Genomic DNA, 57,671 nt, shown 5'->3' on the forward strand with positions numbered 1-57,671 from the left:
TGCTGCGGCGGCGGCTGGCGCTGCTCGCGCCGACCGTCACGGCCGGGCTGCGGCTGGCGGCCGTCGCCGGACGCGAGTCCCCCGTGGCCCTCCTCCTCCACGCCGCGGACAGCGGCGGCGAGCAGCTCCTCGACGCCCTGGACGCGGGCGTCACCGCCGGGCTGCTCACCGAACCCCGTCCGGGCACGGTACGTTTCACCCACGCCCTCGTACGGGACGCCCTGGAGGGTGACCTCACGCGCCTGCGGCTGGCCCGGATGCACTCCCGTCTGGGCAGGGCGCTGATCGCCCTCGGCTCGGACGACGTCGCCGCCACCGCCCACCACCTCCTGCGGGCGGCCGCCGTGGTGAGCGCCGACGCGGGTCCGGCGGTCCGTCACGCCCGCCTGGCCTGCGAGCAGGCGGTGCGGCGCTACGCCCCGCAGAATGCCGAGGCCCTGCTGGACGCGGCCCTCGCCCTGCTCGGCGACCATCCCGCCGCCTTCGCCGATCAGGACGCCGCCCTGCTGCGGGTGATGCTGCTGGGGCAGCTGGTGGACTGCCGGATCCGGATGGGGGCCGTGGTGCCGGCGCGCGAGGCACAGGAGCGGGCCGTAAGGATGGCCCGTTCGGAGGGTCGGCCCGATCTGCTGACCGCCGCGTACACCACCTGGACGGAGCCGACGCCCTGGCGCGTGCGCCCGTACGCGGCGTCGGACCCGCAGGCCGTCGCGGAGCTCGGGGAACTGCTGGCGGACCCGGGGCTGTCCGACGACCGGCGGTGCCTGCTCCTCGACCAGCTGGCCGACGCCCTCGACGACACCGATCCCCGCGCCGCGGCCGCGGCCCGGCAGGCCGTGGACCTCGCCCGCACCCTCGGGGAGCCCCGGCTGCGGGGCCTGACCCTCACCTCGCTGCTGCGCAAGGTCGACGTCGAACTCGACCCCGCCGCCTACCTGGAGCTGCACCGTGAACTCGCCGAGGTGGCCGAGGCCCAGGACAGCCCCGAGTACTCCTGGATGAGCGCCTACATCGCCGCCCGGATCGCCGCCGCCCGCAACGACCCGGCGGAGATGGAGCGCTGCCTCGTCGCCGCGGACCGGATCGCCCGTACGTACGAGCTGCAGGGCGCGTTCGCGGTGGGCAGGCTGCGCCACCCCATGGTGGCCATGGCGCGGGGGCGCTTCGAGGAGGCGGAGCAGGCCCTGGGGGCCGCGGTGGACGAGCTGCGGGCCCGCGGTGCGGTGGACCTCAGCGGTCTGGCCGCCCTGGGCGTCGGGTGCATGCGGCTGCAACAGGGCCGGCTGGCCGAGATGCTGCCCGTACTGCTCGCGGTGTGGGAGCGCTACGGGCCGCACAACGAGTCCCTCACCGCGCTCGCGCTGCTGGCCGCCGGCCGTCCCGAAGAGGCCCGGGAGGTCTTCGGGCAGCGCGTGCCGCTGCGGCGCGACTTCGCCTACCCCATCCTGTCCGGGCTGCGCGGGACCGCCGCCGTCGCCTTCGGCGACCGGGAGGCGGCCGAGGAGGTGTACGAGGACCTGCTGCCGCTGGAGGGGCTGGCGGGCGGCGCGAGCAGCCTCAGCCTCGTCTTCCGGCCGGTCGCCCAGACCCTGGGCGACCTGGCCCGGTTCCTGGACCGCCCCGAACGGGCCCGGCACCACTACCGCGAGGCCGCCCGGGTGGCGGCCGCGTGGGACTCCCCCCTGTGGAGGGAGGCCGCCCGGACCGGGCTCGCCTCCCTCTCACCCGGGCCCGCGTAGGGCGCCGCGGCCGTGACCCCTCACACGGCTCGCTCCGTGCAGACCAGCCGGTCCCGCTCGTCCCACGACTCGGCCAGTTCGGCCATGAACTCCGCCGCGCGGTCGAGGTACTCCTGCGGCGAGTCCGTCGTCAGCTGGAGGTCCACGAGCACCTCGTCGGTCTCGGCCGAGCACATCAGCCTGAGGTGGTCGCAGAGCTGGCGGACGGTCCCGCGGTGGTGGGTCTCCGCCGGGTCGGCGGGTGCCGCGGTGATCTCGGGGTTCACGCGGAAGACGCGGCGCAGGGCCGCCGCGTCCCGCCCGGCCCTCTCGGCGGCCTCGACGGCGACCGCCCACAGGCCCTGGAGGTAGGGCAGCGGCATCGACGCCGCGAGCCAGCCCTCGGCGCGCCGGCCGACCCGCTCCAGGGCGTACGGGGTGAAGCCGCCCAGCAGGACCGGCGGCCTCGGGGTCTGCACGGGCTTGGGCAGGACCGTCGACTCGGGGATCGTCCACAGGGGGCCTGTGTGGACGACCCGTTCGGAGCGCCATACGGCGTCGAGGACGTCGAGGGTCTCCTCCAGCCGCGCGCCGCGGCCCTGCCACGGCACGCCGGCGGCCGTGTACTCCTCGCGCATCCAGCCGAGCCCGATGCCCACGTCGAGGCGGCCGTGGCTGATCAGGTCGAGGGTGGTCAGCGCCCGGGCGAGGACGAGGGGCGGCTGCCAGAGCGCGTTGAGGGTGCTGCTGCCGAGGCGGACCCGTTCGGTGGCCGTGGCCGCCAGGCCCAGGGCGAGCAGCGGGTCGAGGTGGGTGGCGTAGCGGACGGGCATCTCCTTCCCGCCGGGATATCCCTCGGCGGGGGTGAGGGGTGCCAGGAGCCGGTCGGCCACCCAGAGGCTGTGGCAGCCCAGGGCTTCGAGCGCGGTGCACAGGGCGGCGGTGCGGTCGGGGTCGGCGAAGGGGCCGAACTGGGGGACGGAGAATCCGATGCGCATCGGTGCGGGTTCCTCTATCGGTACGGGACGGGTGCGGGGGCGGGCCGGATCAACCGGCGCGCGGGGAGGGGGCGGGGCGTCAGGCTCAGGCGCGTCGGCCGCCGCGGACCCGGTCGGTCTCCCGGCGGTACTGCCGCTGTCCGAGCAGCCGCCACAGCACCCGGGCCGGCAGGGGCAGCCGGGCCATGAACTCCTGGCGCTCCTGGGGCGAGCTGTCCTCCAGGATGGCGCCCAGGGCGATCATCAGGCGGTTCTTCGGCGTCTCGGCCAGCCCCCGCTCCCCCACCGCCTGCCACTGCCCCTCGTTCACGTGGAGCGCGACCAGCGGCATGACCTGCCGCTCCTCCTCGTCGAGGTGGGCGCACAGCTGCCGGTGGTGGCGGCGCAGCGCCTCGGCGAGCTCGTCGCGGTCGGCGGGCAGGGCCTGGTCCTGCCACCGGTCCATCAGGCCCCGGACCTCGGTGATCCCCTCGTCGAGCTCGCGGTGCTGCGCCTCCATCGCCAGGACCTGCTCGGCGTCGAGGTCCAGGTGGGGCAGGAGGACCGGCCAGAGCATCTCGTCCTCACCGGTGTGGTGGGCGTGCAGGCCGACGGCGTACTGCCGCCAGTGCTCGGCGAGGACGCGGGCGCGGGCGGTGTCCGCGGGGCGTACGTCCTGGACCAGCTCGGCCAGCAGGCGCGATTCGCGGCGGAACACCTGGTGGATCATCGCCATCTCGCGGGTGTAGGGGTGGACGGTGGACTCGGATGTGTGGTTCGACGTCATGGAACCCACTGTCCGGACCGTGGTTGCACCCCGCTTGCAGCCGACTTGCCCTGGTCGAGGACGCGTTGCCACGCGGACCGGGCCGGAGGGCGGGTGGGAGGCGGACTCAGGCAGAGACCGGCGTACGGGACAGGGCGGTGCGCAGCGCGTAGACGCCGAGCGCGCCGCCCGCGGCGAACCGCTGGGCGGTCATCACCCGGGGCCGGGCGGCCAGGAACCCCGACACCCGTGCCGCACCGAGCATGATCAGTGCGTTCACGGAGATTCCCACGACGATCTGCACCCCACCGAGCTGCAGCAGCTGCGCCCCGGCCGACCCCGCCTGCGGATCCAGGAACTGGGGCAGGAGAGCGGCGTACATGAGAGCGATCTTGGGGTTGAGCAGGTTGGTCAGGAGCCCCGTCGTGAACAGGCGGGCATCGGAGACGGGCGGCAGGTCCCGGGCCGGATCGAAGGGTGAGCGGCCGCCGGGCTTGAGCATGCCCCAGGCCAGGTGGGCCAGGTAGGCGGCTCCGGCGAGCTTGACCACCGTGAACGCCAGCGGCACGGCCGCGAACAGCGCGGACAGTCCGGCGGCCGCGGCCAGCAGGTAGCACACGAACCCCACGGCGGTCCCGCTCAGGCTGACCAGGCCCGCCCTGCGGCCCTGGGTCATCGCGCGGGAGGCGAGGTGGATCATGTTCGGTCCCGGGGTCAGGGCCATGCCCAGTTCGACCAGGGCCACTCCGCCCGCTGCGGCCAGACTGATCACTCTCGGCTCCCGGTGGTTCGCCCGGTATCCGGTACCCGGCGTCCACGGGACATGCGTTGATGACGGCGCCGCAGTGCCCGCGGAGCCCGTCTCAGGATACGGCCACGAGGCAGGATGGGCACATGTTTTCGACATATGCGGCGGGGTGATAACCATTCCCCGTGAAGCATGCGTGCCAGGAAGGGGCGTCATGAGATACGACCTGTCCGACCGCCTGGTGGTGGGGATCGCTTCCAGCGCCCTGTTCGACCTCACCGAGGGTGACGCCGTGTTCCGGGAGGAGGGGGAGGACGCCTACCGGGTGCATCAACAGGCCCATCTGGACGACGTCCTGGCCAAGGGCGTGGCCTTCCCCTTCGTCCGGCGCCTCCTGTCGTTGAACGATCTCGCGGCTCCGTCCGATCCCCTGGTCGAAGTCATCATCCTGTCCCGCAACGACCCGGACACCGGCATGCGCGTCATGCGTTCGATCGAAGCGCACGGCCTGCCCATCAGCCGGGCGGTCTTCCGGCAGGGCCGTCCGTCGTACCGGTTCATGCCGGCACTGAACATGTCGCTCTTCCTGTCGGCCAACGAGGCCGATGTCCGCGAGGCCGTGGCGCAGGGGCTGCCGGCGGGGCACGTGCTCGACACCGCACGCGTCGACGACGAGGCCGACCCCGAACTGCGCATCGCCTTCGACTTCGACGGAGTGCTGGCGGGAGACTCCGCCGAGCGCGTCTTCCAGAGCTCCGGCCTGGAGGAGTTCCGCGCGCACGAGGTGCGCAACGCGGCCACTCCCCACGACCCGGGCCCGCTGGGCGAGTTCCTCGCGGGCATCAACCGCATCCAGCGCCACGAGGAGGAGCAGCGGCGCAAGGATCCCGCCTATCGGCCGCGCCTGCGCGTGTCCCTGGTCACCGCTCGCGACGCCCCCGCGCACGAGCGTGCCGTGCGGAGCCTCGGGCAGTGGGGGCTGCGGGTCAACGACGCCTTCTTCCTCGGCGGCGTCGACAAGGCCGCCGTGATGAGCGCCCTGGACCCGCACATCTTCTTCGACGACCAGGTCTCGCACCTGAACGGCACCGCGCCGGCGACGCCCAGCGTCCACATCCCCTTCGGGGTCGTCAATACGCCTCCCGCGGGGCCCTCGTAGGCGTGCCCGCCCCGCGTTCCCTCTGCCCTGCGCCACACCGGTCGGAGCGGCCGACACCGCGCGCCACAGGACGAGTCGAGAACCCGTCGGGAACCGCGCACCCCCCTGCGCGGCCCGGAGGGCCGGTGCGAGGATGAACTCGCCATGACACCAGGCCACTGTTTACGAGCCGTACGGGCTGCGATGTTCGCAGCCGTCTGCGTGCTGCTCGCGGCCGTCGGCCACGTGCTCATGTCCGGCACGGACGTGCCCTGGTGGGCCGTGTCCGCAGCGTTCGCCGGCACGGCGGCCGCGGCCTGGTGCCTCGCGCGCCGTGAACGCGGTCCGCTCACCGTGATCGGGGCGACGGTCGCCGTCCAGGCCGTGCTCCACTCGGGCTTCTCCCTGGCCCAGTCGGTCCTGCACCCGCCACTGCCGTCCGGCACGCCGTTCGCCCGCCGATGGGCCGCGTACCTGATGTGCGCGGACGCCGCGGGGGCGGCGCCGTCCGCCCCGGACGTCGCCGCGCACGCCCCGCACGGCATGAGCGATATGCCCGGCATGACTGGGATGCATGACATGCCGGTCATGCCGGGCATGGTCGATGCCGCGTCCGCTGCCGCCGGCACCCCCGTGCCCCCTGGCGGCCACGACATGGCCGGCATGTCGCCGACGGGGATGCTCGCGGCCCACTTGCTGGCCGCGCTGCTGTGCGGCCTGTGGCTGGCCCACGGCGAGCGGGGCGCCTTCCGCCTCCTGCGCGCCGTCGCGGGCCGGCTCTGGACGCCGCTGCGGCTCCTCCTCGCCCTCGCCCCCGTTCCCGCCGCGCCGCGCATCCGCGTGCGCCGGGTACGGCGCGACCGCGCGCTCCCGCAGCTGTTCCTCGTCCACGCCATCACCTCACGGGGTCCGCCGACGGGAACCGCTGTCCTGTGACAGCCGGCTCCCCGAGCGGGCGCTGACGGCCCTTCCGCCGCCCGCCGCCCCTCGGGCATCGGCCATGCCCTCCGGCCGGCCGTACCCCCTTCACCGGCCCCGCCGTGCGCGGAGCCGGACACCTTGCCCCTAAGGACCTGTGGCGATGACTCCTGCCCTGCACACCCAGCCCCGTCCCGCCGGCGAAAGGCCGGCCCGGCACACCCCGGACTCCGACGCGGAGGTGACCCGACTGGCCCTCGCCGCGCGCGACGGCGACCCCGCGAAGGCGGACCGGTTCGTCCGCGCGCTGCACCGCGACGTCTGGCGTTACGTGGCGTACCTCAGCGCGGACCGCCAAGCGGCCGACGACCTGACCCAGGACGTGTTCCTGCGCGCGCTGGCCGCGCTCCCCCGGTTCGAAGGCCGCTCCTGCGCCCGCACCTGGATCCTGTCCATCGCCCGGCGCACCGTCGTCGACAGCGTGCGCCACGCCGCCGCCCGCCCGCGCGTGTCGGACCGGTACGACTGGCAGACCGCCGCCGAACAGAGCCAGCCGTACGGCCTTCCCGGCTTCGACGACGGCGTCGCCCTCGCGGAGCTCCTGGCCGCGATCCCGGCCGAACGCCGCGAGGCCTTCGTCCTCACCCAGCTCCTCGGCCTCCCCTACGCCGACGCCGCCGTGGCGCTCGGCTGCCCCATCGGCACGGTCCGCTCCCGCGTGGCCCGCGCCCGCACCTCGCTGATCGCCCTGCTGACGGACACCGAACCGCCCGTGGCACTGCCGCGGCAGCCGCCCCTGGACCACCCGCGGCGCAGCTCTCCGACGGCCCCCGCGCCCGCACCCGCCCCCTCCCTGGTCTGACCGGCCGGTGACGCACGGGAGGGGCCGGCCCCGGCCTGCACCGGCCGGCCCCTCCTCCTGCGGCCGTCGCGCGCCGGCTCAGTACGATGGACCGCCATCACCGGCGGACGGGCGCCGGATCCACAGGAGGTCGACGGGTGAACGTGAGCGACGGGGGCGGTGACGACCGGCAGTCCCGCAGACGCGGGCAGGGCGAGTTGGAGGTCCAGGTGCTGGCGGCCCTCGGCGGGGCCGGCGAACCGGTCACCGCGGCCTGGGTCCAGGAGCGGATCGGCGGGGGTATCGCCTACACGACCGTCATGACCATCCTGACCCGCCTGCAGGCCAAGGGTGCCGTCGCGCGCGAGCGCGTGGGGCGGTCGTTCCGGTGGACGCCCGTCGCCGACGGCTCCGGGCTGGCGGCGATCCGGATGCGGAAGGTGCTCGACGGCGAGGCGGACCGGGAGGCGGTCCTGACCAGCTTCGTCACCGCGCTGCCCGCGGGGGACGAGCAGCTGTTGCGCGATCTGCTGGCCCAGGCGGACGGGGAGGGGGAGGACTGACGCCATGGGGGTCTTCGTCTTCCTGCCGCTCGTCCTCCCCTTCACCGCCTGGCCGATCGCCCGCCTCGCCGAACAGCACCTGCACCCGCGTACCGCCACCCTGCTCCTGACCGCCATCGCCGCGGTGCTGGCCTGTTGCAGCACCCTGTGCCTGGGCCTGGTCATGGTGGTCGGCACCGCGCAGCTCCCGGGCAACCCGCTGCCGGACGGCTGGTCCGACCCGGAGGTGCGCGACGCCCTCCGGTACGACGAAGTCGCCGGCCGGCTGGCCATCCCGGTCCTGCTCACCGTGCTGGCGTCCTGCGCGGGCACCGCGTGGCGGCACCGCCGGGTGCACCGCGACGCCGGGGCGGCGCTGGGCACGGCGCGCCCCGGTCCCGTGGTGGTCCTGCGGGACGACGCGCCGTACGCGTACGCCCTCCCCGGCCGGCCCGGCCGGGTGGTGGCGAGCACCGGCATGCTGTCGGCCCTCACCTCCCGTGAGCGCAGGGCCCTGTTCGCCCATGAGCGCGCCCATCTGGCGGGCCGCCACGACCGGGTGCTGCTGACCGTGCGGTTGGCGGCGCGGGCCCATCCGTTCCTCCGGCCCCTGCGTACGGCGGTCACGTACACGGCGGAGCGGTGGGCGGACGAGGAGGCCGCCGCGCACGTCGGCAGCCGCAAGACGGTGGCGCGTGCCATCGGGAAGGCCGCGCTGGTCTCGCGCGGCACGCCGACGCCCGGGCTGACCCGGTTCGCGGCGGCGGGCCCCGTTCCCCGGCGCGTGGCCGCCCTGCTCGCCCCCGCGCCGGCGGGCCGCGCCTGGCCGCCCGTCTTCACCGCGGTCGGACTCGCCGTGTGGACGGCCGCGGGGGGTGCGACGGTCTCGGCGCTCTCCTCGGCCAACTCGGCCGTCACGCTCTACCTCGTCCTGCACGCCGCCACGTTCTCGGCCTGACCGCAGGTCACCGGCACCACCGCCCACGGGCGTTCCCCAGGCCCGGGGGCGTTCCGGCGCCCCTGCGCCCGGCCGGCCGCACGGCTGCGGACGAGGGTCCCGCTCCTGCGTGGGATGATCGACTGCGTCCGCGAGCGAGGCGGACGGTGCGAACACGGGGGGCTTGCGAGGGTGTGGGACCGGCTGCGCTATTGGTTCGACGGCACGATGGACCGCGGGGTCTCCGCCCTGATGGCGTGGCTGGCACTCGCCTCGGCCGCGCTGATCACCGTGGTCACCACGCTGGTGGTGCTGCTCACCGACGGGGACACGGAGGCCAACGGCGGCTGGGCCGGCGTGGCCTGGATGAGCCTGCTGCGCACGCTCGACCCCGGCACCATGGGCGGCGATGACGGCGGACCGGTCTTCCTCGCGCTGATGCTGTCCGTCACCCTCGGCGGCATCTTCATCGTCAGCGCGCTCATCGGCGTGCTGACCACCGGCCTGGAGGCCCGGCTCCAGCGGCTGCGCAAGGGCCGCTCGCGCATCATCGAGCGCGACCACACCATCCTGCTCGGCTGGTCGGAGCAGGTCTTCACGGTGGTCGCCGAGCTGGTCGAGGCCAACCAGAGCGAGCGGCGTTCGTGCGTGGTCGTCCTGGCCGACCGAGACAAGGTCGACATGGAGGAGCAGATCCGGCTGCGCGTGCCCGAGACGGGGCAGACGCGCGTCATCTGCCGTTCGGGCAGCCCGCTCAAGCGTGAGGACCTGGAGCTGGTCAGCCCGGACACCGCCAAGTCGATCATGGTGTTGCCGCCCACGGGTGACGACCGCGACACCAACGTCATCAAGACGCTGCTCCTGCTCAACAACCGCACGTGGAACAGCCCCCGGCCCCAGGTCGTGGCCGCCGTCCAGGACTCGGACAACCTGGCCGTGGCCCGCCTGGCGGCGGGCGGCAGCGCCCTGGTCATCGACGCCGACGACTTCGCCGTGCGGCTCGTGGTGCAGTCCCACCGGCAGACCGGCCTCTCCACCGTCTGCGACGAACTGCTCAGCTTCTTCGGCAACGAGATCTACATGCGCCGCGAGCCCGCCCTGACCGGGACGACGTACGGCGAGGCGCTCAGCCGTTACGAACTCGGCGTCCCCATCGGGATCCACCGGAGGGACGGCGGCACCCGGGTCAATCCCGCCATGGACACCGTGATCGGCCCCGAAGACAGCATGATCGTGATCGCCGAGGACGACCTGCTCATCAGACTGACCGACGACCGGCCCGACGTCCTCTCCTCGGCCGTGGTCTCCACGCCCGGCCGGGCGGCCGTACCGGACCGCACCCTGATGATCGGGTGGAACTCCCGCGCACCGAAGATCATCGGCCTGCTCGACCAACTGGTCAGGGAGGGCTCGGTCATCGACGTCGCCGCGCCCCGCCGCCCGGACGAGGCCCTGGAGGCCGAGCGCGACAACCTCACCGTGGGCCACAAGACCTGCGAGCCGACCAGCCGGCGGTCCCTGGAGTCCCTGGATCTCGGCGGCTACCAGCACATCATCGTCCTCTCGGACGAGAGCGTCGATCCCGATCTCGCCGACGACCGGACCCTGGTCACCCTCCTCCACCTGCGCGACATCGAAGTGGGGCTGGGTGACCCGTACTCGATCGTCACCGAGATGAACGACGACGCCAACCGGGAGGTGGCCCAGGTCACCAAGGCCGACGACTTCATCGTCAGCACCAAGCTGATCTGCCTCCTGCTGACCCAACTCGCCGAGAACGGAGCCCTGTACGAGGTCCTGGCGGACCTGTTCGACCCCGCGGGCTCCGAGATCTACCTCAAGCCCGCCGGGGACTACCTGCGCGCGGGCGCCGAGGCGAACTTCGCCACCGTCGTCGAGGCCGCCCGCCGGCGGGGCGAGACCGCCATCGGCTACCGCGTCGCGGGCCACGGCGACCGGGCCCCGCGCTACGGCGTCCGCCTCAATCCCTCCAGGTCCGATCCGCTCGTGCTGGCCGAGGCCGACCACGTCATCGTGCTGGCCGAGAACTGACCTGATCCGGCCGGGTCCTGCCGGCGGAGGTGCGCCGGGCCGTCAGGACTCGTCCTCGTCGCCTTCGAGGAAGTCGCCGATCTCGTCGACGGCTTCGGCGGCCACCATGCCGCCGACCACACCGACGGCGAGGCCGGCGGCACCCGCCGCGACCGCCGTACCGATGCCGGGGCCGGAGCGGTGGTGGCCGCCGTGGCCGTGGTCGCCCTCGTGCGGGTCGTGGCCGCCGTGCGCGTACGGGCCGTGGACCGCCGCCGCCCGGGCGGTGCGGGACGCGACCAGGGCACGGATCCAGGCGTCGACCTCGGCGTTCCAGTCCGTGCGGGCTGCCTGGTCGTGGTGAACGGTGTGGCGGGCGAGGGCGTCGCGCCCCTCGGAGAAGAGGCCGCCGCGCTTGTCGGCCTCCAGGACCACGTCCATGCCGGCCGGGTGGGCGAGGAAGGTGACCTCGATCTCGCCGACCTGGTGGGCGTACTGCGGCGCGGGGCTGAGCTCGATCTCCTGGTAGAAGGGCAGCTGCTGGCCGGTGCCGCCGATGCGCCCGTACTCCAGGTCGGCGGACTTGAAGCCGAACCCGAGCTGCCCCAGGGCCTCCAGGACAGCTTCCTGGACGGGGAGGGGGCGCACGGCGAGCGCGTCGAGGTCGCCCTTGTCCTTGGCGCCTGCCACGCCGAGTTCCGTCCGCACGCCGAGGACGATGCCGAGCGGCCGGCCGTGCAGCTCGGTGACGGGGGTCTCCCAGGGGAGGGTGACCGCGAACGGCACGCTGCGCCGCTCGCCCTCGCGGAGGCGGAAGCCGCCGCCCACGGTGAAGCGCTCGAAGACGACGGCGCCGTCGCGCTCGCCGTGGCCGGTCTCGGCCTCGACACGGGCGACGAGTTCGAGCGTGATGTGCTCGATCTCGAAGTCGGCCCGGCCGCCGGTGAGCCGGACCTCGCCCGACAGGCTGCCGCCGGGCACGGCGCTCACGGGATCGAGGACCGTGTCGACGGCGGGGCCGCCGACGCCGATCGAGCCGAGCAGTCGCTTGAACACCATGGCGGCGCTCACTCCTTCAGTCAACGAAGATCATCAGTGCTGAAATCTACACGGCTGTAGAAGTACATGAGCGGCGGGTCCGCCGCAAACCGCCGACACCGCAACGGTCCGGCGGCGAGCGGGAACCCCTCATCGCTTTACTTGCCCTTTACCCAAAGGTTGCGGATACTGTCGGCGACCGAACAGCAGACCGGGCCGTCGGCCCGCCGAGAGCGAACGGAGCAGCAGACCCGCAATGGGTGAACCTCCCAGTCCCTGCCGTGCCACGACCTGCCCGAAGATCAACGAGCCGGGAGCGGGGGTGGCGCGGTGACCGAGATCCTGTTGCTGCTCGTCGCGTTCGCGCTGACGCTGGCCTGCGCCGTCTTCGTGGCCGCCGAGTTCTCCTTGACCACGGTCGAGCGCAGCGAGCTCGACCGAGCCGTCGAAGCCGGTGAACGGGGTGCCGAGGGCGCCCTCAAGGCCGCGAAGCGGCTCACCTTCCAGCTGTCCGGGGCACAGCTCGGCATCACGGTGACCTCCCTGGTCATCGGCATGCTCGCGGAGCCGTCCGCGTCCGTGCTGCTGCGCGGCCCCCTGGAAGCCGCCGGCCTGCCGTCGGGCGCGGTGCCGGCCACCGCGACCCTCCTCGGCGTGGCGCTGTCGACCCTCGTGCTCATGGTGGTCGGCGAACTGGTCCCGAAGAACTGGGCGATCTCCCGGCCGCTGGCCGTCGCCAAGGTCGTCGCGGGCCCGCAGCGCGCCTTCACGGCCGCCTTCGCACCGCTCATCCGGCACCTGAACGGCACGGCCAACCGCCTGGTGCGCCGCTTCGGCCTGGAGCCGGCCGAGGAGCTGGCCTCCGCCCGTACGGCGGAGGAACTCGTCGCGCTGGCCCGGCACTCGGCCCGGGAGGGCGCCCTGGAGGCCGATGCGGCCGAGCTGTTCGTCCGTACGCTCGGGCTGGGCGACCTGACCGCCGAGAACGTCATGACCCCGCGCGTGGACGTACAGGCCCTGGAGGCCCACGCCACCGCCGCCGACGCCGCGAACCTGACGCTGGCCACCGGCCTGTCCCGCTTCCCCGTGTACCGGGACACGCTGGACGAGGTCATCGGCACCCTGCACGTGCGCGACGTCCTGGCCCTCGACGAGGACGAGCGGGGCCTGACCCCCGTCACCGGGCTCATGACTCCCCCGCTGCTGGTCCCGCACTCCCTCGCCGTCGACACCCTGCTGCGCCGGCTGCGCGAGGCGCGGACCATGGCCGTCGTCATCGACGAGTACGGTGGCACCGCCGGCGTCGCGACCGTGGAGGACGTCGTCGAGGAGGTCGTGGGCGAGGTCCGCGACGAGCACGACCCGAGCGAGGTCCCCGATCTGGCCGCGTGCGGGCCGTCGGCGGACGGGCGCGCGGTCTGGGAGGCCGACGGCAGCGTCCGCACGGACCGGCTGGAGGAGATCGGCTTCACCGTCCCCGAAGGCCCGTACGAGACCCTGGCCGGCCTCGTCGCCACCCGCCTGGAGCGCATTCCCGTGGAGGACGACCGCGTCGAGGTCGAGGGCTGGCAGCTCGCGGTCCTGCGGACGGAGCACCACCGCGCCGACCGGGTGCGGATCACCGCGCCCGCGCCCGCCGGCGCCGACACCGCACAGACCGCGGAGGAGAACCGGTGACCACGCTCCAGCTGCTGATCGGCGCCCTGACCCTGGTCACCAACGCCTTCTTCGTCGGCGCCGAGTTCGCGCTGATCTCCGTACGCCGCAGCCAGATCGAGCCGGAGGCCCTCAAGGGCAGCCGGCGGGCGCAGACGACGCTCTGGGCCCTGGAGCACCTCTCGGCGATGCTGGCCACCGCCCAGCTCGGCATCACCGTCTCCTCGCTGGTCCTCGGCGCCGTCGCCGAACCGGCCATCGCACACCTGCTGGAGCCGCCCTTCGAGGCGATCGGCGTACCCGGGGCACTGATCCACCCCGTCGCCTTCGTGATCGCGCTGGCCCTGGCGACCTATCTGCACATGCTGATCGGCGAGATGGTCCCGAAGAACGTCGCGCTCGCCGCCCCGGCGCCGACCGCGCTGTTCCTCGGCCCGCCGCTGGTCGCCCTCACCCGTGCCCTGCGCCCGGTCGTCTTCGGCGTCAACGCCTTCGCCAACGCCCTGCTGCGGCTGCTGAAGGTGGAACCGAAGGACGAGGTCTCCGCCGTCTTCACCGACGACGGACTCGCCCGCCTGGTCAAGGACTCCCAGGACGCCGGACTCATCGGCCCCGAGGGCGGCGCACGCCTGCGCGACGCCCTGGAACTCGGCACCCGCACCGTCGGCGAGATCATGATCCCGCGGGCCGGATTCGTCACCGTGGACCGGGGCGTCACCCCGCGCGGACTGGAGCGGACCGCCGCCGCACACGGCTTCTCCCGTCTGGTGGTCACCGGTCCGGAAGACGTGGTCCTGGGCTTCCTGCACATCAAGGACGCCCTGGGCGCGGCCGACCGGGCCGCGCCCTTCCCGTCCGGCGCGCTCCACACGGTCACCACGGTGGCGCTGCGCACCCCGCTGGACGACACCATGACCGCCATGCGCGACGCCGGCACCCACCTCGCCGCCGTCACGGACACCCGGGGCGCGGTCGTCGGCTTCGTCACCATGGAGGACGTACTGGAGGAGCTGGTGGGCGAAGCCGACTGAGCCGGCGCCGGGTCCCTCAGCGGTCCCGGTCGTAGGCGTGGAACCCCCGGCCCGCCTTGCGGCCCAGCAGCCCCGCCTGCACCATCCGCATCAGCAGCGGGGGCGGCGCGTAGAGGGGTTCCTTGAACTCGTCGTAGAGGGACTGCGCGATCGCGGCGACCGTGTCGAGGCCGATGAGGTCGGCGAGCTTCAGCGGGCCCATGGGATGGGCGCAGCCGCGTTCCATGCCCGCGTCGATGTCGGCCGGGGTGGCGAAGCCCGACTCGGCCATGCGGACCGCCGACAGCAGGTAGGGGACGAGGAGGGCGTTGACGACGAATCCGGCCCGGTCCTTCGACCGGATCGTCGTCTTGCCCAGCAACTCGCGGGCGAAGGCCTCCACCGTCTCCACGGTCTCCCGGGAGGTGTGCAGCGAGGAGACGACCTCGACCAGCGGCAGGACGGGCACCGGGTTGAAGAAGTGGAGGCCCACGACCCGGTCGGCGCGCCCGGTGGCCATGCCCAGGCGCATGACGGGCAGCGAGGAGGTGTTCGTCGCCAGGATCGCCCCCCGGTCCTCGACGATCTTGTCCAGGGCCGCGAAGGTCTCGGTCTTGACGTCCGCGTCCTCGGTCACCGCCTCGATGACGAGCTGCCGGTCGGCGAGGTCGTCGAGGCTGCCGGTGAAGACGAGGCGGGTCAGCGCGTCCTCGGCCGAGATCCGGTCCAGCTTGCCCCGCTGGACGGCGCGCTCCAGGGAGACGGCCACCCGTTCGCGGGATGCCCGGGCGGCGTCGGCGTCGGCCTCGCACACGACGGTGTCGAGTCCGGCGCGGGCACAGACCTCGGCGATGCCGGCGCCCATCTGTCCGCCGCCGACGATCCCGACCCTGCGGACGGCGGTGCTCATGCGTGTGCCTCCGGAATGCGCACGAGGTGGCGGGTGTAGGCGTCAGGGGTGAAGAAGAGCGGGAGTTCACCGGCGAGGGCGGTGCGCTCGAACAGCTCCCGCACGTCGTCGACGGCGGCCCAGGGGTGTTGGGCGCCGAGTGCGGCGAGCTCCTCGTCGAGGATCCGCAGCACCGTGTCGCGGTCGATGGCCCGGTGGCGCAGCCACTGCCAGATCTGCACGCGGGCGATCTCCGCGGTGGCGGCGCCCTCCATGCGTCCGTCGAGGGCCACGGCCCCCTGACCGCGCAGCCAGGCGTCGAAGTACCGCAGCGCGACGGCGATGCCGGTGCGTACGCCCTGCTCGGTGGGCGGGCCGCTGGTCCGCCGTACGGAGAGCAGGTCCGCGGCCGCGACCTGCACGTCCTCCCGCGTGCGGTCCAGCTGGTGCGGGCGCCCGGCCAGGACTCCGTCGAAGACCTCCCGGCAGACGGGGACCAGGCCGGGATGGGCGACCCAGGACCCGTCGAACCCGTCCTCGGCCTCGCGCTCCTTGTCCAGGCGCACCGCGGCCAGGGCCGCGTCGTTCGCCTCGGGGTCCTTGCCCGGGAGGTGCGCGGCCATGCCTCCGATGGCGTGGGCGCCGCGCTTGTGGCAGGTGCGGACGAGGAGTTCGGTGCAGGCCCGCAGGAAGGGCGCCGTCATGGTGACGCGTGCCCGGTCGGGGAGCTGGAAGTCGGTGCGGTGGCCGAAGGTCTTGATCAGGCTGAAGAGGTAGTCCCGGCGTCCCGCGTTGAGGCCGGCGGAGTGCTCGCGCAGCTCGTAGAGGATCTCCTCCATCTCGAACGCGGCGGTGATCGTCTCGATGAGGACCGTGGCGCGGACGGTGCCGCGGTCGATGCCGAGGAGGTCCTGGGCGAGGACGAAGACGTCGTTCCAGAGCCGGGCCTCGTAGCGGTTCTCCAGCTTGGGCAGGTAGAAGTACGGGCCGCGCCCGGCGTCGATCTGCCGTTGCGCGCAGTGGAAGGAGTACAGCCCGAAGTCGACGAGCGAAGCGGGTACGGGACGGCCTCCGAACTCCAGGTGCTCTTCCAGGAGGTGCCAGCCCCGGGGCCGGACCACGAGGGTGGGCAGCTGTTCGCCGAGGCGGTACTCCTTGCCCTCGGGCGCGGTGAAGTCGATCCGTCGCCGGGTGGCGTCGAGGAGGTTCAGCTGGCCGCCGACGATGTTGGTCCAGGTGGGTGCGGTGGCGTCCTCGAAGTCGGCCATCCAGACCTGGGCACCGGAGTTGAGGGCGTCGACCGTCGTGCGCCGCTCGGGCGGGCCGGTGATCTCCACCCGCCGGTCCTCCAGGCCCGGGGCGGGCGGGGCCACGCGCCACGTGGGGTCGGCGCGGACGGCGGAGGTGGCGATCGGGAAGTCCAGGGGGGATCCGGTGGCGATCCGGATCGCCTGGCGGCGGCGCTCCTTGAGCAGCAGCCGGCGGCGCTCGCCGAACGCCTCGGCCAGGCGGCCGACGAAGGCGAGTGCTTCCGCGGTGAGGATCTCCTCGTGGCGGGCGCCCGGTGCCGCGAGGACCCGGACCCGGTGCGTGGTGGCGGTGGTGGTCATGCCGTCTCCTGAGAGGGGGTGGACGGGGGCCGGACGGGCAGGGCCGTCCGGCTCGCTGCGACGCGGAGCTCCGGCCGGGGGCGGCCGGCGCGGGCGGGGCGCCTCAGTGGAACTGCTCCTCTTCCGTGGAGCCGGTGAGGGCGGTGGTGGAGGAGGCGGGGTTGACGGCGGTGGAGACGAGGTCGAAGTAGCCGGTGCCGACCTCGCGCTGGTGCCTGACGGCGGTGAAGCCGTGCTGCTGGGCGGCGAACTCGCGCTCCTGGAGGTCGACGTAGGCGGTCATGCCGTGTTCGGCGTAGCCGCGGGCGAGGTCGAACATGCCGTGGTTGAGGGAGTGGAACCCGGCCAGGGTGATGAACTGGAACCTGTAGCCCATGGCGCCGAGTTCGCGCTGGAACTTGGCGATCTGGTCGTCGTCCAGGGCGGCCTTCCAGTTGAAGGAGGGCGAGCAGTTGTAGGCCAGCATCTGGTCCGGGTACCGCGCGTGGACGGCCTCGGCGAACTCGCGGGCCTGGGCGAGGTCGGGGGTGCCGGTCTCGACCCAGATGAGGTCGGCGTAGGGGGCGTAGGCCAGGCCGCGGGCGATGACGGGAGCCATGCCGTTGCGGACGTGGTAGAAGCCCTCGGCGGTGCGCTCGCCCGTGCAGAACTCGGCGTCGCGCTCGTCCACGTCGCTGGTCAGCAGGGTCGCCGCGAGGGCGTCCGTGCGGGCGATGACCAGGGTGGGGGTGTCGGCGATGTCGGCGGCGAGGCGGGCCGCGTTGAGGGTGCGGACGTGCTGGGAGGTGGGGACGAGGACCTTGCCGCCGAGGTGGCCGCACTTCTTCTCGGAGGCGAGCTGGTCCTCGTAGTGGATGCCCGCGGCGCCGGCCGCGATCATCGCTTTGGTCAGCTCGAAGGCGTTCAGGGGACCGCCGAAGCCGGCCTCGGCGTCGGCGACGATCGGGGCCAGCCAGTCCGTGGTGTCCGCGCCGCCCTCGGCGGTGGCGATCTGGTCGGCGCGCAGCAGCGCGTTGTTGATCCGACGGACCACCTGCGGGACGGAGTTGACCGGGTAGAGGGACTGGTCGGGGTAGGTGTGGCCGGACTGGTTGGCGTCGGCGGCGACCTGCCAGCCGGACAGGTAGACCGCCTGGAGGCCGGCCCGCACCTGCTGGACCGCCTGGCCGCCGGTGAGCGCGCCGAGGGCGTGGACGTAGTCCAGGTCGTGGAGCTGTCGCCACAGCCGTTCGGCGCCGCGCCGGGCGAGGGTGTGCTCTTCGCGGACGCTGCCGGAGAGCCGGACCACGTCCTCGGCGGTGTAGGTGCGCTCGATGCCCGCCCAGCGGGGGTCCGTGGCCCAGCGCCGCTTGAGCTGCTCGGCCGCCGCCGTCGTGTTGGTGTCTGCCATGACCGTCACCGTCTCCGTGAGTCGCTCGGTCTGCCAACCTCCCGTCCCTTGCGGCGGGATATTGGCACTGTGTGCCGAGAATGTGGGTTGCGGCCGCCGGCCCCACCTGAGGAGGAGCTGAGCGATGCTGCAGGTCGGCCAGCTTGGACTGCCAGGAACTCCGACGTCAGAGCATGAATCGGGCCCAGCGTGTCGGCCTGGGCCGCCGGGGTCCGGCGGGCCGCACGACAGACTCTGACAGCGGCACGCAGTGCCATCAATGAGGTACACATGCCAAGTTCTGCGAATCTTCCGCGGCAGATTTGCCAAGCTTGCGAAGGGGGGAGACGCAAGGATCATGCGTAGCCTGGAGCCGATCGAGGCTGAGGAGTCCAGGTGGGCAAGACGTACGCGGGTGCGCGGCTGCGGCGGCTGCGTGAGGAGCGCCGGATGAGCCAGGCCGAGCTGGCCCGTGTCCTGGCCATCTCCCCCAGCTACCTGAACCAGATGGAGCACGACTCCCGGCCCCTCACCGTGCCCGTCCTGCTGCGGCTCACCGAGGCGTTCGGAGTGGATCCGGGCTTCTTCTCGGAACGCGACACCAGCCGTCTCGTCGCGGACCTGCGCGAGGCCCTGGCGGGCGAGCTCGCCGAGGCCCGCGTCTCCGCCTCCGACCTCGCCGAACTCGCCACCCGCATGCCCGCGGTGGCCTCCGTCCTGCTGGACCTCGGCCGGCGCGGCCAGCTCCTGGCCGAACGGCTGGCGGACACCACGGACGGCCGGGACGGCGGCCCGGCCGCACCGCGCTCACCGCACGAGGAGATCCGCGAGTTCTTCTACCGCCGCCAGAACTACCTCCACGACACCGACCTCGCCGCCGAGGGCCTCGCCCGCAAGATGGGGATCCGCCCCGGAGAGGTCGTCCGCGTGCTCGCGGACCGCCTCGCCGAGCGCCACGGGATCCGCCTCGCGTCCGGCTCGGACCGCCTCCACCACTTCGACGGCGCGGCCGGCGTCCTGTACCTGTCCAGCCGGCTCCGTCCCGGCCAGCAGGCCTTCCGCATGGCCACCCAGCTCGCCCTGCTCGAGTACGACGAGGAGCTGGACCGGCTCGCCACCGAGGACTTCGCACCCGGCTCCCCCGCCCACGGCCTGGCACGGATCGGCATCGCCAACTACTTCGCGGCCGCGCTGGTCCTCCCCTACAGCGCCTTCCACACGGCGGCCGAGGAGTTCCGCTACGACATCGAGCGCCTCACCGACCACTTCGGCCTCGGCTACGAGACCGTCTGCCACCGCCTCAGCACCCTGCAACGCCCGAGGCTGCGCGGGGTCCCGTTCTCCTTCGTCCGGGTCGACCGGGCCGGGAACCTCTCCAAGCGGCAGTCCGCGACCGGATTCCACTTCTCCCGTGCGGGCGGTACCTGCCCACTGTGGAACGTGTACGAGGCCTTCGCCGCGCCCAGCCGGATCCACGTCCAGGTCGCCGCCATGCCCGACGGACAGCGCTACCTGTGGACCGCCCGGGCCGTGACCCGCCACCGCGGCGGCTGGGGCGAGCCCGGCAAGACCTTCGCCATCGGCCTGGGCTGCGAGATCCGCCACGCGCCCCGGCTCGTCTACTCCGACGGCCTCGACCTGGACAACGCCTCCGCCGCCACCCCCATCGGCATGGGCTGCCGGCTCTGCGAACGCCTCGACTGCCCCCAGCGCGCCGTCCCGCCCCTGGGCCGGACCCTGACCGTCGACGAGAACAGCAGCACCTTCATCCCCTACCCCGTGGCCCGGGACCGCGGCTGAGCCGCACGTCCCCCACGGCCGCCCGGCCCGCGGCGGAGCCCTGCCGCCCCGGACGTCCGGGGCGGCAGGGCTCGGTGCGCGACGGTCAGGCGTGGTCGCCGGTGAGGGCGGCGCGGACCTCACGGGCAGCGGCCACCAGGTGCTCCAGGGAGGCACGCGTCTCGGCCCAGCCGCGGGTCTTCAGGCCGCAGTCGGGGTTGACCCACAGCCTCTCGGCCGGGATCGCCTCCAGCCCCCTGCGCAGCAGACCGGCCGCCTCCGCGACGCCGGGGACGCGCGGGGAGTGGATGTCCCAGACGCCGGGACCCGCCTCGCGGGGGTAGCCGTGGGCCGCCAGTTCGCGGGCGACCTGCATGTGGGAGCGGGCCGCCTCCAGGCTGATGACGTCGGCGTCGAGGTCGTCGATGGCCTGGACGATGTCGCCGAACTCGGCGTAGCACATGTGGGTGTGGATCTGGGTGTCCGGCCGGACACCGGAGGTGGTGAGGCGGAAGGCCTCGGTGGCCCAGGCGAGGTAGTCGGCGCGGTCGGCCGATCGCAGCGGCAGCGTTTCGCGGAGGGCGGGCTCGTCCACCTGGATCACCGCGGTCCCGGCCGCCTCGAGGTCGGCCACCTCGTCCCGCAGGGCGAGCGCGACCTGGCGGGCGGTGTCGCCGAGCGGCTGGTCGTCGCGTACGAAGGACCAGGCGAGCATGGTGACCGGCCCGGTGAGCATGCCCTTGACCGGCCTGGCCGTCAGGGACTGGGCGTACGAGGTCCAGCGGACGGTCATCGGCGCGGGCCGCGAGATGTCCCCGGCCAGCACCGGCGGGCGGACGTAGCGCGTGCCGTAGGACTGCACCCAGCCGTGGCGGGTGGCCAGGCAGCCGGTGAGCTGTTCGGCGAAGTACTGCACCATGTCGTTGCGTTCGGGCTCGCCGTGCACCAGGACGTCGAGCCCGGCCTTCTCCTGGAAGGAGACCACTTCCTCGATCTCGCTCCTGATGCGCGCCTCGTACCCGGCCGTGTCGATCCGTCCGGCCCGCAGGTCCGCGCGGGCCGTGCGCAGCTCGTCGGTCTGCGGGAAGGACCCGATCGTGGTGGTCGGCAGCAACGGCAGGCCCAGGTGGGCCCGCTGGGCGGCGCTGCGCTCGGTGTACGGCTGGGCGCGGCGGGCGTCGGCGGCGGTGACGGCCGCGGTGCGGGTGCGGACGGCGGGGTCGTGGGTCAGGGGGGAGGCCGCCCGGGAGGCGAGGGCGGCCCGGTTGGCGGAGAGTTCTCCGGCCACCGCGGCGGTGCCGGACCCGAGGCCCTTCGCCAGGGTGGCGATCTCGGCGGTCTTCTGCCGGGCGAAGGCCAGCCAGCGCAGGATCTGCGGGTCGACGTCCCGCTCCGCCGCCGCGTCGAGCGGGACGTGCAGCAGGGAGCAGGAGGCGGCCACGTCCACCCGGCCGGCCAGGCCCAGCAGGGTGCCGAGGGTGGCCAGGGACCGCTCCAGGTCGTTGACCCAGATGTTGCGGCCGTTCACGACCCCGGCGACCAGGCGCTTGCCGGGCAGTCCGCCGACGGCCGCGAGGTCGTCGAGGTTGCGGGCGGCCGGGCCGGTGAAGTCGAGGGCCAGGCCCTCGACCGGCGCCTTCGCCAGGACGGGCAGCGCCTCGCCCAGCCGGTCGAAGTACGAGGCGACCAGCAGCCTGGGCCGGTCGGTGAGGGCGCCGAGGTCCCGATAGGCGCGGGTGGCCGCGTTCAGCTCCGCCGGGGTGCGGTCCTGCACCAGCGCCGGCTCGTCGAGCTGCACCCACTCGGCCCCGGCGGCGCGCAGGGCCGCGAGGACCTCCGCGTACACCGGCAGCAGCCGGTCCAGGAGGGTCAGCGGCTCGAAGTCCGCCGCCACGCCCGGTGCCGGCTTGGCCAGCAGCAGGTAGGTGACGGGGCCGACCAGGACGGGGCGTGCGGTGTGGCCGAGGGCGAGGGCCTCACCGAGCTCGGCGACCTGCTTCGCCGGATCCGGGCTGAAGACGGTGTCCGGCCCCAGCTCGGGGACGAGGTAGTGGTAGTTGGTGTCGAACCACTTGGTCATCTCCAGCGGCGGCACGTCCTGCGTGCCGCGCGCCATGGCGAAATAGCCGGCCAGGGCGTCGTCGGTGACGGCGGCCCGGTGGCGTGCGGGGATCGCGCCGACCATGACGGTGGTGTCGAGCACGTGGTCGTAGTACGAGAAGTCCCCGGTGGGCACTTCGGTGAGGCCGGCGGCGGCGAGCTGCTGCCAGGCGGTGCGGCGCAGTCCTGCGGCGGTGGCGCGGAGGGCGTCGGCGCCGACGCGGCCCTTCCAGTACCCCTCGATCGCCTTCTTCAGCTCACGGTTGCCGCCCTGGCGGGGGTAGCCGTGGACGGTGGCGCCTGCTGCCGCGGCTGCGGACTCGGTGGTCACGGAGATCTCCTTCACGAGATGGATCCCTGAGATCCCGATGGGACCCGAAGGCGCGAAGGGGTACCGGAAACGGACGGTCGCGACCCCACGCGGCACGCGCGGTCGACCGTCTCGCCGTGTACGCCGACCCGCCCACGAGGTCACCGGGATGTCCGTGCACGGCATGGGGCCGGGCGCGGGCAACGGGCAGGTCTTCGGACTCGCGGGCACGCCTGCCGGCTCTCCTGATCTGCCGGCGGGCCCCTACTGGCCGTCGCTTCCCAGGACCTGACGGTCCCAGTGCGTATGACGGCGGTCGTTCCCGCTCACCGCTGCGGGGCAGTCCCGGATTCCCACCGGGTTCCCTCTTACGACGCATCCCGCCTGGCGGACGGGGCGAACCAGCTGCACCGCCAGCCTACGGGTTCGATCCGGGGCACCGGCAAGGGCGTCCACGTTTCGGACGGCGGCATGAGATGTGCGCCCCGGGCCGGGTGTCACGCGGACAAGGTCGCCACCAGCCAGTCGGTGCCGCTGCCGAGGTGGGCCGAGAAGCGGCGGAGTCGGCCGTCGGCGTCGATCCAGTAGCGGGTGCGGCCCGCGACGGTGCGGGCCGCCTCCCGGGTGGCCCCCGGGGGCGTGGTGGTCGACGGGCCGGCGAACACCGTGACGGGGGTGCCGTCCACCTTCTCGGAGCCGAGGTGGCGGGCGCCGCTGTGGAGCAGCAGTTGGGCGTTGTCGGGGCGGTTCGCGGCCAGGTTGAGCAGGAGGAGGAGCGTGGTGTCGACGGTGGACGCCCGGGCCGTGAGCGGATGCTCGGTCCAGCCGTTCTGGGGTGGGTGGGCGGGGAGGGAGCCGGTCCAGTCGCGCTGCATGGAGACCGTCGTGCGGGTCCAGCTCAGCAGGTGGCGGCCCTGGTCGCGGGCGCCGCCGTCGATCTGGAGGAGGGCCAGGCCCGTGCCGTGACGCCAGTCGAGGCGGCCGGTGAGCCGGGCGGACTTCCCTGGGACGGGGATGTCGGCTGTGACCTGGGCCGTTCCGCGCCGGTAGTTGGCGAACCGGGTGAGGGCGAGCAGTTCGGCCTGGGGGGTGGTCAGGGCGGGTGAGGCGGCTGCGGAGGGCGCGGGGCGCGGCTTCTCCTGGGTGCAGGCCGCAACGCCGAGGAGCGTCAGGAGGGCCAGGGCGATGCCGTAGGCGGAGAGGCGCGGCAGGGTGCGGCGGGGTGGCGGTGTCATCGTGCGGTCCCGCCCTGCCGGGGACGTGCGGCGAGCAGGTCCGGTGCGGGCAGGGGTACGCGGTCGGGGTCGACGTCACCGGGCAGGTGGAGCGCGGGTTCGGCGGGTGCGTTCGCGGCGTCGGGGAGCTGCGGCTGGGCGGGGGGCGGGGTGACGTCGAGGAAGGCGACTCCGGCCGGTGGCGGGGCGGTGCGGGTGGGGGGCGCCGCGGCGGCGGACCGGCTGTTCCCCCCGGGGCAGGGGGCGGTGCGGGTCAGGTCGTCGGGCAGGGTGCGCCGCAGGGTGTTGCCGTGCAGGCAGTTGCCCTCTCCGGGGGCTCGGGTGGACGCCTGGTAGGAGATGTCGACCCCGTTGTCGGACAGTGTGTTGTCTTCGAGCCGGTTGCCCAGGGGAGGTACGTCCTCGTGGGAGGTGAGGACGATACCGGCGCGGGAGTTGCCGCTGACGCGGTTGCGCCGCAGCGTGTTGTGCTGGCCGCCGGCGATGCCGATGCCGATCCCGAAGCCGCCGTCGGCCTGCTCGGGGGTGTCGGGGGCGTTGTTGTCGGCCACCAGGTTGCCGGCGATGACTCCGCCGGTCTGGGGTACGTGGGCTTCCTGGTAGTCGGTGTCGATCGTCATGCCGACCCGGTTGCGGGTGAACCGGTTGCGCAGCACCCAGACGGGTCCGCTGGCGTTGGTGCCCTCGTAGCCGATGGCGTTGTGGTCGGCGATGTTGTCCTGGACGAGCACGTTGCAGGGCTTGCACTGGCCCACGTAGAGGCCGGAGTCGGCGCTGCCGGAGGCGTGGTTGCGCTCGATCACGCCGTTGCGGGCGTTGAACGCGTAGATGCCGTAGAGGCCGTTGGCGTGCGCGGTGACGTAGCGGACGCGGAAGCCGTCGAGGGGAGGGAAGCGGGCCGGGTCCAGGTGCTGGTAGCCGTCGCTGCCGCGGGCGAGTCCGCCGTCGGCGCCGCTCATACCGGTGACCAGGACGCCGTTGAGGAGGTGGTTGGCGACGGTCAGGTTCTCCACGGAGACGCCCGCGGCCGTGACCACGATGCCGTTGGAGCGCCGGCCCTGGCCGTCGATGACGACGCGGTTGCGGTCGGTGCCCCGCAGCACCACGCGGTCGGTGCGCACCCGGACGCTCTCGTGGTACACGCCGGGTGAGACGAGTACGAGGTCTCCGGGGTGGGCCCGGTCGAGGGCGGCGTTGATCGTCGCCGCCTCCCCCGGTACCCGGATGGTCGCGGACCGGGCCGGGCGGGCCGGCGCATGGCCGTCGGTGGCGGTGTCGTTCCCCGTGCAGCCGCCGCACACGAGTGCGGCGACGAGCGCTGCGCCCAGCGTCACGGCGCGCCAACGGGCCTGTGCCCGACGGGCGATGAGCGGCATCATGTGCGCTTTCTTCCGATCCGTAAGGACAGCGAGAGTTAGCTTAGAGTACGCGAGTGACTACTGACAGTACACATTCCAGTGGATCGGGCACGGGGCAACGACCGTCGCGGCGCAGGGTGCTGACGGGGGGCGCGGCGGCCGCCGCGGCTGCCGGGGTCACCGGATACGTGGTCGGCTCGGCGCGGGGGCGGTCGCCGGCATCCCCCGACGGGGCCTCCCCGGCGGGGACGTCCGGGAGCGGAGCGTCGTCCTCGGCCCCGGGAGCGGTGCCCGTGTCCGCCCGGGGCGGGCGCCAGGCCGGGGTCGACCGGCCGGTGCAGCCCCAGCGGCACGTGGTCCTGTCGGTCTACGACCTGCCCGGAGCCGGGGACCCGGACGCCTCCGGCCCTGATGTCGTGCGCCGGAGCGGGAGGGTCTTCGCCGCGTTGGGCACCCGTGTCCTCGCTCTCACCGGCCGGGGTGGCGCTGCCGCGTTGAGCGGACTCCCGCGGGGCGATCTGACCGTCACCGTGGGGGTGGGCCCCCGTCTCGTGGCCGCCGTGGACGGGGAGCTGCACGGGGCCCGTGAACTGCCGGGTTTCGCCCGCGAAGAGATGGCCGACTCGGCCCGGGGCGGCGATCTGATGGTGCAGGTCTGCGCGTCGGACCCGCACGTGGCGACGCTGGCCGATGACGACCTGCGGTCCTGGCTCCAGGAGCGGTCGGCGGCGCCCCGCTGGTCGCAGCACGGCTTCCGGCCGCCCGCTCCACCGGGAGGGTCCGGAGAGCGGGTGCCGGTGCGCAATCTGCTGGGGTTCCTGGACGGAATGGTCGCGCCGCGCACCGGCAGGGAGTTGGACCGGGAGGTGTGGCTGCCGGCCCCGGCCCGGGTACGGGGCGGCACGGTCGCCGTGGTGCGGCGCCTGCGGCTGGACGTGCGGCGCTTCCTCGCCCAGGACACCGCCGAGCAGGAGCGGGCGATCGGGCGACGCCGCGAGGACGGGGCGCCCTTGACCGGCGGGGGCCCGGACGCGCCCATGGACCTGGGCGCGAAGTCCGCGCGGGGCCGGTACCTGATCCCGGCCATGGCCCACGCCCGCCGCGCCCATCCCAACGGCACGGGCAGCGGACTGATGCTGCGCCGCGGCTACAGCTACGCCAACGGACCGGAGGACCGCGGGCTGCTGTTCATCTGCTTCCAGCGCGAACTGCGCACGTTCGTGGCGACGCAGCAGCGGCTGGACGACGGCGACGAACTGGCGTCCTTCGCCACGGCCACCGCGTCCGGCACCTTTCTCGTACTGCCGGGGTACACGGAGGCGCACCCGCTGGGCGCTCCGTTGTTCTCCTGAGCGTGCGGGCCTGCCGGGGGGCCGGAGGCCCGGGCGGCCGCAACGGCGCCGTCCGGGTCCCCCGGCCGGGGCGGGCGGCGGTCAGGTGCCCGCCCACATCCCGGCGTCCAGGTCGTGGTTGACCGAGCCCGGAGGACCGGTCCTGACCTTCGCCACCGCCGTCGGGGCCTGGTTGTTCCCGCCGGTCGGCTCGGCGTCCGAGTTGGTCGCCGGGTCGCGGCCCGTGGTGGGTGTCCACATCAGGTCGGCGGGTGAGGTGATGTAGGGGGGCAGGTTGCCGGTGTCCACCGTGGTCTTGTCGAACTCCACGGTGTAGTCGGTGTTCGGCTGGAGCCCGTCGCGGTGGTCGAAGTAGTACTCGCCCTTGGCGTCGGTCTTCTTCGTCGCGATGACCCGTCCCGTCGCGTCCTTGAGCGTGACGGTCACCCCCTTGATCCCGAGGGTCTCGTCGTACCTGGCGTTCTGCGTGCCGCCGCCGTCGTCGAGCCAGACGCGGTTGCCGATCTGGACCGGCGGTTCGTCGCAGAGCAGCTCCAGGTCGCCCAGGCCGTGGGCCTTGCCGAAACCGCCGTCGGTGTCGTAGACGACTCCGAACCCGTCCTGCGTCGCGTCGCGGTGGCCCGTGGTCCGGTCGAACCACCCGATCCCGCCGGAGTTGATGACGCGGTACGGGTCCAGGATCGTGCTGGCGATGGTGGTCTGTTGCAGCGGGAGCGCGAGCGCGCCCTGCGCCGTCTCCCGGTGGCCGGTCCCGGTGTAGTAGGTGTCGCCGGTGAACCACTCGCCGCCGCCCTGCGGGCGGGGGCAGTCGGCGCTGCCTTCCCAGTGGTAGGTGCCGGTCGCCTTGCGGCAGACCTTGATGATGTCGCCGCCCGTGACGGTGCTCTCGATGCCCCCGGCCGGGTTGGCGTTGGGGATCACCAGCCCGGACTGGTCGCCGAACCGGTCGCGGAAGCCCAGGACCAGGCTTCCGTCCCGCTCGACCTCGATGTCGCTGAGCATGGGCTGCGGATAGGACGTGTATCCGGTGGGGAACTGCGCCAGGTTGTCCTGCGTCCACGGCTTCCAGTCACCCGGCGTGGGGTCCTGGGCGGGGTCGCGGGGGAAGTTCAGCGGTTCGTCGACGAGCGGCGCCGCGCCGAACGTGGCGGTGACGGGGTCGTACGCCCAGACCACCGCCCGCAGCTTGGTGGGGTCCTGCGTGCTCTCGGCGGAGCAGACTCCGCCCGCGTACACCACTCCGTCGCGCACGCCCAGTCCCATCGGCCGCCAGTCGCCCGCGGGGGAGCAGGCGGAGTCCGGGATCTTGACCGGTGCGCGCTTGAAGGTGGCGGCCGTGGCCTGGGTCGCGTCGTAGGTGTAGAGGTTGCCGTCGTTCATGTTGACGACGTACAGCTCCGAGCCGTCCGCGGAGATCTCGATGTCGCCGAGGGACTCCTTGCCGGGCCGGTTGGCGAAGGGGGCGTCCACCCGGTTGCTCTGGTTGTGCGCGGTGGTGCCCGCGTTCGGCACCTTCGCGAACAGGCTGGTGGCGCCGGTGTTCCGGTCGGTCACGTAGATCGCGCCCTGGCCGTCGGGGCCGTACTCGGTGTGGCGCTTGGCGTAGGCCCCGGAGAAGAGCCGCTTGTCCTTCTTCCGGTAGGCCAGCCCGTAGACGGCGCCGGTGTTCTGGACGGTGGCGATCGGCCTCGGATTGGTGTTGCTGCCCTGGGTGTCGCCGCGGGAGTTGTACGGGAAGGTGACGAGCGTCTTCTCGCCCGGCTTGGTCGCCGCCTGCATACAGGCCGTGGCCAGGGTCGGGTTGTCCTGGCAGTAGTCGTCGGGGTTCCACACCGCCAGGTTGAGCGTGACGTCCTGGCCGTCCTCCAGGTCCACGAAGTTGAGGTGGGAGGAGAGCCCCGTGCCGGCGAACGCGGGTTGGAGGAAGCCGGCTCCGGTGGCCGGGTCGTGCTTGTTCGGCCAGCCGATCAGCTCGACCTTGTACTTCCCCCCGCTGCGCCTCCACGTGGTGAAGTCGATGGTGATGGTCCCGTTGGGACCGACCGGGAAGGTCTGTGTCTGCCCGGACTGTTCGCTCGTGACGCGAAGGGTCGCCCCGGCCAAGGCGGTCTGGATCTGGGGGTTGAGCGTGCCCGCCGCGGCGAACTCCCTGAACACATTGACCGTCAACTTGCCCTCGCCGCCCTGGGCGAGGGCCGGTGCGCCGGGCACCAGCAGCGCGCCGGCGCAGCTCAGCGCCAGCACCGCCCGCCAGGCTGTTCGTCTGATCACGTCATATCCGTTTCTGCCTCGCAGTCGCCATGGAGTGGAGCCCGGGGCGGTGTTCGCCGCCGGCTCCGGATTTCGGTGGTGTTCGACGCGAGGAGCGCGGCTCTGCTCGGACGTGAGGCCCCTCATGCCCCCGACGGAACGACACCCCTCACTGCAACAACCACCTACATAACCCACAGTAATCGACTGTAACGGATTGTAACTATAGCTCGAACGGGTGACCTTGCCCCCTCCACCCGACAGGGCCCGGGCCGCGCGCCCTCCCCCCACCTGCGGCCGCCGCGCGTAGCCTGGCCGCAGCAGTGGCGCGAGGAGTGTGAGGCGGTCATGGCCGAAGCGCGGGGCGACCGGTACGACGTCGTGGTCATCGGAGCGGGAGCCGCCGGACTGGCCTGCGCCGCGGACCTCGACACCGCCGGCCTGCGCGTGCGGCTGCTGGAGGCCGAGGACGCGGTGGGCGGCCGCATCCGCACCGACCGGGTCGCGGGGTTCACCGCCGACCGCGGCTTCCAGGTGTTCAACACCGCCTACCCGCAGGTCAAGCGCCGCCTCGACCTGCGCGCCCTGCGCCTGCGGCCGTTCACCCCCGGGGTGCTGGTGCACACCGACGCCGGGCGCCTGCGGCTCGGCGACCCCACCCGGCGCCCGCGCGACGGGGTCGGCCTCCTCACCGGCGGGCGGGTCGGGCCGCGCGACGTGCTCGCCCTCGGCGTCCTCTCGGCCCGCGCCCTGCTCGCGCCGGCTTCGCGGGTGCGGGCCCGGTCCGACGTCACCACGCGGACGGCCCTGGCCGACGCCGGGTTCTCCGAGGAGTTCGTCGAGACGTTCTTCCGGCCCTTCCTGTCGGGCGTCTTCCTGGAGGACTCCCTGGAGACCTCCGCACGCTTCTTCCACCTGGTCTGGCGCAGCATGCTGCGCGGCACGCTCTGCCTGCCCCGGGACGGCATCGGCGCCGTGCCGGCGCAGCTCGCCGCGGGCCTTCCCCCCGGCGCGCTGCGCACCTCGTCGCCGGTTTCCGGCCTGACGCCCGGCGGAGTCCTCCTCGACGACGCGGAACTGCGGGCCCGGGCCGTGGTCGTCGCCACCGGAGCGGGCGCCGCGGCACGCCTCCTGCCGGACCTCCGCCCGACCCCCGGACGGACCGTCACGACCCTCTACCACGCGGTCGGACGCTCGCCCCTTCGCGAACCCACCCTGCTCGTCGACGCACGCCGCAGGTTCCTCAACTCCTGCGTCCTCACCGAGGTCCAGCCCGGATTCTCCGGTGACGGCAGGGCCCTGGTGTCGACCTCCGTACTCGGCGCCCCGGGCCCGGCGGAGGAGGCCGCCGTGGTCCGCGCCCTCGCCGAGGCGTACGGGACGGACACCGGGACCTGGGAGCCGGTGCACCGGGTCACGGTGCGGGGCGCCCTTCCCGCCATGCCCCCGCCGCTGCCGCTCACCCGGACCACCCGCCTCGCCCCGGGCCGGTACGTCTGCGGGGACCACCGCGCGACGGGCTCGCTCCAGGGGGCGCTCGCCTCCGGGGCGAGGGCGGCCCGCGAAGTGCTCGCCGACCTCGGGGCCACCCGGGAACCCTGACCCCGCACCGGCCCGCGCAGGCGCCGCCCGCCCCGCTACGGCTCCCGCACGAGGAAGACCTCGTCGACGTAGCACCAGGCCCAGGACTCGTCGGGGGCCAGGGACAGGACCACGGGGTGCCCGGTCCGGGCGTGGTGGGCGTACGCGTGGCGGCCCCGGGAGCTGTCGCAGCATCCGACGTGCCCGCAGGTGGCGCACCACCTCAGCCGGATCCAGGTCCATCCGCGGGCGCGGCACGACGCGCACACCTCGGACGGCTCCCCCGGCCGGTCCGGCAGGGTCGCCAGGTGGGAGCATCCGCGCCCCTCGGGACGGCCTCCGTCGGGCGCCACCGACCACGGGGACGGCGGCCTCCCCGGCGTCACGGCGGGGTCCTTCCCTGCTCGCGGCAGGTGCGGAGCACGTCGTCGAGGTCACCGAGCCGGTCCAGCCCCCGCACGGCCCGGGCGGTGCGCGGGTTGGCGGCCAGCCGGGCGCGGTGGCGGTGCACGAAGGACCAGTAGCCGGTGGTGTAGGGGCAGGCCCGGTCACCCGTGCGGTCGGCGGGCCGGTAGGCGCAGCCGTCGCACAGGTCGCTCATGCGGTGGATGTACGCTCCCGCGCTGGTGTAGGGCTTCGTGGTCATCAGGCCGCCGTCGGCGTACTGGGACATGCCGATCACGTTGGGGAGCATCACCCAGTCGTAGCCGTCGACGAAGCACCGGTGGAACCAGTCGGTGACGGCACGTGGGTCCCAGCCCCGCTGGAGCGCGTGGCTGCCCAGGATCATCAGTCTGGGGATGTGGTGGGTCCACCCCGTGTCGCGGACCTGCGCGAGCACCGTGGACAGGCAGCGCGCGGCGACGGCATCGGCGTCGAGTTCCAGGAACCAGTCCGGCAGGGGTGCGCGGTGCCGCAGGGCGTTGCGGTGGCGGTAGTCCTCGCCGAAGTACCAGTAGGTGTGCCACACGTACTCGCGCCAGCCCGCGACCTGCCGTACGAAGCCCTCCGCGCTGTGTACGGGTACGCGGCCGGCGCGCCAGGCGTCCTCGGCGGCGGCGACCACTTCCGCCGGGTCGAGCAGCCCCAGGTTCAGGGAGGAGGACAACAGGCTGTGACTCATCACGGGGTCGCCGGCGAGCACGGCGTCCTCGTACGGGCCGAAGCCGGCCAGGCGGTGCCCGACGAACCGGCGCAGCGCGGCCAGCGCCTCGCGGCGCGAGGCGGGAAAGGCGCGCGGCCCGTCGCGGCCGACGAAGCGGACGCCCTCGTCCCTCTCCCACCGGTCGAGGTCCGCCCGCACCTCCTCGTCGATGTCGCCCTCGCGCGGGCGGTACGGTGCGGGAACGCCGAGGGTGCGCGGGCCCTTCGGCGGTGGCTCGCGGTTGGCCCGGTCGTGGTTCCACCGTCCGCCGGCCGGCTCGTCTCCGTCCATGAGGAGGCCGAGTTCGCGGCGCGTCCAGCGGTAGAAGTCCTCGTGCCGGAGCCGCTCGCGCCCACCGGCCCAGGAACGGAACGCCGCCTGCGGCAGCAGGAACCCGCGCGCGGGCAGCACGCGCACCCCGGGGATCGAGCCGACCAGCTCGTACGCGGCCCGGGAGGTCGGGTGGTGCACGGTCACCGGAGCCCCGCCGGCGACGCGGCGCAGACCGTCCGCGTAGGTCTCGGCGCGCACGTAGCGGACGCGGTCGCCGAGTTCGGCGGCGCGGTGCCGCATGGCGGAGAGCACCAGGTGGGCCTTGGCCCGGTGGAACCGGCGACGGCGGAAGACCGAACGGGCCTCCACCATCACGACGGGCGCGTCCGGCGCGGGTCCCCGCTCGCCGGGAGCCAGGAAGTGGGGACCGAGCTGGTCCCCGAACAGCCAATGCCAGCCAGCCATGGGATCCCCTCGTTCGGCCCGACGACGGCGTACCGGTACGGCGGCCCCGTTCCGGGTCAGCGCCGCCGGCGGCCGGGGTCGTCGTCGGTCAGCTGGGCGATCCAGCCGTACGGGAGCTCCTCGCCGTCCACGGTGACGGCCTCCACGGCCCGGCTCTCGGGGTCGATCTCGGCCTGGACCCCCTCCCCCGCGTAGCACGGGTAGCCGGAGACACCGGTGGCGCCGGTGGCCACGACCTGGGCGGTGCGCAGGACCGCGTCGTGGCCCTTGGCGTCCTGGACGCCGGGCGGGCCCGGTCGGAGCACGACGGTGTACCGGTCCGGGGCGGGGTGGGACTCGGGAGTCATGGGACCAGGCTAGTGACCGGCCCCGCCGTCGGCCCGCAGGCGCGGCTGGGCAGCGGGGTCCGACCGGAAGCGGAGGGCGGAGGCCGGGGGGCGGGGGGGGCGGCCGGCCCGGTCTCGGGGAGGGAGCGGGCCGGCGTCCCGATCCGGGTCAGGCCCTGCCGTTGAGGTACGTGACGTCCCAGTGGCTGCCCTCGCGGGCGTAGACGTTGCCGGCCGGCGACTTGTACAGGGCCGCGCCGTCGCTGCGCGTGCCGGCCTTCGCGTAGTGGCCGGTGATGTAGGCGTCCAGGCACGACACGTCGTTCTCGTGCTTCTTGGCGAGGGACATGTCGACCTTGTAGCCGTTGCCGTGGGTGTGCTGCCCCCGGGTGCTGTGGCCCGCCTCCGTGCCGCCGGTGATGATCACCGTGCAGCGGCTGGTCCGCTTGAAGGCGATGGCACCCGAGACGGTCGCGCGGTTGATGCCGGTGAAGGAGGTGCACCCGCTGTCCCGCCGGTTCGAGCAGTTCTTGCTGGACGTCCAGGAGACGCCGGCCGCCCGGAACTCCCGGGCCGCCGCCTCGTGCGTGTACGTGGCCGGGGCGCCCTGGGCGATGCCGGAGGCGATCAGCAGGGGCACCGCCGCGGCGAGGGCGGTGACGGTGGCGCGGCGGGGCAGTGTGGTCACGGATTCGTGTCCTCTCGGTGGGTCCGGCCCGCCCGCCGGGACGCGGCGGGCACGGAAGCGGGGTGGGGGTGCGGGGGGGGCCGGCGGACGCGGCGCCGTCTTCCGCCCTTCCACCGTGCCCGGCGCACCTGAGGTGCCGCTACCATCTGGGGTCAGGCCGTGACCATGCGTACATGCGCGCATGCATGCACGGCTGTGACCAGCTGCAATGCACGATGGCGGGGGATGCGCCGTGGAGAGTGACCAGCGGGGAGCCGGCGGCGTGCGGCTCCCGGACCCGGCCGCCGAGCTGACCTCCCTGTTGCGGGAGTGGTGGGAGGCGTACCCCGGAGTGCGTCCCACCCAGAAGGCGCTGGCGCGGCGGGCGGGGGTCGACCAGGCGACGATGTCCCGCTACCTCAATCCCCGGCGCCCCATGGCGGCGCCGTCCCGGGTCGTCCGGGTGCTCCACGCCGAACTGCGGGCGGATCCCGCCCGCCTGGAGGAGGCCCTGACCCTGGCCGAGGCCGTCCACGCCGCGCGGCGCGTGCCCCGCGCGCGCGTGGCCGCCGGGGAGCCGGGCGCCGGGGGCAGCGCCGGGGAGGACGTCGTCCGCGCGCACCGCCGGGTGAGGGTTCCCCTCCGGGTGCGGGTGCTCGGGCATCTGGTGCTGCTGGCGGCGGCCGTGTGGGTCGGCACCTGCTTGCGCCCCCTCCCGGCCGGGCCGTCCCCGCACTCCTCCGCCGCCCCCTCCCCCGCGTCCGCCCCGGCCGCGCGGCCCTCCCCGGGCCCGTCCTGGCCGGTGGTCCGGCTCGGAGACGTACTGTGGGAGGCGCGGACCGTACAACACCTGCTCAAGGCCCACGGCCACCACGTGGCGGTCACCGGCACCGTCGACGAGGCGACCGTCACCGCGGTGCAGGGCTTCCAGAGCGCCCGCGGGCTGGACCCGGACGGCCGGGTGGGGCCCAGGACCTGGCCCCGGCTGGTCGTCACCGTACGGGCCGGCGACCGGGGCGACGCGGTGACCGCGTTGCAGGCGCTGCTCACCAACGCCGGGCACCCCACCGCCGTGACGGGCTCGTTCACCACCGACACCGAGGACGTCCTGCGCGCCTTCCAGACGGCGCACGGCATGGCCGCCACCGGGATCGCCGAACCACCGGTCTGGCTCGCGGTCATGGGATCCCAGCAGCCGCGCCTGCACGGCTGAGCTCCACGGCCGGCCGCGGTCGGCTCGGCAGGCAGACAGGCAGGCAGGCAGGCAGGCAGGCACCGAGCTTCCCGAAGTCACGTGCATTACGGTCGACTTGACCAGAGACGTCGCGCGACGCGGCCTCCGGACGGTCGGCGGCCGAGCGCGGTGGCCGACCGTTCCGGTACCGCCGCCCAGGAAGGGGTGTCCGCCGTTGTCGGATCTCATACCGGGTTTGCCGCCGGGATACCGGGCCCGCCCGACGACCGCCGAGGACCTCGACGACATCCACCGCCTGGTCGCCACCTGCGAGCGGGCCCTCCACGGACGGGTGCACACCGATCCGGGCCGCGTCGCCGCCGACCTGGCCAGACCGGGTCTCGACCCGGAGCTGGACACGCGGCTGGTCCACGACCGGGCGGGGCGGCTGGCCGCCCGGGCCTGGGTGAACCGGCGCTCGGAGGTGCACGTCCACCCCGAGCACCGCGGCCTCGGCCTGGGGGGCGCCCTCCTGGACTGGGCCGAGGCCCGCGGCCGGCAGACGGGGAGCACGCGCATCGTCCAGACCGTCCCGGACGACGACGGGGACGCCGTCGCGCTGCTGCGCTCTCGCGGGTACGAACCGATGGTGACCGAATGGCTGCTGGAGTTCCCGCTGCCGCAGGAGCCGTCCGTGCCCGAGCCTCCCGCGGGCGTCACGGTGCGACCGTTCGCACCCGGTGACGAGCACGAAGCGCACCGGATCGTCGAGGACGCCTTCGACGAATGGCAGGAGCGGCGCAAGAGCTACCGGGAGTGGGCCCGGCACACCGTCGGACGCCCGGCCTTCGCCCCCGCGATGTCGGCGCTGGCGTTCGCCGACGGCCGACTGGTCGGCGTCGCGCTCGCGCTGGACCTCCCCGACACCGGCGAGGGCTACATCGAGCAGGTCGCGGTCCGCCGCGATCACCGCAACCGGGGCATCGCCCGCCTCCTGCTCCGTACCGTGTTCCGCAGCTTCCACCGGGAGGGACGGCAGGCGTGCACCCTGGGCACGCACTCGGAAACGGGCGCCCTCGACCTGTACCTGAGCGTGGGGATGGAGGTCCGGTACGCCTCCGCGGTCTTCCGGAAGGACCTGTCGGCGGGATGACGTTCAGACCGGAGAGGACGCGGTCCACGTCCCTGTCGTGTCCGTGGGGCCTCGGGCCGCGGGCCCCCGCCGAATCGGCAGGGGCCCGCGGCCCGGACCGCACCGGAGTGCCGGAGCACCCCGGTCACGACGGCCTAGCGTCCGCTGACGGGCTGTCGGCCCGCCCTCACTTCAGGTGCCGGGTGAAGAACCGGGCCGCGGCGTCCCCCGCGTACTCGGGGACCCCGGTGTGACCGCCCATGTTGGCGTCGAGGGACTTCTCCGCGGAGCCGAAGGCGTCGAACAGGTCCAGGGACGCCTGCCGGTCGTTCCCCTCGTCGTCCCACTGGAGCAGGACGTGCAGCGGGACGGTGACCCGCCGGGCCTCCTCGAACGTGGCGCGGGGCACGAAGCTCCCGGCGAAGAGTCCGGCGGCCACGATGCGCGGATCGACCGCGGCGAGGCGGACGCCGATGGAGATCACTCCCCCCGAGTACCCGACCGGGCCACCGATCCCGGGCAGCGCCAGCAAGGCGTCCAGGGCGTCCCGCCATTCCGGGACCGCCCGGTCGACGAGCGGGAGGACGAGGGCGTCGACGATCTCGTCGCCGACCGGCTCGCCGGCTTCGATCGCCCGCCGCAGGTCGGCGCGGGCCTCCTCGACGGCGGCCCACCGGGGACGGTCACCGCTTCCGGGGAGCTCGATGGTGGCCGCGGCGAAACCGTCCGCCACGGCCCGCCGGGCCCGGGCCACCAGTCGGGGGTACATCCGGCGCAGTCCGAGCGGGGGGTGGCCGAGCAGGATCAGCGGCACCGGTGCGGACGCGGACGCGGGGGTCCAGAGGATGCCGGGGATCTCGCCGAGGGTGAACTCACGCTCGAGGACGCCGTCGTCGAGGTGCTGTTCAGAAGTGAAATGCATGGTCGTGCCTTTCGGGAGTGCTGCCGAACGGCGCTCCCGGACGACCTATCGCCCGACCGTGACCCCGGAGGAGAGCACCCATGTCGATACTGCGTTCACGGGTACCACCTCCTCGTTCTCTGGCACGGCTGCCCGAAACCTAGCAGCGGCCACGGCGGTACGCCAAACGAGTTCTCGCCCACACAGGGTCACCACTCGGTTACTCGAAACGCGCAATCCGGCGAGGCATTCTGCCAGACGCGTCGGCCCGGGGCACGTCACGCGTCCTCGGGGCGTGCCCGTACGGCCCCGGTGCGGCGGAATGGAGGCAACGGACCGGGCGGAAGCGCCGCCCGGCAGTCTCGAAAGGAACCAGCCATGGCTGCCCTGATCCCCCTGCGCAAGTCGCTCCTCGTCGCGGTCTCCGCCGTAGCCGCGCTCCTCGCCGGCGGAACGGCCTTCGCCGCGTCGAACTCCGCTCCCCTGTCCAACGACCCGTCCGGAGCGAGGGTCCAACGCACCAGCCCGCTGACGAAGCTCGGCACGCAAGACCGGCTCAGTGCGTATTACTACTACGTACAGGGACAGTGACCGTGGCTCTGCTCCGTGTGACGCCCGGCCCCGCCGGGGCCGGGCGTCACGGCAGCCGGCGCGCCTTCGAGCGGGACCCGCTCGGCTTCCTGCTGCACCAGCGGCAGTACGGCGACCTCGTCCGCCTCGACGACAGCCTGTACCTCGTGAACTCGCCCGCCCTGGCGGAGGAGGTCTTCAAGCACACCAACACCACCTACTCCATCAGCCGCGACCTGCTGGGCCAGGAGACCGACGGCGGTCGCGCCTCGGAGGAGCTGGCCCTGTGGATGCGTGCCCGCAGCCTGGCCGGGCGGGGCCTGAACCGCACCAGCATGCGCGCCGCCGGGGACGGCCTCGCGGCCACCGCGGACCGTCACGCTCAGGGCTGGAAGGCCCGCGGCGGCACCATCGAAGCGATCCCGGCACTGGAGGACCTCACCGCGCATCTGATCGCCGCGTTCTGCCTGGGGCCCGACACCGGGCGGGTGCCGGACCTGCTGGCCCGGTTCCAGGACGCGCTGCTGCCCCCCGTCCTGCCACTGCCCGCCCCGTGGCGGGCCCTGCGCGCCCGGCGTCTGCGGCGCGCCAACCGCGAGCTGGCCGCCGAGGTCTCCCGTCTGGTCCGCCGGCGGCGGACGACGCACGACGGCGACTCCCCGCAGGTGATCGCCGACCTCCTCAACGCCGCCCACGACGACGGCGCCCTCACGCACGAGGGAGCGACCGGCATCATCGTCGCCAACCTGTTCGCCGCCCACGAGACCACCGCCGCGGCACTCGCCTGGCTGCTGCTCCTCCTCGACCAGCACCCCGGCATCCGCCGGCAGGTGCGCGACGAGGCCGAGCGGGAGCTCGCGGGCCGCCTGCCGACCGCCACGGACCTGCCGCGCCTGGCCGTGACCGAAGCCGTGGTGAAGGAGACGCTCCGGCTGTATCCGCCGCTGTGGCTGATCGAGAGGACCGTCGAGGAACCCGCCGTACTGGGCGGCCGGCCGTTGCACCCCGGGCAGCGCGTCGCCGTCAGCCCCTTCGCCGTCCAGCGGGACGCCCGCCACTACGACCGGCCGGACGTGTTCCGTCCCGACCGCTGGACCGGCCGCTCCCCCGGCGCCCCGCTGCCCAAGTACGCGTTCATGCCCTTCGGCGGCGGACCCCGGACCTGTCTGGGATCCCACTTCGCCACCGTCGCGATGACCCTCACCACCGCGACCCTCACCAGCCGCTACGAGGTCGCCCGCACCCCCGGCACGACGCCCGTGTTCGGTACGCGCACCATCCTCCAGCCCCAGGGCCTCGTCCTCGACGTCACCGGCCGCCCGGGCGGCGACCGCGGGCCCGCCGGGGACGGGGCCGGGCGCGCCTCTCAGCCGGTGGGCGGCCGGGCGGGCAGGTAGTAGGGGCGGTTGTGGGCGGCGACGGGAGCCGACTGGTAGGTCCAGGCGCCGGCGGCCGGGGTGTCCGCGAGCAGGGCGTGGACGTCCCGGCCGAGGTCACCGTCCGGGGCGTGCACGGCGACCCCGGCCCGTGCGGCGGGGCCGGGGCCGGGGCCGGGGCCGGGGCCGGGGCCGGGGCCGGCGAGGTCGTACCAGCGGTAGGGCTGGTAGACGTTCATGGGCCCGGCCAGCAGGCGGCCGGCCGTGTCGGTGCCGTAGCCGGTGACCGGGGCGAGGTTGGCGGGGACGGAGGGAAGGCCGTCGAGCGCCGCCGTGAGGTCGAGGAGCGGCGTCGCGCCCCTGGCGAGGGTGTCGTCCGGACCGATGGCGGCGGCGTGGCAGCGTACGGTCCAGGTGTCGCCCGCCGGGCCGTTGAGGGAGGGCAGGGCGACCTCGAACCAGCCCGGGAACTTCGGCTCCGCGTACAGCTCGCGCCCCGCGCGGATGGCGAACGGGTTGTCGCAGACGACGTGGATGCGGGCGATGCCGAGCAGCTTCGTCTGGTCCCAGCCCTGCGCGTACTGGGCGTAGCCGAGTTCGGGGAGACGGTCCCGGTCGGCGCTCGGGTACGCGATGACGTTGAACTCGATCTCCTGGGTGACGCCGCCGCCGAAGGGGTACTGCGCGAAGTACAGCTGGTAGTTGAGCGAGACCAGGGCCCGGCCCTCGTCGAACTCGGCCGCCGAGAGGTCCGGGTGGTGCTTGGCGAGCAGGTCGCGGACCGGGCCCGGGTCCACCAGCCAGTCGATGCCGAGCTGGTGCAGCGCCCCGTAGTGGAACGGGAGCCGGAACGGCTCGGGTACCGGCGGGAGGGGTATCGCGGTCATGGGGCGGCTCCTGGCGTGGCCGGGCTGACGGGGACGGGCCGGTCGCGGGCCGCGAGGTCGGACTCGACGGCTTCGGCGCTGCGCAGGGCGAGGGCGGCCATGGTCAGGGTGGGGTTGGAGGTGGCGACCGAGGGCATGCTGCCGCAGCCGACGGCGTACAGGCCGGGGTGGTCCCAGCAGCGCTGCCGGGCGTCGACCACGGAGGTGGCCGGGGAGTCGCCCATGAGGTGCGTGCCGGCGGCATGGCCGGCGCCGCGGTAGCCGTGGGTGCGGCCGCCGTACTCGAAGCGGCCCGGCCAGGCCGCGGCGGGCGCGTGGTCGGTGTGGTCCTCGGCGCCGAGCAGGGCGAAGATCTGGTCGGATACCGACCGGGCGGCGGCCATGCCCGCCTTGACGTGGTCGTCGAGGTCGTAGGCGACCAGCGGCCTGGGCAGTCCCAGCGCGTCCCGCTCCGTGGGGTGGAGCGTGATCCGGTTGGCGGGGTCGGCTCCCTGCTCCATCTCGAACTGGAGGGTGAACTGGCGGCGGATCCGGTCGCCGACGGCCCTCCGCAGCTCTTTCCCGAACAGGCCCTGAGCGGTGAGCAGTTCCGCCACGTCCGTCTCGACGGGCCCCTTCGCCCAGACCCATCCCCAGTTGCCGATCTCGATCCGGAACGGTGCGCGGGCCCGGCGTGCCGGGCCGGTGCGGAAGCCCTCCAGGCCGGAGGTGGAACCGGGTCCGCGGTAGGCGCCGACGGCCTGCGGCATGAGGCCCCAGGTGAGGAGCACCGGGTGGTCCATCAGGTTGCGGCCCACCTGGCCGCTGCGCCCGGCCAGGCCGGACAGGAGCAGCAGCCGGGCGTTCTCCACGGCGTGCGCCGCCAGGACGACCACGTCGGCGCGGGCGGTGGACACCGTACCGTCGTACGCCCGGTACTCCACGCCGGTGGCGCGGCCGGTGCCGTCCACGAGCACGCGGGAGACCACGGACCTGTCCCGGAGCGTCACGGAGGCGCTCCACCGCCCCTGGGTCTTCAGCGGCGTGTACTTCGCGTACGAGGGGCAGTGCGGGATACAGCTCGCGTGGCCCGCGCACCTGCTGTCGGGGGCGTCACGCCCGTCCTTGCCGCGCGGGACGTAGCCGCGGCCGCCGTCGTAGCGGGGGTCGGGGACGCCGTTGCGGGCGTGCGGGGTGCCCACCACCCGCAGTTCCGTCTCGTTGAGGGCCACCGGGTCCTTGACGCGACGCCCGTCCAGGCCCGCCGCGAGGACCCGGTCGAGGTGGCTGGAGGGGATCGGCCGCATCGGGAAGACGTGGCCGGCGGGCAGCGGCAGGCCCACGTGCTCGCGCTGTTCGTCGGCGTCCGCGGCCACCCCCAGCTCTTCCTCGGCCGCCCGGTAGTACGGCTCGACCTCGTCGTAGGTCAGCGGCCAGCGGCGTCCGTACCCGAAGGCTTCGGTGTCGAAGTCCTCCGGCAGCATGCGCGGTGCGAGGCCGGTCCAGACGTTGCCGGTTCCGCCGTTGACTCGGACGTAGCCGCTGGCGTACGGCAGCGCGCCGTCCTGGAGGAGATGGCCCGCCGCCCGGAAGCCGGGGGCGCCGTCGGCCCCGGCGAGGTCGGTCACCTCGGGCCAGGCCGCGGCCGGGTGGGGCCGGTAGGGGGAGCCGGGCACTTTGGCGGTGGCCGTGAGGAAGGCGGCGTGCGGGTCGGTGGCGTCGGCCGCCCCGGCCTCGACGACCAGGACCCGGCGGCCCAGGCGGCCGAGCCGGTGGGAGACGAGCGAGCCCGCGATGCCCGCGCCGACGACGATCACGTCGTACCGGTTCACCGCCGGACCTCCGCGACCGGGGCGGGCTCCGCCGCCCAGCTGCCGTAGCCGGCGGCCCGGGTGCCCGGCGCGACGACTCCGGCCGCCTTCCAGACGAGGCCCTGCGCGTAGGCGCGCGCCGAGACCACGAAGGGCGGGGGTCCCGGCCAGCTGCCCGTGTACCAGAGGAGCGTCACCGCCCGGGCGGCCGCCAGGTCATCGTCCGCGCCCCGGTCCGGCGGCTCCGCCCCGCCCACCAGCCGCTCGTACCGTGCCGGACCGAGCTGCTGCGCGGCCACCGCCCGGTACGCCTCGGCGAGTCCGGTGGCTTCCAGCTCCGCCACGTCGAATCCCGTCAGGCGTTGCGAGAGGACCATGAAGCGGCTCCTGTCCTGCCGCGCGCTCGCGGGAACGGCCGTGCCGCTCACGAGCGCTCACCGCGGGCGCCGGCCCCGCCGACCGCCAGGCGCAGGTCCGGCCCCGGCCGTAAACCCCCGCCGCCGACGTCCACCATCGTCCCCACCCGGCCCTCTCCCCGACAGGGCACGCTCGTCGCACCCCTTACGACGGTAGCGAGCGACCCACCCCGCACACGATCACTCATTCGAGTGATCATTGCGCCCCTGCCCGGACCGTCGGCACCGCCTCGTGTGTCTCGCCCGCCCGGCGGGTGACGCCGCGGACGGCGACCGCCGGCGCCCAGAGCAGGAGGGGAAGGGCAGCGGCCCGTTCCATGCCTCCCATGCCGAGACCGAGGTAGCGGTGGGAGAGGAAGAGCCCGAAGGCCACGATCGCCCCGCATCCCAGCAGGGTCGTGCCCCGCCGCAGGGCGGGCGGTGCGTGTTCCGCCAGGCCGAACCCGGCCAGGGCGAGGCCGATGTTGCCCACCGCCATGATGAGGAGGGCGCCCAGGACGTGCCCGTTCTCGTCGACGTCCGCGGGAGCCAGTCCGGCCAGCACGAATCCCGCACCGGCACCCGCGAGCCCCAGGCGGCCCACGGCAGCGGCCGGGCCCCTGCGCCACAGCGCGCCGCCGGTCAGGGCGGCGCCGGCGACGAGCAGCACGCCCAGGACGACGAACGAACCGTTCATCAGGCAGTGCTCGGGGGAACAGACGTACCGCGGCTCGGGCTCTGGCTGGAGGGCGCAGTGCGCGTTGCCCAAGTCGCTGATGTTGTTCCGCGCCCAGCTGTACGGTCCGGACCACGCCGACTCGGTGACCCCGTGCATCACGAAGAACTGCACCACGCCCACGATCCACGCCCAGTACCCGATCCGGACCCTCATCCGTCCACCTTCCGCCCCACGGTTCGCATGCGGACAGCCGATCACGCGGCACCGGTCCCTGGCACTCCGACGAGCCCCAGGAAGGGGGTGGGGAAGACCCCACTCAGGGCGAGGGCGAGGGCGAGGGCGAGGGCGAGGGCAACTCCTCCAGCCGCCGGGCGTTCGGTCCGCCGCTGTCCGCGATCTCAACCGGTGCTGCTGCTACGCCACTCGAGCGCTTCGGCAACCTCGTTGAACTCCACCAGATGCTCCCCGGCACTGCGTTCGAGTACGGCCTTCACCTCGGCAGGGGTGACGTGGAAGAACTCCTTTCGGCTGTTGACCCGGTTGACCCGGCGTGAAGCGAACTCCTGGTGGAGACGGCTTTCGAGACCGACCGCGTCCTTGCTGAAGATCAGGGCGTGGACGTCGAAGCGGAACGGCACGGCCGCACCGCTCAGCTCGTAGATCCGCTCCAACGGTTCCAGCCGCCGTGTCATACCGATCTTGACGACGCTGTCACCGAAGGCTCCGATGTTGGAGATGACGTACACGTACCCGGTGCGGACGTTGGCAGCACGCGCCTCCACATCGTCGAGCGCGCCTTCGATCTCGGCCAGCCTCGCCGCGATCTCCGCGGCTCCCGCGTGGTCGCCCTGCGCTCGGAGACGGTCGAGGGCGCTCTGGTAGTGGCTCAGCTCCTTATTCAACTTCTCCCGCTCGCGCTCCAGTTCACGCTGGGCGGCCGCCTCCTCGCGCTCGCGGGCGCGGGCCTCGCGCTGGGCCTGCTTCTCCTCCTCCTTGCGCTGCATGAAATCCGCCGTCAGCCGCAATTCCTCGACCCGGACGTCGTGATAGGCATCCGAGATGCGGATGTCCATGGTGGCGCCGAGTTTGGCAATGGTCTCGCGGCTCTTGTAGAGCCGCTCGACGAGCGAGGCCAGGCGGTGGGGACGCATGCTGCGTACCGCATATTCGGCCTCGGCGTTGTAGGCGCGGAGCATGAGCTTGGAGTAGTCGCGGATCATCTTGGTGCCCTGGCGTGCCGAGCCGTTCACGGTCCAGCCGGTGGCGGCCAGCACCGCCTGCTGTGATCGCGCGAGCTCCTTGATCCTGTTCCGGATGGTGTCCAGGCGGGCCCTGTAGGCGACGGCGTCGTCCAGGGGGTGCCGGTACGCGTAGATTCCCACCTGTTGGAGCAGCAGGCTCTCGTCGGTGGTCACGATCCTGGTGCGCAGGTCGTTCAGACGGCTTTCCGCCTGGAAGACCTCTGCCCTGTGCGCCTCCGACTGCTTGCGGAGCTTCTCCGCGGTCCTGACGGCCTCCCGCTCCGCGACCCGCGCCTCCTTGGCATCCCGCCGTGCCTCGCGCAGGATCTCCTCGGCTTCCCGGAGCGCGCGGCTGCGCAGCTCGTCCGTCTCCCTGCGCACCTGTTGCCTCAGCAGGGCCACCTCGGCGGCATCCGCTCCCTGGGTCCGGTTGATCCAGTCCCGGAGCTGGTCCGCCTCACTGCCGCCCTCCCGGCGGCTGCGCCGGAACCAGCGTGTCCGGCGCGGCGACGGTCCCTCAGGTGCCGGCTGCGCTTGCGGGCTCTCCTCGCTCCGCTGAACGGGCAGCCACAACTGCCATCCTGCCGGAGGCGGCGGCCAGGACGGGTCCGGCTTCCAGTCCGCCGAGGGTGTCCAGCCCGGCGGTAACAGCCAGTTCGGCGGCGGATTGAAACGGTACGAGCTCACGGATCCCCCGGCATCAAGGAACGAACCGGTCGCGGACGCCGACCGGCTGACGCGATCATGCAGGGGCGGCGGGTGCGGCAACAAGGGCGCATGGGGGCGGCCACCGGCCCGTCCGGTCGCGCGGCGGTCCGGTCCGAGCGGCCTCCGGCCTGCTCGGTGGGCCGTGGGGAGTACGTCCGAAGGCGGGGTCCGTCTGCGACTCGGGGCTGATCACGGGCGACGGTTGGCGGCATAGCCTGCCGTCCGGGTCCTGGTTCGTCCGCGTGAAGGAGAGAGAATGAGCACCGCCGCACCGGTATCGCTGGTCACGGGCGCCAACCGGGGAATCGGCCGGGAGACCGCGCGTCAGCTCGCCGCGCTCGGGCACACCGTCCTGCTGTGCGCGCGCCGCCGGGAGGACGCCGAGCGCGCCGTCGCCGTCCTGGCCCCGGCAGTGCCCGGCAGGCTGCTGCCGCGCCGGCTGGACGTGACCGACACCGAGGGCGTCCGTGCCCTCGCGGTCGCTGTGGAGGCGGAGTTCGGGCGCCTCGACGTCCTCGTCAACAACGCCGCCGTCAACTACGACACCGGCAGGCGCGCCGTCTCCGTCGACCTCGACGAGGTCCGGAGCACCCTGGAGACCAACCTCCTCGGCGCCTGGCGCACCGCGCAGGCGTTCCTGCCGCTGCTGCGCCGCTCGGCCCGTCCCCGTCTGGTGAACGTGTCCAGCGAGTCGGGTTCCCTCGCGCACATGTCCGGCGGGACCCCCGCCTACGGGGTCTCGAAGGCGGCGCTCAACGCCCTCACCCGCAAGCTCGCCGACGAACTGCGCGCCGAGCGGATCCTGGTGAACGCCGTCTGTCCGGGGTGGGTGGCCACCGACATGGGAGGCCCGGGCGGCGCACCGGTCGAGCGGGGCGCCGCCGGCGTCGTCTGGGCCGCCACCCTGCCCGACGCGGGCCCCACCGGCGGCTTCTTCCGGGACGGCGAAGCGCTGGACTGGTAGGGGCCCGTCGCGTCACCGGGCGCCGTCGGGGACCTCGCCCGCCCCCGGGAATCCGTCGGTGCGGGCTCCGGGGACGGTGCGGCGGCGTTCGCGGGGCGCTGCGGCCCCGGTGGCCGGGGCGAGCACGATCACCGCGTCCTCGGGGCCGAAGGCCCGCCGCTCCCGCTTGTCGGGGTTCAGCCGGACCCCGTACGAGGGGCCCTGCGCGACGGCGTCGTGGAGCCGGTAGCCGATGACGCAGTGCCCCTGGCGGCGGCCGGACTCCACCACGGTGGCGAACGCGACCGGGCGGCCGGGCCGCACGTACCCCGTCGCGGGCCTGAGGTGGAGGGTGTCGCCGTCGGCCGAGAACAGGCTGTCGAAGACGGCGGCGAGGTCCCGGTTCTCCGCGATCTGCGTCATCAGGAGGCTGATGAGCCGGCCGCCGACGATGAAGTCCGCGCCCTCCCGGGCGGGGGCCAGCAGCCGGCTCCGGTCGTCCGCCATCTCGGTCACGACGGCCAGTTCGCGACCGGCGGCCTCCTCCAGCGCGCGCAGGTGGAGGAGGGTCACCAGGGTCCGGTCGTCGCCGGTGAGCGCCCCCGGGGCGGTGTCCCGGACGTCGTATCCGAGGACGACGGCCCGGTCGAAGGACAGGACGTCCAGGTCGTCCAGGACGCGCGGATCGGTGATGTCGCCGCCGCGGACGTCGACGTGCATCCGCCGGCCCGGTGCCAGGGCGCAGCGGTCGGCCTCGCGGAGGAGGTCCGCGCCCTCCGCCATGACCGTGAGTACGGATCCCGGCGGGGCGCACGCGTCGAGCTGTTCCATGATGAGCGGCGCACGGTGGTTCCAGCCGAGCAGCAGGAAGCGCTCGGCCGGCCGGGGCGTCCCGGGGGCTGCGACGATCGCCGGCTCGTCCACGGCGGCCGGCTCGGCGGCCGGGGTCGCCGTGTCGTCGTCCGCGGTGATCAGGACGATCCGGTCGCCGTCGCCGAGGACCCTGTCGGCGGCGGGGTTGAGTTCGACGCGGCGCCCGCCGGAGCGCAGGAGTCCGATGACGCTGGAGGTGTCGTACGCGAGGAGCAGTTCGCCGAAGGTGCGTCCGGTCAGGGAGGGGGCCGCCACGGTGTAGATCTCGTCGCCCTCGAAGTCGAGCAGTTCCCGGTAGACGAGGGAGAGTCCGGGCTCGCAGGAGGTCTGGGCGATGAGCCGGGCGGTGACGTCCTCGATGTCCAGCACCCGGCCGCGGCTGCCCGCGGCGAGCTCCGCGGCGCGCCGGTGGCGGCCGTCGCGCACCGCCGCGACCACGGCGGGGCCGCCCCGCCCGCGGACGGCCGCCTCCACGGCCAGTAGCGTCTTGACCACGTGGGCGTCGCCGTCCTCGCCCGCGTGGGTGAGGACCAGGACGGCGCGGGCCGATGCGGGGCTGACGAGGGAGACGACCGCGGGGTCGGTGGTGGCGCCGCTGCGGCAGATCAGCCGGGTGCGGCGGAGCCGGCCGACGGCGGTGGCGATCTCGTCCTCCATCTCGGCCTTGTCCTTGGGGCCGAGGACCGCGATGACGGCCCGGCGCCGGTTGGCATTGGCCTCGACCAGTTCGGAGATGATCGGGAACACCTGGTCGGACCAGCCGAGCAGGACCGTGTGCCCCGCCTCCAGGACGGTGGACCGGCCTCGGCGCAGGTCCAGGACCTTGTCGTTGAGTCCGTTGGTGATGAGACCGACGAGCGTGGAGACGAAGAGCAGGGCGACGAGGGCGAGCAGGACCGACATGAGCACGTACAGGGGGCTGCCGACGGCGCCGCCGATCTTCAGCGTCTGGCCCACGCTCACCCATACGGCCACGACCTGTTCCGACCAGGTGGTGGGCCCGTCGCGTCTGGCCCACACCAGGGCCGCGCTGGCCGGGACCACGACGGCCAGGCACATGAGGGTGAGCCAGCCGATCAGTACGGCGGTCCCGCGGGCCACGATGGTGTCGAACCAGTAGCGCACCCGCGGCCAGGCGGGGCCCGCACGTCGGGTGGTCGTCCTGCGTCCCGTCAACCGGAGTTCCTCGCTCGGCTGGGATGCCGGAGCGGACGCTGAGCTGCGTTCTGCCCGGCATCGGCGGTTTTGTACGGTCTCCAGGTTAGTGAGGGGGACCCGGACCCGGGCGACGCAGCCGTGAACTCCGCCCTACGCGTGACGGTTCGCCCCTGTTTTCGTCATACGGGGAGGCCCGCGGGTCGTCCGCCCGGGTGTCGGGCGCCCTTCAGTCCAGGAGGGCGGCCGCCTCCCGGCGGGCGCGGTCCAGCCAGGCCTCGCGTTCCCCGCCGGTCGAGTCGCCGACCGTCCGGAAGACCACCCGGCGTACGTCCCGGATGCCCACGTAGGGCAGGACGCACGCCGACCAGATGCTGTGCAGGGGGTCGCCGAACTCGCTCTCCTCGCGGGCCGCGGGAGTGTCGGAGGTGTTCAGCACGAGGGCCTTCCCCGCCCCGAGGAGCCCGGCGGGCTCCCCCTGCGCGGTTCCCAGCTTGTAGGCCACGCCGGGCACCAGGACCCGCTGCACCCAGCCCGTCAGGACGGCGGGCGGCATCCCCCACCAGTTCGGGTGGACGAACACCAGGGCGTCCAGGGCGGCCACCCGGGCCCGGTGGAGCGCGACCTGCGCGTCCTGGGCGCGTGCGGCCTCCTCGACCGTCCCCGTCTCGCCGGCCGACAGCAGGGGATCGAACCCCTCGGCGCAGAGGTCGTGGGCCGACACGTCGGCGCCGCGTCCGCGCAGCTCCTCCACCACGGCGTGGAACACCGCGTGGTTGAAGCTGCCCGGGCGCGGGTGGGCGAGGTAGACCCCGATGTGCATGCGTCCCCCGGTGTTCGAATCGAAATCGGATCTTGTCCTCCGTCATTGTCTTCCGGTGCCGGGGCCCCGCAAGTTTCTTGCGTCAGGGCCCCGTTCGGGATCGCCGGCGGCGGTGTGCCGGTCGGTGCCGAGGGTGGCGGCCAGTTCCGACCTGCGGCGTATGCCCAGTTTCCGGTAGGTGCTCGTCAGGTGGGTCTCCACGGTGCGGCGGGCCACGTGCAGGAGATCGGCGATCTCGGTGTTCGTCCGTCCCGCCGCCGCCAGTTCCGCGATGCGGCGCTCGCTGCCGGTCAGCGCTCCCGAGCCGGTCCGGGCCGCCGCCGGGACGCGGGCGCCGCCCTCGCGGAGGGCCTGCTCGGCCAGCGCGAGCAGCCGCAGCCCGCCCCGGCGTTCGGCCAGGTCCGCCGCCTCGCGCAGGCGGTCGCGGGCGCGTCCGCGTTCGCCCGCGGCGAGGAGCTGGCGGCCCTGGGCGAGGAGGGCCTCGACCAGCTCCATGCCGGCGTCGGCGGGCGCTCCCCTGAGGGTCTCGACCGCCTCCTCGGCGAGCTCCAGGCCGTGCCGGCCGCCGGTCACCGCACCGAGGACGCGCAACGCGCGCCCCACCGTGCGCGGGGTGTTCCACACCCGGGCCAGCCGCAGCTCCTCGGCGGCCAGGGCCAGTGCCTCCTGGCCGCCGCCGAGGGCGAGGCGGCACTGGGCCACCGCCGTCCGCCAGGGGGTGACGATCGGACTGAGCACCTCCCGGGCGGTCTGGCGCCGGCCGCACTCCAGGAAGTCGTGGAGCGCGGCCGCCGGGTCGCCGGCGGCCAGGCGCTGCACTCCCCGCGCGTAGAGGAAGCGGTTCAACTCCCAGGATTCGGGGGCGCGGCCGAGGTCGAAGGCGTCGGCGAGCCGTCGGGCCTCCTCGGCGCGCCCCGTGTGGACGAGGGCCATCAGCACGTGGGCGTCCCGGTTGGACGGTCCGCTGTGGGCCTGGGCGGCGACGGCCGCGCCGTCGTCGCGGACGGCGATCAGCCGGGCGATGTCGCCGCGGGCCGCGGCGATGTCGGCGCGGGTGTTGAGCAGCGCGTCCTCCATGGGGTGGAGCAGGCCGGGGTGCTGGCCGACGAGGCCGCGGTCCACGAGCCGGTCGGCCTCGTCGAGTTCGCCGGCCCATTCGGCCACCGCCGCGGCCGTCCCCAGCAGGAACGGCTCGGCCAGCGGGTCGGAGGGCTGTGCGAGCAGGGCCCGGACGCGGGTCATGGCCTCGCCGGCCGAGATCAGCCCGGCGGTCGCCTCGTAGCGCACCAGCAGGGCCCGTCCGGCGGTGCCGACGCGTTCGGGCGTGCGCTCGCCGCTCTCGGTGAGCCTGCGGTAGGTCTCCTGCCGGGTCGCGAGGTCGGCGTCGGACAGCAGGGCGGTGGCGGTCCGCACGGTGCGGGTCAGGCCCGGGTGCCCGTCGAGGCTGCCCTCGGTGCGCCGCAGCACCTCCAGTGCGGTGGCGACCTCGCCGCGGCCGACCAGGGCCGTGCCGAGGGCGACGGCCGCGCGCACCCGGTCGCGGGGGGCGGCGGGCAGGTGCTGTGCCTCCGCCAGGCGGGCGATCGCCACCGCGCCGCCGGCCGAGGCGTACTCCAGGGAGCCGAGCTCGGTCAGCAGCCGCTGGCGCCGGTCGTCGGAGAGCGGTTCGTCCAGGGCGCGGCGCAGGTAGCCGGCGGCGTCGCCGGGGCGGGCGTCGTGGACCGCGACCGTCGCCGCGTCGCGCAGCACCCGCAGGGCCCAGGGCAGGCCGATGCCGGGCGCGCGCAGCAGGTGGGCGGCGACCGCCTCGACCGGGTCGCCGCGCCGCAGCATCGTCTCCGCCGCCGCCCGGTGCGCGGCCTCCCGCCGTACCGTCGGCCAGCCGGTCAGCACGGCGTCCCTGAGCAGCCGGTGGGCGAAGCGGGGCCGACCGGCGGGGTCCGGGCGCAGGATTCCGATGCGGGTCATCGCGGTGAGCCAGCCCGCGACCCGTGCGGGGTCGGCCCGGGCCGCCCGGGCGAGCACCGCGGCCACGTCCGCGGCCACCGCCGCGGCGACGCCCGGGACCACGCCCGGGGCCGCGTCCGGGTCCACGCCCGAAGCCACGCCCGAAGCCACGGCCGGGGCCACGCCCGGGGCCACGCCCGGGGCCACGCCCGGGGCCACGTCCGAAGCCACGGCCGGGGCCACACCCAGGGCCACGCCCGGAGCACCGTCCGAAGCCACCCCCGGGGCCACGCCCGGAGCACCGTCCGAAGCCACCCCCGAAGCCACGGCCGGGGCCACACCCGAAGTCACCTTCTCGGCGGCCTGCGGGGCCGCCGTGCCGCCGGGGACCGCGGGGGGTCGCTCCTGCGGACCGTCGGGCCAGGCCTCCTCCAGGGCCGCCAGGCAGCGGGCCACCTCGGCCGTGGCCGTGCCCGCGCTGTCCAGCCACCACGAGACGGCCGCCGGATAGCTTCCGGGATAGAGCGCGGCGCAGGTGTCCGGCAGCGGCGGGACCGCGTCCGCCGAGGAGCGGGCGGCTCGCACACCGCCGCCGAGGTCGTCGATCAGGGCGTCGAGCAGCAGCGGGTGGCCCGCCCCGGCCCGGACGAACTCCGCGGTCCGGTCGGGGCCGGCCCCGGGCCAGGCGGCGCGGACGAGTTCCGCGGCCGACGCGTCGCCGAGCGGGTCGATCGTGTGGGTGCGGACGAGGGACGGGGGCAGGGACCGCGCGAGCCCGTCGTCGCGGGCGAGGACGTCGTACTGGCTGCGTTCGGCCACGACCAGCAGGACCGGTAATCGGTCGATGCGGCGCGCGGCCTCCCGCAGCCACTGGCGTGACGGGGCGTCGGCCAGGTGGACGTCGTCGACCGCCAGCAGCAGCGGGCCCGCGTCGGCGTAGGCGCGCAGCAGCCGCCACAGGCGGGCGGCGCTGCCGCGGTCGTCGCCGTCGGGCGTGATGTCCGTGAAGTCCGGTACGGGTCCCAGGAGTTGCAGCACGGTGGCGAACGGCACCCCGGTGTCCTCCTGCGAGCACCGCGCCCGCAGCACCCTCAGCCCCCGGTCCTCGGCGTCCCGGACGGCCGCCTCCAGCACGGAGGTGCGGCCGGTGCCGGTGGCTCCCCGGAGCAGCACCAGTCCGCCGGATCCTGAGCGCGCCCGCTCCGACTCGGCCGCCAGCAGGGCGCGGACGCCGTCGCGTTCGCGGAGCGGTCCGGTCATCAGTGCCTCCTGCGGCGGTCGGTGTGCCTCACCCCGGGTGAGACGACGTGATCCCGGCCGGGGTGCTGTGGAGTGGCGTACCTCACTGCCGCTCCCCCGGCCTGCCCGGCCGCCCCGGGACCCTCGGTGACCTGCGGCGATCCGGCCGGTCTCGTGGTGGTCGCCCCCGCAGCCTCGTGGTGTGCCCCGTGGTGCTCCACGATTGCGGTCCGCGCGGGGCCCGCAGAAGGGTGGAGGGAGCTCATCGGCTACCGGCCCGCGCTCCGCGGAGGGCCGCTGAACAGGGGAATCGGTTGCTCAGCACATCCCGGACCATGATCACGTCCTCTTCCGCCGCCGGCCGGAGCGCCGGCTCCGCGGACCGGCGCGTCCCCGTGGCGGTGTCCGCCTCGGACCCGATCAGCCGTGAGGGCGCGGTCAGCCAGTTGCGCAGACACCCCGGGATCGAACTGCGCGAGGAGTCCGGCCCGGGCACCGTGGCCCTGCTCGTGGAGGACGCCCTCGACGAGGCGGTCCTGACCAGGCTGCGCCGGATCGTGCGCAGCGAGGGGGCGCGCGCCGTGCTCGTGGTGGGCGCGATGCGCGAGAACGAGCTGCTGGACGTGGTGGAGTGCGGTGTCGCCGCCATCGTCTGGCGCCGCGAGGCCACCGCCGAGCGGCTGGTGCAGGCGGTGCTGGCCGCGTCCCGCGGCGACGGCGACCTGCCCGCCGACCTGCTCGGCCGGCTCATCCACCAGGTGGGCACGCTGCACCGGAGCGCGGCGGGCCGCTCCGGCGGCCCGGTCCTCGGGCTCACGCCGCGGGAGGTGGACGTCCTGCGCCTGGTCTCCGAGGGCCTCGACACCGGTGAGATCGCGGGCAAGCTGTCCTACTCCGAACGGACCGTCAAGAACGTCATGCACGGACTCACCACACGGCTCCACCTGCGCAATCGCGCACACGCCGTGGCCTTCGCCCTTCGGGAAGGCTACATCTGACCGTCCGGGCACACGAAAGGGGCTCCACGCGTCCGCGAGGGCAGGGCGCACTGCCCGGACGCCGTCCCCCGTGCCCCTGCGGCCCGGGCGGCGGCGCGGGGCACGATCGGTGGAGGGATACGGGCCGGGCCGTCCGGCGCCGTGCGGGCAGGGCGGGAGCGCGGGCGTGATCCACGAGGTGGACGAGACACTCAAGGGCCTCCTCGGCGGCGGCGCGCTGGCCGGGTCGGGCATCGAGGTGTCCTTCGAGGCGCCGACCCGCGAGTGGGCGGCCCGGCGCAACGCGCCGGTGGTCAACGCCTACCTGTACGACATCCGGGAGGACGCGGCGCTGCGCCGGCGCGGCCACATGGCGGTGCGCGACGAGCGCGACGTGGTCGTGCGGCGGCGCCGGCCGCCGCGCTGGTTCCGGCTGTCGTACCTGGTGACGGCGTGGACGAAGACGCCGCAGGACGAGCACCGGCTGCTGTCCGCCGCCCTCGCGACGCTGCTGCCCCGCGAGCTGCTGGCTCCGGACGAACTGCCGCTCCCGCTGCGGGCGCTGGGGCTGTCCGTGCCGCTGACGGTGGCCGGCGGGGAGGCGCAGTCGCGGTCGCTCGCCGAGATCTGGTCCGCGCTGGGCGGCGAGCTGAAGCCGTCCCTCGACCTGGTGGTGACGGTGCCGTTCCCGGCCTTCCCGGAGTACGACGCGGGGCCGCCGGTCACCGAGGGCGCCACCGTCCGGGTGGGCGGCCTGGACGGCGACCCGGCGGTGTCCGAGGGCCGTTCGCACCGGCCCCGCCAGGTGGCCGCCGCCCGGAGGGCCCGGGCCTCCCGCCAGGAGGCGGACCTCGGCCAGGAGCCCTCCCGCCGCCCGGACGCCCGGTGAGCGCCCCGTCCGCCGTGCCGGCGTCGGATCCCGGGCCGCAGGCGGCCGTCACCGACGGCGCCCGCGCGCTGCTCGCCCGTCTCGACGCGCTGCGCGGGCGGGTGTCCGCGCTGGTGGAGGGGCGTTCCGTCGGCGATCCCACGGCGGACGACCCGCTGCGCGGCCTCTACCTGTCGCAGGAGGCGGTGCGCCATCTCCTCGGCAGGCGGCCCGAGGCGGCGGACGGTCCCCCGGGCGGCGCCGGCGAGGAGGCCGCCCCGGGCGACCGGCTGGCCCGGCTGGCCGGGAGCGCGGGCCTGAACGCACTCGACGTCGCCGTCCTGCTCGTCGCCCTCGCCCCCGACGTCGACCGGACCTTCGAACCCCTCTACGGCTACCTCAACGACGACGTGAGCAGGCGCCGGGCCACCGTCGGCCTGGCCCTCGACCTGTGCGGGGCGTCGGCGCAGTCGGCCGCCGCCCGGGCCCGGCTGCATGCCGGGGCGCCCCTCCTGGCGCTGGGCCTGCTGGAGGTCGACGAGCCCGAACGCCCCTTCCTGACGCGTGCGCTGCGCGTGCCCGACCGCCTGATCGGGCACCTCCTGGGCGACGACACCCCCGACGCCGCGCTGCTCGGCCTGCTGCGCCCGTTGCCGGAACCGCTGCCTTCCGGCCCCGCCGCCGACGGGTTCACCGACCGGCTCGCGGCGCTCCTGGCGTCCGGCCGCGCCACCGTCTACCTGCGGGAGCGGCGCGGGGGCGACGGCCTGGCCGCGTACGCCGCCGCGCTGCGGGCCGCGGGCCTGGACGGGCTGTGCTGCGCCGAACCCGGCGAGCAGGTCGCCGCGCTGCTGCGCGAGGCCCGTCTCAGCGGCCGGGCCGTCGTCGTGCCGGCGCTTCCCGAGCAGCCCGGGCCGCTGGTGCGGGCGCTCGGCGCGGCGCCCGACGTGACCGTGCTGATGGCCGATCCCCGCCCGTACGATCCCTACTGGTGCCCGGAGGACCCCCTGGTCCTGGACGCGCCGGAGCGCCGTGACGGCGATACGGCCGCCTGGCGGGCCGCGCTGGGCGCGGACGCCGACGGCTTCGACCTCGCCGCGACCGTCGCCCCGTACCGCCTCGGCGGGGACCGGGCGCGGCGGGCCGCGCGGGCCGCGCGCGCGCTGGCCGCCTTCGACGGCGGTCCGCTGACCGCCGCCCACGTGCGCAGCGGCGCGCACGGCCAGTCGGCCTCCGGGTTGGAGGGACATACCCGGCGGATCCGGCCGGCCGTGGACTGGGACGACCTGGTCCTGCCCGAGGGACCCCTGGAGCAGCTGCGCGAGCTGGCGCTGCGGGCCCGCCACCGCGACCGCGTGCTCGGCGACTGGCGCCTGAGCGCGGGCGGCGGGCGCGGCCGGGGCGTCCTCGGCCTCTTCGCCGGGGACTCCGGCACGGGCAAGACGCTGTCGGCGGAGGTCGTCGCGGCCGACCTCGGACTCGACCTCTACGTGGTCCAGCTGTCGTCGGTCGTGGACAAGTACGTCGGCGAGACCGAGAAGAACCTGGAGCGGATCTTCACGGAGGCGGACCGCACCGACGCCGTGCTGCTCTTCGACGAGGCCGACGCCGTCTTCGGCAAGCGCTCCGAGGTCAAGGGCGCGCACGACCGCTACGCCAACATGGAGAGCTCCTACCTGCTCCAGCGGCTGGAGTCGTTCGACGGCATCGCGCTGCTCACCACCAACCTCCGTGCGAACATCGACGAGGCGTTCACCCGGCGGCTGGACCTGGTGGTCGACTTCCCGTTTCCGGACCCCGGGCAGCGCCTGGCCCTGTGGCGGCACGGGCTGGCGCACGTGCCGTCCGTCGAGGGCCTCGATCCGGCCGCGCTGGCGCGGGACTTCGAACTGGCCGGCGGTTCCATCCGCAGCGCGGTGGTGACCGCCGCCTACCTCGCCGCCGGGCGCGGCGGCGAGGTGACGGCACAGGACCTCCTGGAGGGGGCGCGGCGGGAGTACCGCAAGGCGGGGCGGCTGGTGCCGGGCGAGGGGACCTGGTGATCCGCCGGCCGCCCCCGCGGGCCGGTCGTCTCAGCCGGTCTTGGGGTGGACGATCTTCCACTCCTGGTTGCCGGTGTTGGTGCAGTCGGAGATGTTCAGCTTGTCGTCGACGTTCGCACCGCCGTTGACGTTCAGGCACTTGTTGTTGCTGGCGTAGTTGCGGATCCAGTAGTCGCCGCTGTCCTGCTTGTCGATCCACCACAGCTGGTTGTCGGCGGTGGTGCCGATGCAGTGGAACTCGCCGATGCCGGTGCCCACGGGACGGGCGCCGTACTCGCCGAGGTCCATGCAGAACTGGTCCTTGACGTTGCGGATCTGGAAGAGCGGGGTGCCGCCGGGGCCGAGGTCGGGGTACTTGACCTCGAGGTTCCAGAGCTGGTTGTCCGTCTCGCTGCCCACGCAGCCGGCCTGCTGCACGGCCAGGTTGATCCGGCCCTTGTCGTTGCCCGGCAGATCGGCGCACATACGGGTCGCCGCGTTGCGCAGCAGGACCTTCTCCGCCGGGACGACGGGCGCCGGTCCCGCCGGCTTCGCGGGCTTCTCGTCCCCGCCGCCGCCGTCGTCGTCGTCCTTGGGCTTCTCGCTCTTGGCCGACGAGGGTTCCGGGCTCGGCGGCGGGGGCGGTGCGGACAGCGGCGGGGCGGGGGGCAGGACGGCGCCCGCCTGCTCGGTGGCCTCGGTGGCCGCGCTGCGCAGCTGGGGCTTGTAGGAGATCCAGACCATGACGAAGGCGAGGGCCAGGGCCAGGAGGAGGCCGGAGAACGTGGCCAGCCAGCGCGGCAGGAACCCGCGCTGGACGTAGGTCCCCTCGACCTCCAGCGGCTCGGCGGCGGAGCGGCGCACCGCGAGGGTGTACGGCCGCTCCTCCTTGGAGCCGAACCAGATGATCCGCCGGGGCCGCAGGGTCGTGTCGACGAACGCGGCCCGGCCGGGTTCGATCTGGACGTTCCCCGGGCGGATCTCGTAGGCGAGGTGGTCGCCGTTGTCGCTGCCCGCGACCGATGCCGTCACCTTGGTGTTGCCGAGGTTGTCGACGGCCAGCCTGGGGCGTCCGCGGAAGCGGCCCTTGACGGTCGGCGGAACCAGTTCCGCGCGCACCTCGGTGAACGGGGTGATCGTCAGGTTCCCCTCCGGAACCGTCACGGCTTCGGGGTGTTCGGTGGGCGTGATCCGTACCGCGTACGGGTTGGGGCCGGCGGTGGCGTCGGGGGTCCGCGGCGGTGCGAAGGTCAGCTCGACCGTGCCGGTCGTGCCCGGGTACAGGCGCAGGGTCGCCGGCTCCACGGTGGTCCAGGGCGCCACGTCGCCGACGGGTTCGAAACGGTATTCGTCCACCACGTCGCCGGTGTTGCGCACCCGCAGGCGCACGCGCGTGCTGCTGCCGGGGTCGACGGTGGCGGAGGCGGGTTCCAGGGAAGTCCAGAGGCTCACCCCCGGCACGCTAACCGGGCCCGCGCCCGCGGGCAGGAGCCTCGGGGGCAGACCCGTTGCCCCGGCGGACCCGCCGCCCCGTCAGCGGCGGGGGTCGCGGGCGCCGTTGGTGATCAGGATGAACTGGGCGTAGGAGTCGGCGTTCATCAGGGCGCGCCGTCCCATCGCGTACCAGTTGGGCTGCCGGTTCCCGTCGTCGTTCCTGCCGCTGTACTCGGCCGGGGCGCGCAGGGCGCGCTTGCCGAGGTTGCTCTGCTCCTGCCGGGCGGCCTCTTCGGGGAAGTCGCGCGTCAGGTCGTCGACGACGGTGTCCTGGGTCAGCTCCGCGTCGCGCGGGCTGTACTGGTAGTCGAGGGTGCCGGCGAACCGGTGGGTGGCCTCGTGGACGAAGTACCAGGCGATCTGGCCCTGCTTCGTGAGGTGGATCGGACCGGAGCGGGCCGTGTCCATGGGCGGCAGTTGCTCGCTCTTCTGCGGATGCGGCATGAGCTTCTCCGCCAGCGGCCAGTCGACCCAGCCCATGACGGAGGGGGGAGCGACCCCTTCGCCGACCAGGGCGATCTGTGCGCCCTGGGCGTCCAGGCCGGCCTTGATGCGGTGGACGACCTCGGCGATGTGGGGCAGGAAGGCCGCGATCTGCCGGGGCGTCATGGCCCGGAACGCGGGGAAGCCGGAGCGCAGCCCGGCCAGGAGCGCGCCGCCCGGGCCGTCCGCCGCGGTCCCCAGCAGGGCGAGGGCCGAGGCGATGTACCGCTTGGCGGTGACCAGTTCGCGGCGGGCCGCCGACTCGCGCTCGCGCTGTTCGCGCTCCGGGATGGCGCCCTTGCGGGAGAAGACCGCGTTGCCGCTGCTGTAGAACTCGCCCGTCGCGTCGTCGTACACGTCCGCCTGCCGTGGTGTGATGCCGGCGGGCACTCCCACCTGGGCGGAGGTGCGGATGTCCCGCGCGTCGTCGCGGTTGCGCCAGCGGGTCCCCTGCCCGTCGACGGCGTCCGTGTAACTGCCGCCGGGCTCGTACTCCCAGAGCGTGCGCTGGACGGCCTCGGCGCCGGGGGCGGCCGCGGCTGTCTCCTCCCGCGGCTGTCCGTCCGTGTCCTGCGTCCCCTCGACGGGGGCCCGCTGGGCCACGGAGGGGGCGGTCGCGCGTCCGGCCGTGAAGGCGGCGCCGTCGGCCGTCGCCGCGCGCTCGGAGCCCTGCCCGGGGTCGGTCACGACCATGCCGCTGCCGTGGTCGTGGCCCGTCTCGGGAATGCCCCGGAGGTTCTTGTCGAGGTGGCTGGCCTCGTGGGCGAGGATCTCGGTGTTGCCGGCCGCTCCGGGGCCGAGCAGGATGTGGCTGCCGACGGTCACCGCGTGGGCACCGAGCTCCGCGGCGGCGCGCTGGGCCATCGGGTTGTCGTGGACGCGCCCGGCGCCCAGGCCGTCGTTGCGGTAGAACGTCTTCGCCCTGCTGAGGAACGGGTCGGGGAGGGGGCTGCTCGGCGTGGCGAGC

46 protein-coding genes and 1 riboswitch (2 of these 47 running past the window's edge) are annotated in these 57,671 nt (G+C 74.2%); of the genes, 20 read left to right on the forward strand and 26 right to left on the reverse strand.

Annotation, left to right across the window (positions count from 1 at the left end):
- Positions 1–1,739, forward strand: partial view of a BTAD domain-containing putative transcriptional regulator gene (locus tag ACIRBY_RS04360; protein WP_403895919.1) — the 3' portion only. The gene continues 1,660 nt to the left of window position 1, outside the view; 1,739 of the gene's 3,399 nt are visible here — the last part of the coding sequence; its start codon lies off the left edge, out of view; its stop codon occupies positions 1,737–1,739.
- A gap of 20 nt (positions 1,740–1,759) precedes the next feature.
- On the opposite strand, the gene ACIRBY_RS04365 is transcribed toward ACIRBY_RS04360, so the two are convergent.
- The 3 genes from ACIRBY_RS04365 to ACIRBY_RS04375 form a co-directional block, all read right to left on the reverse strand.
- Positions 1,760–2,716 carry a TIGR03619 family F420-dependent LLM class oxidoreductase gene (locus ACIRBY_RS04365; protein WP_403895922.1) on the reverse strand — a complete coding sequence of 319 codons (957 nt, stop codon included), beginning with the start codon at positions 2,714–2,716 and terminating at the stop codon, positions 1,760–1,762.
- An 85-nt stretch (positions 2,717–2,801) separates the two neighbouring features.
- Entirely contained in the window at positions 2,802–3,482 is a 681-nt protein-coding gene (locus ACIRBY_RS04370; RefSeq protein ID WP_403895924.1) for a hemerythrin domain-containing protein, read from the reverse strand.
- 106 nt (positions 3,483–3,588) lie between these two features.
- On the reverse strand, positions 3,589–4,233 hold the full coding sequence (locus ACIRBY_RS04375; RefSeq protein WP_403895927.1) for a LysE family translocator: 645 nt from the start codon (positions 4,231–4,233) through the stop codon (positions 3,589–3,591).
- Between the two features lie 190 nt (positions 4,234–4,423).
- On the opposite strand from ACIRBY_RS04375, the gene ACIRBY_RS04380 reads away from it, so the two are divergent.
- From ACIRBY_RS04380 to ACIRBY_RS04405, 6 genes are all read left to right on the forward strand, one after another.
- Entirely contained in the window at positions 4,424–5,368 is a 945-nt protein-coding gene (locus ACIRBY_RS04380) for a 5'-nucleotidase (protein WP_403895929.1), read from the forward strand.
- A gap of 144 nt (positions 5,369–5,512) precedes the next feature.
- Entirely contained in the window at positions 5,513–6,283 is a 771-nt protein-coding gene (locus ACIRBY_RS04385) for a hypothetical protein (RefSeq protein ID WP_403895932.1), read from the forward strand.
- Positions 6,284–6,428: 145 nt separating this feature from the next.
- Entirely contained in the window at positions 6,429–7,127 is a 699-nt protein-coding gene (locus ACIRBY_RS04390; RefSeq protein WP_403895935.1) for a sigma-70 family RNA polymerase sigma factor, read from the forward strand.
- Between the two features lie 137 nt (positions 7,128–7,264).
- Positions 7,265–7,669: a BlaI/MecI/CopY family transcriptional regulator gene (locus tag ACIRBY_RS04395; protein WP_403895938.1), complete on the forward strand. Its 405-nt coding sequence runs from the start codon at positions 7,265–7,267 to the stop codon at positions 7,667–7,669.
- A gap of 4 nt (positions 7,670–7,673) precedes the next feature.
- Positions 7,674–8,606, forward strand: coding sequence for a M56 family metallopeptidase (locus ACIRBY_RS04400; RefSeq protein ID WP_403895941.1), 933 nt, complete (start codon positions 7,674–7,676; stop codon positions 8,604–8,606).
- Positions 8,607–8,777: 171 nt separating this feature from the next.
- Positions 8,778–10,637 (forward strand): potassium transporter TrkA, encoded by a 1,860-nt coding sequence (locus ACIRBY_RS04405; RefSeq protein WP_403895944.1) that lies wholly within the window; start codon positions 8,778–8,780, stop codon positions 10,635–10,637.
- Between the two features lie 42 nt (positions 10,638–10,679).
- Here ACIRBY_RS04405 and ACIRBY_RS04410 read toward each other — a convergent pair whose 3' ends face one another.
- Positions 10,680–11,675 (reverse strand): sporulation protein, encoded by a 996-nt coding sequence (locus tag ACIRBY_RS04410; RefSeq protein WP_403895946.1) that lies wholly within the window; start codon positions 11,673–11,675, stop codon positions 10,680–10,682.
- Positions 11,676–11,984: 309 nt separating this feature from the next.
- Between ACIRBY_RS04410 and ACIRBY_RS04415 the strand changes: the two genes are divergently transcribed.
- Entirely contained in the window at positions 11,985–13,331 is a 1,347-nt protein-coding gene (locus ACIRBY_RS04415; RefSeq protein ID WP_403895948.1) for a hemolysin family protein, read from the forward strand.
- Complete coding sequence (locus tag ACIRBY_RS04420) at positions 13,328–14,341, forward strand: hemolysin family protein (protein ID WP_403895951.1); 1,014 nt, start codon at positions 13,328–13,330, stop codon at positions 14,339–14,341. The genes ACIRBY_RS04415 and ACIRBY_RS04420 overlap by 4 nt, the downstream gene beginning before the upstream one ends.
- A gap of 16 nt (positions 14,342–14,357) precedes the next feature.
- Here the strand turns inward: ACIRBY_RS04420 and ACIRBY_RS04425 are convergent, their stop codons facing one another.
- The 3 genes from ACIRBY_RS04425 to aceA all read right to left on the reverse strand — a co-directional run bounded on the left by ACIRBY_RS04425 (position 14,358) and on the right by aceA (position 18,209).
- A complete protein-coding gene (locus ACIRBY_RS04425) occupies positions 14,358–15,230 on the reverse strand; it encodes a 3-hydroxybutyryl-CoA dehydrogenase (protein ID WP_403895954.1) in 873 nt (290 codons plus the stop codon).
- Complete coding sequence (aceB, locus tag ACIRBY_RS04430) at positions 15,227–16,819, reverse strand: malate synthase A (RefSeq protein WP_403895957.1); 1,593 nt, start codon at positions 16,817–16,819, stop codon at positions 15,227–15,229. Before aceB ends, ACIRBY_RS04425 begins: the two co-directional genes overlap by 4 nt.
- A gap of 103 nt (positions 16,820–16,922) precedes the next feature.
- Entirely contained in the window at positions 16,923–18,209 is a 1,287-nt protein-coding gene (gene aceA / locus ACIRBY_RS04435) for an isocitrate lyase (RefSeq protein ID WP_403895960.1), read from the reverse strand.
- A 375-nt stretch (positions 18,210–18,584) separates the two neighbouring features.
- Between aceA and ACIRBY_RS04440 the strand changes: the two genes are divergently transcribed.
- Complete coding sequence (locus ACIRBY_RS04440; RefSeq protein WP_403895963.1) at positions 18,585–19,988, forward strand: short-chain fatty acyl-CoA regulator family protein; 1,404 nt, start codon at positions 18,585–18,587, stop codon at positions 19,986–19,988.
- Between the two features lie 85 nt (positions 19,989–20,073).
- On the opposite strand, the gene metE is transcribed toward ACIRBY_RS04440, so the two are convergent.
- The 3 genes from metE to ACIRBY_RS04455 all read right to left on the reverse strand — a co-directional run bounded on the left by metE (position 20,074) and on the right by ACIRBY_RS04455 (position 24,991).
- The gene (gene metE / locus ACIRBY_RS04445; RefSeq protein ID WP_403895966.1) at positions 20,074–22,398 is read right to left on the reverse strand and encodes a 5-methyltetrahydropteroyltriglutamate--homocysteine S-methyltransferase; all 2,325 of its coding nucleotides are present in this window, start codon (positions 22,396–22,398) and stop codon (positions 20,074–20,076) included.
- A gap of 188 nt (positions 22,399–22,586) precedes the next feature.
- Positions 22,587–22,748, reverse strand: a riboswitch (cobalamin riboswitch).
- A gap of 126 nt (positions 22,749–22,874) precedes the next feature.
- Positions 22,875–23,612 carry a hypothetical protein gene (locus tag ACIRBY_RS04450; RefSeq protein ID WP_403895969.1) on the reverse strand — a complete coding sequence of 246 codons (738 nt, stop codon included), beginning with the start codon at positions 23,610–23,612 and terminating at the stop codon, positions 22,875–22,877.
- The gene (locus ACIRBY_RS04455; protein ID WP_403895972.1) at positions 23,609–24,991 is read right to left on the reverse strand and encodes a nitrous oxide reductase family maturation protein NosD; all 1,383 of its coding nucleotides are present in this window, start codon (positions 24,989–24,991) and stop codon (positions 23,609–23,611) included. Before ACIRBY_RS04455 ends, ACIRBY_RS04450 begins: the two co-directional genes overlap by 4 nt.
- A 272-nt stretch (positions 24,992–25,263) precedes the next feature.
- Between ACIRBY_RS04455 and ACIRBY_RS04460 the strand changes: the two genes are divergently transcribed.
- Positions 25,264–26,322, forward strand: a complete 1,059-nt coding sequence (locus ACIRBY_RS04460; RefSeq protein ID WP_403895975.1) for a Dyp-type peroxidase — start codon at positions 25,264–25,266, stop codon at positions 26,320–26,322.
- A gap of 81 nt (positions 26,323–26,403) precedes the next feature.
- Here ACIRBY_RS04460 and ACIRBY_RS04465 read toward each other — a convergent pair whose 3' ends face one another.
- A complete protein-coding gene (locus ACIRBY_RS04465) occupies positions 26,404–28,593 on the reverse strand; it encodes an SdrD B-like domain-containing protein (protein ID WP_403895978.1) in 2,190 nt (729 codons plus the stop codon).
- Between the two features lie 327 nt (positions 28,594–28,920).
- On the opposite strand from ACIRBY_RS04465, the gene ACIRBY_RS04470 reads away from it, so the two are divergent.
- The gene (locus ACIRBY_RS04470) at positions 28,921–30,174 is read left to right on the forward strand and encodes an FAD-dependent oxidoreductase (protein ID WP_403895981.1); all 1,254 of its coding nucleotides are present in this window, start codon (positions 28,921–28,923) and stop codon (positions 30,172–30,174) included.
- A gap of 35 nt (positions 30,175–30,209) precedes the next feature.
- Here the strand turns inward: ACIRBY_RS04470 and ACIRBY_RS04475 are convergent, their stop codons facing one another.
- From ACIRBY_RS04475 to ACIRBY_RS04490, 4 genes are all read right to left on the reverse strand, one after another.
- Positions 30,210–30,506 (reverse strand): UBP-type zinc finger domain-containing protein, encoded by a 297-nt coding sequence (locus ACIRBY_RS04475; protein ID WP_403896887.1) that lies wholly within the window; start codon positions 30,504–30,506, stop codon positions 30,210–30,212.
- Between the two features lie 29 nt (positions 30,507–30,535).
- Positions 30,536–32,035 carry a cryptochrome/photolyase family protein gene (locus tag ACIRBY_RS04480; RefSeq protein WP_403895984.1) on the reverse strand — a complete coding sequence of 500 codons (1,500 nt, stop codon included), beginning with the start codon at positions 32,033–32,035 and terminating at the stop codon, positions 30,536–30,538.
- 56 nt (positions 32,036–32,091) lie between these two features.
- Complete coding sequence (locus ACIRBY_RS04485; protein ID WP_390689777.1) at positions 32,092–32,382, reverse strand: hypothetical protein; 291 nt, start codon at positions 32,380–32,382, stop codon at positions 32,092–32,094.
- Positions 32,383–32,530: 148 nt separating this feature from the next.
- The gene (locus tag ACIRBY_RS04490) at positions 32,531–33,049 is read right to left on the reverse strand and encodes a hypothetical protein (RefSeq protein ID WP_403895988.1); all 519 of its coding nucleotides are present in this window, start codon (positions 33,047–33,049) and stop codon (positions 32,531–32,533) included.
- Positions 33,050–33,281: 232 nt separating this feature from the next.
- Here ACIRBY_RS04490 and ACIRBY_RS04495 point away from each other — a divergent pair, with 232 nt between their 5' ends.
- A complete protein-coding gene (locus ACIRBY_RS04495; RefSeq protein WP_403895991.1) occupies positions 33,282–34,241 on the forward strand; it encodes a peptidoglycan-binding protein in 960 nt (319 codons plus the stop codon).
- Between the two features lie 217 nt (positions 34,242–34,458).
- The gene (locus ACIRBY_RS04500) at positions 34,459–35,355 is read left to right on the forward strand and encodes a GNAT family N-acetyltransferase (RefSeq protein WP_403895994.1); all 897 of its coding nucleotides are present in this window, start codon (positions 34,459–34,461) and stop codon (positions 35,353–35,355) included.
- 166 nt (positions 35,356–35,521) lie between these two features.
- Here the strand turns inward: ACIRBY_RS04500 and ACIRBY_RS04505 are convergent, their stop codons facing one another.
- Positions 35,522–36,256, reverse strand: a complete 735-nt coding sequence (locus ACIRBY_RS04505) for an alpha/beta hydrolase (RefSeq protein WP_403895997.1) — start codon at positions 36,254–36,256, stop codon at positions 35,522–35,524.
- Between the two features lie 357 nt (positions 36,257–36,613).
- Between ACIRBY_RS04505 and ACIRBY_RS04510 the strand changes: the two genes are divergently transcribed.
- Together ACIRBY_RS04510 and ACIRBY_RS04515 are read left to right on the forward strand one after the other, a co-directional pair.
- Entirely contained in the window at positions 36,614–36,826 is a 213-nt protein-coding gene (locus ACIRBY_RS04510; protein ID WP_403896000.1) for a hypothetical protein, read from the forward strand.
- Between the two features lie 2 nt (positions 36,827–36,828).
- Entirely contained in the window at positions 36,829–38,202 is a 1,374-nt protein-coding gene (locus ACIRBY_RS04515; RefSeq protein WP_403896003.1) for a cytochrome P450, read from the forward strand.
- On the opposite strand, the gene ACIRBY_RS04520 is transcribed toward ACIRBY_RS04515, so the two are convergent.
- The 5 genes from ACIRBY_RS04520 to ACIRBY_RS04540 all read right to left on the reverse strand — a co-directional run bounded on the left by ACIRBY_RS04520 (position 38,172) and on the right by ACIRBY_RS04540 (position 43,860).
- Complete coding sequence (locus tag ACIRBY_RS04520) at positions 38,172–39,068, reverse strand: hypothetical protein (protein WP_403896006.1); 897 nt, start codon at positions 39,066–39,068, stop codon at positions 38,172–38,174. The genes ACIRBY_RS04515 and ACIRBY_RS04520 overlap by 31 nt on opposite strands.
- The gene (locus ACIRBY_RS04525) at positions 39,065–40,879 is read right to left on the reverse strand and encodes a GMC family oxidoreductase (RefSeq protein ID WP_403896009.1); all 1,815 of its coding nucleotides are present in this window, start codon (positions 40,877–40,879) and stop codon (positions 39,065–39,067) included. Before ACIRBY_RS04525 ends, ACIRBY_RS04520 begins: the two co-directional genes overlap by 4 nt.
- The gene (locus ACIRBY_RS04530; protein WP_403896012.1) at positions 40,876–41,235 is read right to left on the reverse strand and encodes a hypothetical protein; all 360 of its coding nucleotides are present in this window, start codon (positions 41,233–41,235) and stop codon (positions 40,876–40,878) included. Before ACIRBY_RS04530 ends, ACIRBY_RS04525 begins: the two co-directional genes overlap by 4 nt.
- Before the next feature lie 235 nt (positions 41,236–41,470).
- A complete protein-coding gene (locus ACIRBY_RS04535) occupies positions 41,471–42,145 on the reverse strand; it encodes a DUF998 domain-containing protein (protein ID WP_403896014.1) in 675 nt (224 codons plus the stop codon).
- A 185-nt stretch (positions 42,146–42,330) separates the two neighbouring features.
- On the reverse strand, positions 42,331–43,860 hold the full coding sequence (locus ACIRBY_RS04540) for a DUF4041 domain-containing protein (protein WP_403896017.1): 1,530 nt from the start codon (positions 43,858–43,860) through the stop codon (positions 42,331–42,333).
- A gap of 277 nt (positions 43,861–44,137) precedes the next feature.
- Between ACIRBY_RS04540 and ACIRBY_RS04545 the strand changes: the two genes are divergently transcribed.
- The gene (locus ACIRBY_RS04545; protein WP_403896020.1) at positions 44,138–44,845 is read left to right on the forward strand and encodes an SDR family oxidoreductase; all 708 of its coding nucleotides are present in this window, start codon (positions 44,138–44,140) and stop codon (positions 44,843–44,845) included.
- A gap of 12 nt (positions 44,846–44,857) precedes the next feature.
- On the opposite strand, the gene ACIRBY_RS04550 is transcribed toward ACIRBY_RS04545, so the two are convergent.
- The 3 genes from ACIRBY_RS04550 to ACIRBY_RS04560 form a co-directional block, all read right to left on the reverse strand.
- Positions 44,858–46,873: an NAD-binding lipoprotein gene (locus ACIRBY_RS04550; RefSeq protein WP_403896022.1), complete on the reverse strand. Its 2,016-nt coding sequence runs from the start codon at positions 46,871–46,873 to the stop codon at positions 44,858–44,860.
- A 208-nt stretch (positions 46,874–47,081) separates the two neighbouring features.
- Positions 47,082–47,675, reverse strand: a complete 594-nt coding sequence (locus tag ACIRBY_RS04555; protein WP_403896025.1) for an NAD(P)H-dependent oxidoreductase — start codon at positions 47,673–47,675, stop codon at positions 47,082–47,084.
- 42 nt (positions 47,676–47,717) lie between these two features.
- The gene (locus ACIRBY_RS04560) at positions 47,718–50,882 is read right to left on the reverse strand and encodes an AAA family ATPase (RefSeq protein ID WP_403896028.1); all 3,165 of its coding nucleotides are present in this window, start codon (positions 50,880–50,882) and stop codon (positions 47,718–47,720) included.
- A gap of 314 nt (positions 50,883–51,196) precedes the next feature.
- On the opposite strand from ACIRBY_RS04560, the gene ACIRBY_RS04565 reads away from it, so the two are divergent.
- The 3 genes from ACIRBY_RS04565 to ACIRBY_RS04575 all read left to right on the forward strand — a co-directional run bounded on the left by ACIRBY_RS04565 (position 51,197) and on the right by ACIRBY_RS04575 (position 54,748).
- Entirely contained in the window at positions 51,197–51,859 is a 663-nt protein-coding gene (locus ACIRBY_RS04565) for a LuxR C-terminal-related transcriptional regulator (RefSeq protein ID WP_403896031.1), read from the forward strand.
- A gap of 166 nt (positions 51,860–52,025) precedes the next feature.
- Positions 52,026–52,727 (forward strand): DUF4255 domain-containing protein, encoded by a 702-nt coding sequence (locus ACIRBY_RS04570; protein WP_403896033.1) that lies wholly within the window; start codon positions 52,026–52,028, stop codon positions 52,725–52,727.
- Positions 52,724–54,748: an ATP-binding protein gene (locus ACIRBY_RS04575; protein ID WP_403896036.1), complete on the forward strand. Its 2,025-nt coding sequence runs from the start codon at positions 52,724–52,726 to the stop codon at positions 54,746–54,748. Before ACIRBY_RS04570 ends, ACIRBY_RS04575 begins: the two co-directional genes overlap by 4 nt.
- A gap of 30 nt (positions 54,749–54,778) precedes the next feature.
- Here the strand turns inward: ACIRBY_RS04575 and ACIRBY_RS04580 are convergent, their stop codons facing one another.
- Positions 54,779–56,179, reverse strand: coding sequence for an RICIN domain-containing protein (locus tag ACIRBY_RS04580; RefSeq protein ID WP_403896039.1), 1,401 nt, complete (start codon positions 56,177–56,179; stop codon positions 54,779–54,781).
- An 81-nt stretch (positions 56,180–56,260) separates the two neighbouring features.
- Positions 56,261–57,671, reverse strand: the 3' portion of a protein-coding gene (locus tag ACIRBY_RS04585; protein ID WP_403896042.1) for a DUF4157 domain-containing protein. 293 nt of this gene lie beyond the right edge of the window; only the last 1,411 of its 1,704 coding nucleotides appear in the window; the start codon falls outside the window, past its right edge; it ends in the stop codon at positions 56,261–56,263.

The sequence above is a fragment of the Streptomyces sp. NPDC096136 genome, assembly GCF_044763325.1.
Lineage (GTDB): Bacteria > Actinomycetota > Actinomycetes > Streptomycetales > Streptomycetaceae > Streptomyces.

Coding starts and splice junctions, on each gene's coding strand:
- ACIRBY_RS04470 (WP_403895981.1), top strand. CDS start 28,921: ATGGCCGAAGCGCGGGGCGACCGGTACGACGTCGTGGTCATCGGAGCG.
- ACIRBY_RS04485 (WP_390689777.1), bottom strand. CDS start 32,382: ATGACTCCCGAGTCCCACCCCGCCCCGGACCGGTACACCGTCGTGCTC.
- ACIRBY_RS04365 (WP_403895922.1), bottom strand. CDS start 2,716: ATGCGCATCGGATTCTCCGTCCCCCAGTTCGGCCCCTTCGCCGACCCC.
- ACIRBY_RS04450 (WP_403895969.1), bottom strand. CDS start 23,612: ATGACACCGCCACCCCGCCGCACCCTGCCGCGCCTCTCCGCCTACGGC.
- ACIRBY_RS04390 (WP_403895935.1), top strand. CDS start 6,429: ATGACTCCTGCCCTGCACACCCAGCCCCGTCCCGCCGGCGAAAGGCCG.
- ACIRBY_RS04545 (WP_403896020.1), top strand. CDS start 44,138: ATGAGCACCGCCGCACCGGTATCGCTGGTCACGGGCGCCAACCGGGGA.
- ACIRBY_RS04425 (WP_403895954.1), bottom strand. CDS start 15,230: ATGAGCACCGCCGTCCGCAGGGTCGGGATCGTCGGCGGCGGACAGATG.
- ACIRBY_RS04455 (WP_403895972.1), bottom strand. CDS start 24,991: ATGATGCCGCTCATCGCCCGTCGGGCACAGGCCCGTTGGCGCGCCGTG.
- ACIRBY_RS04505 (WP_403895997.1), bottom strand. CDS start 36,256: ATGCATTTCACTTCTGAACAGCACCTCGACGACGGCGTCCTCGAGCGT.
- ACIRBY_RS04565 (WP_403896031.1), top strand. CDS start 51,197: ATGATCACGTCCTCTTCCGCCGCCGGCCGGAGCGCCGGCTCCGCGGAC.
- ACIRBY_RS04520 (WP_403896006.1), bottom strand. CDS start 39,068: ATGACCGCGATACCCCTCCCGCCGGTACCCGAGCCGTTCCGGCTCCCG.
- ACIRBY_RS04555 (WP_403896025.1), bottom strand. CDS start 47,675: ATGCACATCGGGGTCTACCTCGCCCACCCGCGCCCGGGCAGCTTCAAC.
- aceA (WP_403895960.1), bottom strand. CDS start 18,209: ATGGCAGACACCAACACGACGGCGGCGGCCGAGCAGCTCAAGCGGCGC.
- ACIRBY_RS04385 (WP_403895932.1), top strand. CDS start 5,513: ATGACACCAGGCCACTGTTTACGAGCCGTACGGGCTGCGATGTTCGCA.
- aceB (WP_403895957.1), bottom strand. CDS start 16,819: ATGACCACCACCGCCACCACGCACCGGGTCCGGGTCCTCGCGGCACCG.
- ACIRBY_RS04535 (WP_403896014.1), bottom strand. CDS start 42,145: ATGAGGGTCCGGATCGGGTACTGGGCGTGGATCGTGGGCGTGGTGCAG.
- ACIRBY_RS04530 (WP_403896012.1), bottom strand. CDS start 41,235: ATGGTCCTCTCGCAACGCCTGACGGGATTCGACGTGGCGGAGCTGGAA.
- ACIRBY_RS04370 (WP_403895924.1), bottom strand. CDS start 3,482: ATGACGTCGAACCACACATCCGAGTCCACCGTCCACCCCTACACCCGC.
- ACIRBY_RS04560 (WP_403896028.1), bottom strand. CDS start 50,882: ATGACCGGACCGCTCCGCGAACGCGACGGCGTCCGCGCCCTGCTGGCG.
- ACIRBY_RS04480 (WP_403895984.1), bottom strand. CDS start 32,035: ATGGCTGGCTGGCATTGGCTGTTCGGGGACCAGCTCGGTCCCCACTTC.
- ACIRBY_RS04400 (WP_403895941.1), top strand. CDS start 7,674: ATGGGGGTCTTCGTCTTCCTGCCGCTCGTCCTCCCCTTCACCGCCTGG.
- ACIRBY_RS04380 (WP_403895929.1), top strand. CDS start 4,424: ATGAGATACGACCTGTCCGACCGCCTGGTGGTGGGGATCGCTTCCAGC.
- ACIRBY_RS04410 (WP_403895946.1), bottom strand. CDS start 11,675: ATGGTGTTCAAGCGACTGCTCGGCTCGATCGGCGTCGGCGGCCCCGCC.
- ACIRBY_RS04510 (WP_403896000.1), top strand. CDS start 36,614: ATGGCTGCCCTGATCCCCCTGCGCAAGTCGCTCCTCGTCGCGGTCTCC.